The organism is Micrococcus sp. KT16, from assembly GCF_003315015.1.
GTDB classification, from domain to species: Bacteria; Actinomycetota; Actinomycetes; order Actinomycetales; family Micrococcaceae; genus Micrococcus; species Micrococcus luteus.
Map to the genome: position 1 here is coordinate 1 of NZ_QNRG01000015.1, position 46,285 is coordinate 46,285.

Here is a 46,285-nt window from a genome sequence, read left to right on the forward strand (position 1 = left end):
GACCAGCAGGGCCACCGCAGACGGCGCGGTGCCCGCGGCGGGCGCCCCATTGGCCTCGACGCGGCCGCCTACAAGGGCCGCAACGTCATCGAGCGTCAGTACGCGCACCTGAAGCAGTGGCGGGGTCTGGCGACCCGGTATGACAAGTACGCGATCGTCTACCGGTCCGCTGTGGTGCTGAATGCTGTGATCGCATGGTCCAAACGATTGTCAGACATGCCCTAGGGCTTCGATGACCGCGGCCTGGCTGGGCGTTGCCGGGTTCGTGGCGGCCTCTCGACGCACCGCGTCGCGGATCGCTTCGGGCACTCGCACGTTCAGGGCCACGGTCGGCGCCCCACGCCGCGCCAGGGGCGCATACCCACCGGCCGGGTCCGAGGTCGTTGCCGGTTCTGCGGGGATCACCGCTCCGGGAGCCGGGGTCTGGGGGGCCGGGGTGGGCTTGCGTCGCTGTGCTCGCAGACTCAGGTCGGGCTCAAGCTGCTTCTCGTTCATGCGGTGATCCTTTCGAAGATGAGGCCGGCCAGGTCGGCGTAGGCGGAGGCGACGGGTTCGCGCTTCTCATAGTGGCCCAGCCAGTCGCAGGCCAGACGTGCACCGGGGACGATGGAGCGGGCCGGCACCAGGGGGGTGAGCAGCAGCCCGGTCTCGCGCAGCTCCCAGCAGGGCCATGGACTGTTTGAACGCGGCCACGCTGCGGCAGGCTCCGTGCACCCCGACGCAGTCGTCCGAGGCGGGGCGGGCCGCATAGATCACCCGTCTGCGGCGGTGAACGCGTTGGGGGTCAACGGCCCGCCCTGACGGTCGGGGCAGTGGACGACGAGCTGTGGATGCCGCGAGCGAGACGAAGGGCGGGGGCTTCGCGTCTCCGCCTCTATCGTCGGGTCCCCGCGCCCTCCGGCCGACCCCATCCATGACGGCGCGGGGCTGCCGGCGTTCCGGACGGGCCCGGTTGACCGGCCTGCGATCACCCCACCGGCCCCGGGGACAGGGTCCACGTCGAGAGCAGCCGACCCAGCAGGCAGCCCCGCCCGGCCACCCTCAGTCCCGTGGCGTGACCGAGCGCAGCGCGAGCTCGGTGAGGACGGCCGCCTCGAGGGCCTCGCGTCCCTTGTCCTCTCGGGATCCGGGCAGGCCCGCCCGGTCGCGGGCCTGCTGGTCGGTGTCCACGGTGAGCACGCCGAAGCCCACGGGAACGCCGGTGCGCACCGAGACCTCCGTCACGCCCTGGGTCACGGACTGGCACACGTAGTCGAAGTGCGGGGTGTCCCCGCGCACCACGACGCCGAGGACCACGACGACGTCGAAGCGCTCCGCCAGCCGCGCCGCAGCGACGGTGAGCTCGACGGTGCCGGGCACGCGCACGAGCACGGGCTCCAGGCCCAGGTCGGCCGCGGCGGCCTGCGCCCCGGCGATCAGCCCGTCCATGATCTCCGTGTGCCACTGGGCGGCGACGATCGCCACGTTCAGGCCGCTCGCAGCGGCGGGGTCGGGGGTGAAGGTCGGGGCTCCGGCGCCGCTCATGGGGTGTCCTCCTGGTGGGTGGGGTGGGTCGGGTCGGTGGTCGGGTCATCGGCCGGCGTGGCGGGGCCGCCGGTGGCCGTCGGCGGTTCGAGCACGCGGTCCGCCAGGGCGTGGGCCATGCGGTCCCGCTTGGTGCGCAGGTAGACCACGTTGTGCTCGGTGACAGGCGTGGGGGCCGGGACACGCTCGACGACGTCGATGCCGGCCGCCCGCAGCCCCGCGACCTTCGCGGGGTTGTTGGTGACGAGGCGGATGCGCCGATGGCCGGCGGCCGTGAGGACGGCGGCGGCCCCGGCCCAGTCGCGCGCCTCGGCGGGCAGACCGAGGGCGAGGTTGGCCTCGACGGTGTCCATCCCCTCCTCCTGGAGCCGGTAGGCGCGGATCTTGTTGGCCAGGCCGATGCCGCGTCCTTCGTGGCCCCGGAGGTAGAGGACGGCGCCGCCCTCGGCCGCCGCGCGGGCGAGGGCGTCCTCGAGCTGGGGGCCGCAGTCGCAGCGCAGGGAGCCGAGGACGTCGCCGGTGAGGCACTCCGAGTGCACGCGGACGGTGAGGGGACGCTCCGAGTCGGTCTCCCCCGCCACGAGCAGCAGGTGCTCGGCCCCGGTCTCGGCGTCCACGTGCACGCTCACGCGGAACAGGCCGTGCCGGGTCGGCAGGGTGGCCTCGGCGGGGACGGCGGTCAGGGCCGGCGTCGTCTCCTCCAGGTGGGCCACGAGGTCCTCGATGGAGATCAGCACGAGGCCGTGCTCGTCCGAGAACTCCCGCAGGGCGGGCAGGCGCATCATGGTGCCGTCGTCGTGGACGAGCTCGGCGATGGCGGCCACGGGCGCGACGCCGGCCAGGCGGCACAGCTCGACGCCGGCCTCGGTGTGGCCGCGGCGGGCCCGGACGCCGCCGGGGACGGCGCGCAGGGGGAACACATGACCGGGCCGGGTCAGGTCGCCGGGGGCGGCACCGGGGTCGGCGAGCAGGCGGAGGGTGCGGGTGCGGTCGGCGGCGGAGATGCCGGTGGTGACGCCGGCGGCGGCATCCACGCTCACGGTGTAGGCGGTGCCCTTGGGGTCCTCGTTGACGGTGGTCATGGGCGGCAGGGCCAGGCGGTCGGCCAGGCCGGCCGGCAGGGGCGCGCAGATGACGCCCGAGGTGTGGCGGACGGTGAAGGCGGTGACCTCGTCCGTGGCCAGGGCGGCCGCGTAGATCAGGTCGCCCTCGTTCTCGCGGTCGGCGTCGTCCACGACGACGACGGGCCGGCCGGCGGCGATCGCGGCGATCGCCACGGGGACGGGGTCCAGACGGATGTGCTCGCTCACGGGCGGGCCTCCTCGGTGGGTGCGGCGGGGGCGGAGGGGATGAGCGCGAGGCGCTCGGCGTACCGGGCGAGCACGTCGGTCTCGAGGTTGACGCGGTCGCCCGGCCGCAGGGCGCCCAGGGTGGTGGCCTCGAGTGTGGCCGGGATGATGCCGACCTCGAACCAGTGCGCGGCCGCGCCCGGGTCGGAGACGGCGGTGACGGTGAGGGAGACGCCCTGCAGGGCGATGGCCCCCTGCGCGGGGACGTAGCGGGCCAGGCGGGCGGGCAGGCCGATGCGCAGGGTGGTCCAGGCCCCGTGCGGGGTGACCGCGAGGACCTCGCCGGTCCCGTCCACGTGGCCCTGGACCACGTGCCCGTCCAGGTGGTCGGTGGGGCGCAGGCAGCGCTCGAGGTTGACCCGGTCCCCCGGGGCGCGGTCGCCGAGGCTGGTCATCCGCAGCGTCTGGCCCATGAGGTCTGCACGGAACACGCCGGGGCGCTCCGTGGGTCCGTCGAGGGCCGTGAGGCACACGCCGTCGACGGCGAGCGAGCCGCCGGCGGGCAGCCCGTCGAGGGCGCCGCCGGCGTCGAGGGTCAGCAGGGCGGTGTCGGCGGCCGCGTCGTGCTCGAGGGCGACGACGGTGCCGAGATGGGTGACGATGCCGGTGAACACTCAGTCCTCCTGGAAACGGGTCGGGGCGGGGGCGGTGGGCAGGCGCGGGGCCGGCACCGGGCTCAGGTGGGTCCAGACGTCGACGCCGAGGGCACGGGCGGGGCCGCCCTCCGCGGGGTCGGGATGCCAGCGCGGTCCCTCGGACAGCGTGGCGACGTCCAGGCCGGCGACGGCGGCGCGGCCCGGGCCGAGCAGCAGGGGCGCGGTGTAGACCATGAGCTCGTCCACGAGGCCGGCGCGCAGCCACGCGCCGAGCACGCGGGGCCCGCCCTCGATGAGCACGTGCTCGGCACGGCGGCCGTGGGGCCAGGGCCCGGGATGGGCGGCGAGCGCGGCGAGGACGGCGTGCGGATCGTGGTCCGGCACGTGCAGCAGGACCGGGTGGGCGCGCAGGGCGGCGCCGTCGGGCACGGGCCGGTGACCCTGGACGACGGGCACGGGCTGGTGCGCGAGTTCGGCGCCGGCGGCGTCACGGGCGGTGAGGCGGGGGTCGTCGGCCAGGACGGTCCCCGTGCCGACGACGATGGCGTCGACGCGGGAGCGCACCTCGTGGGCGTGGACGCGGGAGTCCGGGCCGGTGATCCACTGGCTCGTGCCGTCGGCGGCCGCGGCGTGGCCGTCGAGGGACTGGGCGAGGTGTCCGGTCACCCACGGGCGGCCCGCGTCGCGGACCTCGCGCCAGCGGGCGGTGAGCGCGAGGGCGGCCGCCTCGCCGGTGGGGCCGGTGACGTGCACCCCGTGCGCGGCGAGGCGGGCCGCGCCGCCGCCGTCGTGACCGGTGGGGTCCGCGACGGCGTAGCGCAGTGCGCCGATCCCCGCGTCCAGGACGGCCTGCGAGCAGGGGCCGGTGCTGCCGGTGTGGTCACAGGGCTCGAGGGTGACGTGCAGCGTCAGGCCGGCGGGGTCGAGGGTGGCCAGGGCCGGATCCGCGGCGCGGGCGGCCCGCCAGCGGGTCAGGGCGTCGACCTCGGCGTGGGCGGTCCCCCGTCCGCGGTGGTGCCCGACGGCCAGGATGCGGCCGGCCGCGTCGGTCAGGACGGCCCCGACGAGGGGGTTGGCGCCGCGCACGCCGCGCAGCGCGGCGCCGACGGCGAGGTCCATGGGGTCGGCGGACGGGGTCTCGGCGGCGTTCATCGGGCGACGTCCCCCTCGGGGCCGTCCGGCAGCAGCGTCTCCACGGCGGGCTTGTCCCGGTCTGTGGCGCGCAGCCACACGAAGAAGCCGATCAGGGTGAAGGCGCCGTAGAAGGCGTACATGACGGCCGAGGCGTAGTAGCCGGTGCTCCACAGCAGGGGCACGCCGACGACGTCCACGGCCACCCAGATCAGCCAGAACTCCACCCAGCCGCGCGCCATGCCGTAGGTCGCCAGCAGCGATCCCACGAACGTCCAGGCGTCCGCCCACACCGGCTCCCACGAACCCAGCGCGCGGAACACGGGGGTGAGGGCGACGGTGCCGACCGCCATGGCCGTCACGAGGAACACGCGCCCGCGCCAGCCGGCCCACTCCGGGGTGATGGCGGGAGCGTCCTCGGCGTGGCCCCGACGGGCCTGACGCCAGCGCACCCAGCCGTAGACGGAGACGGCGATGAACATGACCTGTCGGCCGGCCTGACCGAGCAGGGTGGCGTGATCGGCCCCCGTGAACAGGGAGGCGAGGAAGACCGTCAGCAGGATGAGGTTGCCGAGGATGCCCACGGGCCAGGCCCAGACCCTGCGCGCCATGCCGCCCAGGGCGGAGGCGAGGCCGAAGACGTTGCCCAGCACCTCGCGCATGAGCAGGCCGCCGCCGGCGACCGGGACGGTCCAGTTGAACGCGTCCACCAGCCAGTCCATGACCGTGACGCCACCTCCTCGGATCGGGACTCCGAGGGGTGCGCTCCGCAGCCCTCCCGCGCAGGGCGCGGAACGGCTCCGTCGCGTGCCTCTCCCATCCCGACTGTACGGTCGGCACCGGAATTCCACCGGTCAGGCCGCTCGGCACCGCCTCGGATGAGGACGGGCCGCGCGGTTAGCGGGCTGTCACCGCCGGTGCGGACTTCCACCGCATCTCGGAGCACGTTGCTGTCCAGCAGTATCGCACGCCCGGCCGGCCGCGCATGCCGGACGTCGCCGGACGACGCCGGGCGACGTCCGGCGCGGCGGGCGGGCGACGGCGTCGCCGGGCTCAGTGGCAGGCGCGGGCGGCGGCGGTGCGCAGGCCGGCGAGCGCGGCGTCGGGGTCCTCGGCGCCGAACACCGCGGAGCCGGCCACGAACACGTCGGCCCCGGCCTCGGCCGCGCGTTCGATGGTCTCCCGGTTCACGCCGCCGTCGACCTGGAGGGCCAGCGGGGCGGGCCCGCCGTCGAGGGCGCGGCGGGCCCGGCGGATCTTCGGCAGCACGACGTCGAGGAACGCCTGCCCCCCGAAGCCGGGCTCCACGGTCATCAGCAGGAGCATGTCCAGCTCCGGGAGCATGTCCAGGTAGGGCTCGACCGCGGTCGCCGGCCGCAGCGCCATGCCGGCCTTCGCTCCGGCCGCGCGCAGCTCGCGGGCCAGTCGGACGGGCGCCGCCGAGGCCTCGGCGTGGAAGGTCACGGACTCGGCCCCCGCCTCCGCGTAGCCGGGCGCCCAGCGGTCGGCGTCCTCGATCATCAGGTGGAGGTCCAGCGGCAGGTCCGTGGCGCGGCGGATCGCCTCGACCACGGGCAGGCCGAGGGTGAGGTTCGGGACGAAGTGGTTGTCCATGACGTCCACGTGCACCGCGTCCGCGCTGGGGATGCGGGCCAGGTCGTCGGCGAGGCGGGCGAAGTCCGCGGACAGGATCGAGGGGTGCAGGCGCGGGGGGCGGGCAGTCATGGTCGGGTCCTCTCGGTCAGGCGCCGGGGGCGCGCAGCAGGGCCAGGAACATGGCGTCGGTGCCGTGCCGGTGCGGCCAGAGCTGGGCCGTGCGGGCGACCACGTCTCCCGGCTCCGGCGCGCCGGCGGGTTCGGCCTCGTCCAGGCGCAGGTCGTCGAGCGCGACGGCGTCGAGGGCGGTGCGGGCGTCGAGCAGCTCCAGCTCGGGGTGGCGGCGCACGAGGTCCTGGACCTGGACGACGGTCTCCGCGACGTGCGGGGAGCAGGTCACGTAGGCGAGCACCCCGCCGGGGGCCAGGACGGCGACCGCCGCGTCGAGCAGCTCGGCCTGCAGGCCGGTGAGCTCGGCGAGGTCGGCCGGGGTGCGGCGCCAGCGCGACTCGGGTCGGCGGCGCAGCGCACCGAGGCCGGTGCAGGGGGCGTCCACGAGGACGCGGTCGAACGCCGGGGCCGCCTCGGGGGCGTCGGCGATCGTGCGGCCGTCCCCGGTCCGGACGGTCCAGGCGCCGGCGGGCACGGCGGCGAGTGCCTGCCGGACGAGGTCGGCGCGGTGCGGGGCGACCTCGTTGGCCACGAGCGTCGCCCCCCGCTCGGCGGCGAGGGCGGCCAGCAGGGCCGCCTTGCCGCCGGGGCCGGCGCACAGGTCGAGCCAGCGCTCGGCCCGCCCTTCGGCCGCGGGGACGGGTGCCTGGGCCAGGGCGCGGGCGGTGAGCTGGGAGCCGGCGTCCTGGACGCGGAGCACGCCCTCGCGCACCCCGGGCAGGCGGCCGGCGTCGCCGCCGGAGTGCAGGGCGGAGTCCGGGGCCAGCGGCCCGGGTTCGGCGCCGTCGTCGAGGGCCGCGGCGAGCGCCTCGGCCCCGCCGGCCACGGGCAGGGCGACGAGGTTGACCACGGGCGGGGCGTTGTCCGCCTCGAGCAGGGCGGCCAGCTCGGCGTCGCGGTCGGCGGTGTGGCGGGTGCCGCGGTGGGCGGCCAGGGCCTGGCGCAGCGCGCGGACGATCCACACCGGGTGCGAGGCGCGGACGGCCAGGGCGGCGTCGCCGCCGTCGGCGGGGGCGACGTCGGCCAGCCACTCCTCGAGGGGGCGTTCGGCGACCCGACGCAGCACCGCGTTCACGAACCCGGAGGCACCGGCCCCGATCTCGGCGCGCACGAGGGAGACGGTGGCGTCGAGGGCGGCGTGGGCGGGCACACGCATGCCCAGCAGCTGGTGGGCGCCGAGCCGCAGGGCGTCGAGCACGGGTGGGTCGATCTTCTCGAGCGGGCGGTCCACGCAGCGGGTCAGGATCGCGTCGTACAGGCCGAGCCCACGTAGGGTGCCATAGGCGAGTTCGGTGGCGAAGCCTGCGTCGCGCCGGTCGAGGCGGGCCTGGCGGATGCGCGCCGGGAGGACCAGGTTCGCGTACGCGTCCTCGGCATGGACGGAGCGGACCACCCCGAACGCGACGCGGCGCGCCGGGTCGGCGGTGCGGGAGCGCTGTGACGGCGCCTGCGCCGAGTACTTCCGTCCGGCGCCGGAGCGACCCCGGTTGCGGGTGCGCCCCTGCGCGTCGCGGCGGTCCTGGGCGTCCGGCCGGGGTGCGCGGCCGCGTTCCCCGCGGGCCCCTCGCTCGCCCCGGCCCTGTCCTGGCTGTCTCTCGCGGCTCATGCGCGTGCCTCCTCGTCCTGTGCCGTGGCGTTCCGCGCGGCCTGGCGTGCCGCCGCCCGGGCGGCGGCCTCCTGGCGGGCCTGGTCTTCGTGGTGGGCGAGCGCCTCCCCGGCCAGCAGCGCGGCCCCGGGGGCGGCGCCGCGCGCCCAGTCGGCGGCCGGCATCAGCTTCCTGCCCGCCGGCTGGACGCGGGAGAGCCGGACGGCCCCGTCGGTAGTGCGCAGCCAGGCAGCCTTCGCGGCCACCAGGATCTGTCCGGGAGCCGCGGCGTCGAGTGCGGTGGGCCAGCCGTCGTCGCCGGGGCGGACCGGGGCGACGCCGTCGATCTTGAAGCGGGCCGGGGCGGCGCCGTCGTCCGCGGTCAGCCAGCCCCAGGCGCCGGGCTCGGGGGTGACGCCGTTGATCCGGGCGGCCACCTCGGCCGCCGGGCGGGCGGGGTCCACCAGGCCGTCTGCGGCCGTGAGCTTCGGCGCGTGGGTGGGTTCGCCGCGCTGGGGCGTGGCGGTCGCGGTGCCGTCCGCCAGGCGGTCGAGCACGTCGATCACGAGCGGGCCGCCGCGCTCGGCGAGGTCGGTGAGCACGGCCCCGGCGGTCTCGTCGGCCGCGACGGGGCGGGTGAGCCGGGCGAAGACGGGCCCGGTGTCCAGGCCCTCTTCGAGCTGGAACACGTCGGCGGCGATCTCGGTCTCCCCTGCCATCACGGCGCGCTGGACGGGGGCGGCGCCGCGGTAGGCCGGCAGCGCGGAGAAGTGCAGGTTGAGCCAGCCGTGGCGGGGGGTCTGCAGGGCCTCGGCGGGCACGAGCGCCCCGTAGGCGACGACGACGGCCACGTCCGCCTCGAGGGCGCGGATCGCCTGGAGGGCATCGGCGCCCTCGGGTCCGCGGAGTCGGTCGGCCTTGAGCACGGGCAGGCGGGCCTCCTCGGCCACGACCGCGACCGGCGACGGGGTCAGCACCCGCCGGCGCCCGACCGGGGCGTCCGGCCGGGTGAGCACGCCGACGACCTCGTGGGGCGAGTCGAGCAGGGCGCGCAGCACGGGCACGGCGGTCTCGGGCGTGCCGGCGTAGAGCACGCGCAGGGGCGTCGGGGCGGTCATCGGGCGGCTCCTGTTCCGGCGGCGGGGACGGCGGGGGCGCCGAAGACCGAGCTGACGGCGGCCGCGCGCGCGGCCCCGATGCGACGAGCGGCGCGGTCCACCTCGCCGGCGCGCATGCGGCGGCGGGCCTCACGGCGTTCCTCGCCGTCGAGGCGGTCGACGTAGAGGATCCCGTCGAGGTGGTCGGTCTCGTGCTGGAGGCAGCGGGCGAGCAGGCCGGTCCCCCGGTGCTCCACCGGGTTCCCGTCCACGTCGGTGCCGCGGACGACGGCCTCCGCGGCGCGCGCCGGGTGGTAGCGCAGCCCGGGCACGGACAGACACCCCTCGCCCGGCTCCCGCAGCGCCTGCCCGGCGGTCTCGAGCACGGGATTGACCACGTGCCCGGCGACGCCGGCGACGTCGAACACGAAGACCCGCAGACCCACGCCCACCTGGGGCGCGGCCAGGCCCACGCCCCCGACGGCGTGCATCGTCTCGATCATGTCCGCCACGAGGGCGCGCACGTCCGCACCCGCGGGCACGGGCGACGCGGCGGTGCGCAGGACGGGGTCGGGGATGGTGCGGACGGGCAGGACGGTCACGCCGTCACCCTATCGCCGCCCTCGGCAGACGCCGGGCGCGACGACGACCCGTCGGGCGCCACGGCCGGGGCGGCGTGGGAGCCGCCGCCGAACGCCGCGGCGCGCACGGCCTGCAGACCGGTGGCCGCCGACACCGGGACCGACGGCGGAGGCGGGCCGATGACACGGAGCGCGGGGCCGGCGTCGTCCACGGCCTGCGCGTGCTTCCAGACCTGGCGCAGGGCCCAGAACTTGTGCCAGTGGCGGGGCAGCACGCCCGGGTTGGCCTGGTGCACGGCGACCTCGGTCTCCCCCAGGGCGACGCCGAGCAGCATCTCGGCCTGCCCGTGCCGCCACTCCTCCCAGGTGCCGGCCTCGGGATCCACGAGGGACTCCTCCGCCTTCAGGCCGGCGGTCAACTGCATGACCACCTTGGGGTCGAGCGCCTTGACCCGTCCGTCCCGCCCCGTGCCCTTCGTCTTGTAGTCGATCAGGCACAGCCGGCCGCCGATTCGGGCGACGAGGTCCAGCGTGCCCGCGTAGCCCACCGTGTGGTTCCAGACGGTGATTTCGGCCGCGATCGGCCGGACGTCGTAGAGGTCCCACCACTCGTCGAAGCGGTCCGCGTAGGCGCCCTCGCCGTGCTCGATCAGCCGGGCCCGGGCCTCCGCCATGGTGTGGGGGCGGCCGAGGGCGCGCTGGGCCACCTGCTCGGCGTAGTCGTGCACGCGGTCCCCGCGCTCGGCCGCGGCGTCCCGGTAGCGGGCGGCGGCGTCGGCGGACTGGCGGGCCACCTGCTTCAGGCGCGCCGCGGAGCCCACGGATTCCGCCAGGCGCGGATCCTGGGTCACGGACTGGGCCGCCATCCACCCGACCCAGCCGTCCAGGTCCGTCTTCTCCATGCCGATCACGGTGGTGATGGACGGGACCTCGGGCAGGCCCGAGAGGGAGCGCGCGTACATGCGTCCGTGGGGGGTCTGATGCGCGAGGCGTGGCTGGGTCATGGTCAGCCATTCTGGCAGGGTCCGCGGACCCCCGACGGGGTGGCCCGACACGCCTGCCGACGCCGATTTTGCATCCGGGCGGAGATGGCCTAGAGTTCTTTCTCGTTGGAAAACGCAGGTGAGCGGCTCGGACGAGCGGATCCCGGCGGCACCGACACGCGGATGTAGCTCAGTTGGCTAGAGCGCCACCTTGCCAAGGTGGAGGTCGCGAGTTCGAATCTCGTCATCCGCTCGCTCAACCTTCACCCCTGGTCGGGTGGCCGAGAGGCGAGGCAGCGGCCTGCAAAGCCGTATACGCGGGTTCGAATCCCGTCCCGACCTCGCAGGCTTCTCCGACCGGGAGTGGCGGCATGTTCACCACCTCTTCGGAGGTGGACGAGCGCGATTGGCGCAGCGGTAGCGCGCTTCCCTGACACGGAAGAGGTCACTGGTTCGAACCCAGTATCGCGCACGGAGACGATCCGTGAGGATCGACTCAGGCGGATGTAGCTCAGTTGGCTAGAGCGCCACCTTGCCAAGGTGGAGGTCGCGAGTTCGAATCTCGTCATCCGCTCCCACGCGAAGGGCCCCTCCTGGCGGAGGGGCCCTTCGTCGTTCCGGGGCGTGCGGTCGGCCTCGTGCTCGGAGCACGGACGCCGACCATCGGACGGGATCAGAGCCGCGGGCCGTCCACCCGCCAGTAGCCGCTGAACATGATCGCGCGCTTCGGTGCGATGCCGCGGCGGACGATCACCCGCCGCGCCGCCGTCGCGAGCGACTGCTCGCCGCACGCCCACACGTGGTCGCGGGGCGCGGCGGGGAGGTCCTCGAGGTGCGGCGTGAGCAGGGCGCCCGGCACGGCGTCTCCGCGGTGCAGGACCGTGAGCGTGGCGCCCTCCGGGACCTCGAGGGCGGGGACGTGGTCACGGCCGGGCACCTCCAGGACGACGTCCATCCGGCCCCCGCGCGGCGTGCGACGCTGCGCGGCAAGGGCGGCGGCGATGCTCGGGACTGCGGTCTCGTCCCCCACCACGAGGTGCGACTCCCCCGCCGCCGGCAGACGATAGGCGCCCGTCCCGGTGCGGAAGCCGGCGACGTCGCCCGGACGTGCGGTGCGCGCCCACGTGCCGGCGGGGCCCGCATGGTCGTGCACGACGACGTCGACGTCGATCTCACCGACGGAGGGCCGGTGCTCGGCGACCGTGTACCACCGCAGATCCGGCCGCACGTCCTCGGGGATCCGCCCGACCGCTCGCCGCGCATTGAGCGCCGCGGGATCGGGCATCACGAGCGCCCGCCCCGGGGGCGGGGTGAGCAGCCCGAAGTACTCGTCGCAGCCCTGCGGGGTGAACGTGCGGAACTCCTCCGCGGCGAACGTGAGACGACGCAGCCGGGGGGCGAGCAGCCACGTGGCGCGGACCGTCATGGTCCACTGCGGATACTCGTCGCGGTCAACGGGCATCGCCTGGCCGAGGGCCGCGAGCCCGCGGTAGGCCTTCATCTGCAGGGCCTCGACACGCGAGGGACGGGCGGCAGGCGGGGGGAGGACGGAGGAGCTCGTCATCCGGTCAGCATAGGTGAGCCTCACCTTTGCTGGAGTCCTCCCTTTGAATACGTCACGTCATTGTTGCGTATTTGCTTTCTTAGGTAAGGCTTCCCTACTGTGCGGGGCGTCCGTGGCGGACGCCGCCCGGAGCCGACGACCCCCTCACGGAAGGCCCTCCCATGCTCCCTCGCCTGTTCGGACTCGGCGATCCCGCCGCCTACCTCGACGCCACCGGCAGGGCGGCCCGGGTGGCCGTCGACACCGCCTACGACCGCGCGGGGGTCCACCCGGACACCCCGTCGACGCACCTGGCCGACGCCGTCGGCGCCGTCGACTTCTCGCAGCCGACGGGCAGCCTCGACGACGCCCTCGCCGAGGTCGCGGAGCTCTACGCCCACCAGACCACCGCCTACCACCACCCGCGCTATGCCGCTCACCTCAACTGCCCGGTCCTGCTCTCCAGCACCGCAGCGGACACCGTGCTCGGGGCGCTCAACACGGCGGTCGAGTCCTGGGACCAGGCCCGCTCCGCGGCGCTCATGGAGCAGCGGCTCCTGGCCGAGGTCGGACGCTGGTGCGGGTTCGCCGCGGGCGACGGCGTCTTCACCTCCGGAGGGTCGGCCTCCAACCTGCAGGCCATGACGCTGGCCCGCGGCCGCGCCGTGCAGCGCCTCACCGGCCACGCCGGGCTCGCCGACCTGCCCGCCGAGGTGCTCGGCTCGCTGCGCGTCTTCGTCAGCGCCGCCACGCACTACAGCATCGCCAAGGCAGCCGGCCTGCTCGGGCTGGGTCGCCACGCCGTGGTCGTCGTCCCCACCGACGCCGCCGGGCGTCTGGACCCCGGGGCCCTGGCCGAGGCGGTCGAACGTGAGGTGGCCGCCGGTGCCGTGCCGATGGCCGTCGTCGCGACGCTGGGGACCACCGACCGCGGCGCCATCGACCCGCTGCCGGCCATCGCCGACGTCGCCGAACGCCACGGGATGTGGGTCCATGCGGACGCGGCCGTGGGCGGGATCCTCGCCGCGAGCGCGGCGACGCGCCACGAGCTGCCGGGGCTGCACCGTGCGGACTCGGTGACGATGGACTTCCACAAGACGTTCTACGTGGGGCTGGCCTGCAGCGCGCTGGTGGTGCGGGACGCCGAGAGCCTGCGCCATGTGACGGTGCATGCGGACTACCTGAACCCGGAGGACAGCGTCCATCCGAACCTGGCGGATCGGTCCTTGCAGACGAGCCGCCGGTTCGACTCGCTCAAGCTGTGGCTGACGCTGCGTGAGCATGGGGCCGAGGCGGTGGTGTCCCTGTTCGCGGGGGCGCGCGAACGCACGCGGCAGGCGTGCGGGATCCTGCGGGCCCGGCCGACGTTCGCGGTGCTGGAGGATCCGACGCTGGTGACAGTGCTGTTCCGGGTGCGGGCCGAGGGACTGTCGGAGGAGGAGTGCACGGCGGTGCAGGCGGCGACGCACCGGGAGCTCGTGGCCGGCGGGCGCGCGCTGATCGCGACGACGGTGGTGGACGGGGTGCCCCATCTGAAGTTCACGATCCTGAACCCCGCGGTCACCTCGGGCGAGCTGGAGGAGCTGGTCGACGTCGTGGAGGAGGCGGCGCTGCGGCACGTCGACGCGGTGCGGGCGAGCCGTCATCGGTGGCGCGGGGTGGCGCGGACCCGTCCGCATGGCCCGTCGGTCGCCGTGTCCTGCACGCTCCCCGCTTCGGCGGGGCCACGTCCGTCCGCGGCGCGCGTGGACGAGCACGGAGAGCAGGTGTGCGCATGAGCCCGGCGTCCACGTCCCCCCGCCGCGTGCTCGCGATCGGGCTGGGCCCGTTCAACCTGAGCCTGGCCGCGCTGGCCCACCCGCTGCCCGACGTCGAGGTGGAGGTGGTGGAGAGCCGCGACGCGTTCGTGTGGCACCCGGGCATGATGCTGCCGGGCGCGCAGATCCAGGTGCCGTTCCTCGCGGACCTGGTGACGTTCGCGGACCCGACCTCCCCGTACTCGTTCCTGGCGTATCTCAAGGCGATGGGCCGGCTGCACCGCTTCTACATCCGGGGTTCCTGGTACCCGCTGCGGCGGGAGTTCTCGGACTACTGCGCGTGGGTGGCAGCCCAGCTGCCCGGCATCGCCTACGCGACCACGGTGACGGCGGTGCGGTGGGACGATCAGGCGGACGAGTTCGTGGTGGAGGCGGCCTCCGCGGCCGGGACCAGCACGCACCGGGCCGACCACGTGGTGGTGGGCACGGGCACGGTGCCGTCCCTGCCCGCGCCGCTCGCGCGCGTCGCGGAGGAGTCGGCCCGGGTCGGCGCGTCCCCCGTGGTGCACACGGGTGAGTACATGGGCCGTCGCGAGGACATCGCCGGGGCCGGGTCGGTCCTGGTGGTGGGCAGCGGCCAGTCGGCGGCGGAGTGCGCCCTGGACCTGCTGAACGCGGGCCACCCGGACCTCACGTGGGTCACGCGCTCACCCCGGTTCTTCGGCATGGAGGTCGGCCAGCTCACGCTCGAGCTGACCTCGCTGGACTATGAGCGGCACTTCGCCACTCTGCCCCGGGCGCGGCGGGATGAGATCAACGCATCCCACCGGTCCCTGTACAAGGGGATCAGCGAGTACACGATCGAGGACGTCTACCACGCGCTGTACGAGCGCCAGGTGGGTCCGCTGGACCCGGCCCGGCTGTGGCCGGGCACGTCGGTGACGGACGCCCGCCTGGTCGCGGGCCCGGGTGCGCCCCGGGTGGAGGTCACCCTGCGCGACGAGGAGACCGGGGTGACCGGGGGGCACGTGGTGGACCGTGTCGTCGCGGGCACGGGCTACCGCCACCCGGACCATCCGTTCCTGGAGCCGGTGCGGCACCTGCTGCGCGCGGAGGACGGTCGGACGACGGCGAACGCGGACCACGCGATCGACGTGAGCGGCCGCCGGATCTTCGTGCACAACACCGCCGAACAGCCCCTGGGTCTCACCGGCCCGGACCTGGGCATGGCGGCGGAGCACAGCGGCCGCATCCTCAGCACGATCGCCGGCCGCCAGGTCTACGCGCAGGCCGAGTCGATCGCGTTCCAGGACTTCGGTGCCGTCGCGGCGGGCGTCCGGTGAGCGCCGTGACGCCGCCGCAGACCACCGTGGACGGTGCGGCCGCGAGCGCGGCCCGTCGTGTGGAGCTCCGTCCCGTGGGCGCGCAGGACCATCCGCTGCTGCACCGGTGGGTGACGTCCCCGCACGCCGTGTACTGGGAGATGACGGAGGCGGGTCTGGCCGACGTCGTGGCCGAGTACGAGGCGATCGCCGCGCACCCGCACCACCACGCGCACGTGGGGCTCGTGGACGGGACCGCGACCTTCCTGGTGGAGGTCTACGACCCGGCCCACTCGGAGCTGGCCGGACGGTATGCGGGCGCGCCCGGCGACGTCGGCCTGCACGTGCTCGTCGCCCCGACGGACACCCCGGTGCCCGGGACCACGGACCTGGTGATGGCCGCGGTGGTGCGCTGGTGCCTGGCCCAGCCGGGGGCGCGGCGCGTCGTCGTCGAGCCGGACGAGCGCAACGCCGCCATCCGGGCGAAGAACCTGGCCGCCGGGTTCACGGAGCTCGGTCCCGTGGCGCTGGGATCCAAGACGGCGATGCTCTCGATCGCCACGCCCGAGTCCTTCACTGCCAGCCGGATCGGCGTCCTCGCCGCCGGGCTGGACCTCACCCTCCCCGAGCCCCCGCTCCTCCTCACCCCCGACAGGCAGGTGTCCGCATGACCCCCGTCCCCCCGTCCTCCCCGTCCCGCCTGGACGCGCTGACGGCGCCGACCGCCCGGCACGCCCACCGGCTGCTCGTCGCCAAGGCGATCCGCGAGTTCACCCATGAGCGGCTCCTGACGCCGGTGCGCGGCGAGCGGGTCGACGACGCCGGCCGCCACGCCTACACGCTCACCCTGGGCGGGGTGCGGTGGACGTTCACCGCGCGTGCCCTCCCGCTCGAGCACCTCGGCGTGGATCCGGACTCGGTGTGCCGTGCCGGGGATCCGGACGCGGTGGCCGTCGACCGCTTCGTCCTCGACGCGGCCGAGGTGCTCGGGCTGGCCGGCGAGGCGCTGGACGTCTATCTCGAGGAGCTCGCCTCCACCTTCGCCGCCCGGTGCCACACCCTGGCCGGCGAGCGCCCGTCCGCCGCCGACCTGGTGGACGCGGACTACACGGCGGTGGAGGCCGCCATGAGCGAGGGACACCCGGGCTTCGTGGCCACCAACGGCCGCATCGGCTGGGGGGCCACGGAGTACGCGATGTTCGCCCCCGAGGGCGGGCGGGCGCTGCACCCGGTGTGGCTCGCGTTCCCCTCCGAGCTCGGGGGACGGTGGACCTGGCCCAAGACCGCGAGCGCGGGCGCCGCCGTGCCGGCGCCGCCCCCGCCGATCACCGAGGCGGTGGCGGGCCTGTGGGCGGAGCGGGCGGCGGCGCTCGACGTCGATCCGGAGGCGTACACGCTGATCCCGGTGCACCCGTGGCAGTGGGAGCACCGGATCCAGGTGGCGTTCGCCCCCGACCTCGCCGCGGGGCGGCTGGTGCACGTGGGCGAAGACCCGGACGCGTTCACGGCCATGCAGGCGGTGCGCACCCTGTTCAACGCGAGCGACCCGCACGCCCCGCAGCTGAAGACGGCGTTGTCCGTGCAGAACATGGGGTTCGTGCGCGGCCTCTCCCCCGCGTACATGTCCGTCACCCCGGCGATCAACGCGGTGGTGGCCGACCTCGTGGACTCCGACCCCCTGCTCGCGAGGTGGGGCTTCGGGGTGCTGCGGGAGTACGCCTCGGCCGGGTACACCGGGGACGCCTTCCATGCCGTGGGCTCGAAGGGTCCTCACACGAAGATGCTCGCCGCCCTGTGGCGGGAGAGTCCGCTGCCGCGCCTGGCGGAGGGCGAGCGGGTCATGACCATGGCGGCGCTGCTGCACCGGGACGGCGGGGGCCGCTCCGTGGCGGGGGCGCTCGTGGAGCGCTCGGGGCTGACGGCGGCGCAGTGGCTGCACGGGGTGGTGACGGCCTACGTGACCCCGCTGGTGCATCTGGCCGCCGCCTACTCGACCGTGTTCATGCCCCACGGGGAGAACATCGTGCTCCGCCTGCGGGAGGGACGGGTCACCGGCGCCTTCCTCAAGGACATCGGGGAGGAGGTGGTGGTCGGCGCGGACGGCGTCCCGCTCACGGAGCAGACCCGGCGCATCCGCATCGACCTCACCGACGAGGACCTCTCCCTCTCCTTCTTCACGGACATGCTGGACGGCGTGCTGCGCCATCTGGCCGACGTGATGGACGCGGACGCCCTGCTGCCGGCGGAGGAGTTCTACGCCGTGGTGGGGCGGGTCCTCGCCGAGTACACGGCCCTGGGGCTCGCGGATGTGGAGCGCCTCGGCCTGGACGCGGAGGACTTCGCGCACTCGTGCCTGAACCGGTTGCAGCTGCGGAACGCCACGCAGATGGTGGACCTGACGGACCCGTCGGGCTCGCTGCTCTACGCCGGTCGCCTGGCCAACCCGGTGGCCGCGCCGCTGCGCCGCGCGCTGGCGGAGCTCCGGCAGGACGCCGCGGCATGAGCGCGGACGCGTGGACCGGGACGGCGACGGGTGACGTGGCGGGCCGTTGCCACCGGGACGCGCACGGCGTGCCGACGCTCGTGGCCGCGTCCCTGCCCGAGCTGGCCTACCTCCAGGGGTGGCACGTGGCGACGGAGCGGGCCTGGCAGGTCGACTGCGAGCACCGCCGGGTCACCGGCATGAGCGCCGAGGTGTTCGGCCCGCCGGCGGTGGCGAACGACGTCGCCGCCCGGCAGATGGACCTGGACGGCGCGGCCCGCCAGGCGTTCAACGCCCTCGACGACGCGGAGGACCGGGCCTGGTTCACCCGGTTCGCCGACGGCGTGAACGCGGGGCTGGACGCCGGGGCCCGGCGCGCGCCCGAGTTCGCCGCCCACGGGGTGAAGCCGCTGCCGTTCGACCCGCACACGGCGCTCGCCCTGCACCTGGGCTACAACGTCTGGCTGACCAACGCGCCGGCCGCCCTGTTCCGCACCCTGCTGGCCGAGCGCTTCCCCGCGCTCGCCGCGGCGCTGATCTCGCCGCGCCCCGACGCGGACGGCTCGAACGCCTGGGCGGTGCGCGTCGGCGCCGAGGGCGCTCCGCTCGTGGCCGCCGACCCGCACCGGCTGCTCGAGCTGCCCGGCGTCTACCAGCAGGTGCGCCTCGTGGTGGAGGCCGAGCGTCCCCGGGACCGCGTCGACGTCGTCGGCCTGGCCTTCCCCGGTGTGCCGGGCGTCCCGCATGTGGGGCAGTCCGAGCACGTCGCGTGGGTGACGACCTCGGCGATGGTGTCCTCGCTCGAGATGGTCCTCGAGGACGCCCCCGAGGGGCCGGAGGTCCTCGACGCCCGGACCGAGCGGGTGCACGTGCGCGGCGGCGACCCCGTGGACTTGCGGGTGGCCCACACCCCGCGCGGGCGGCTCGTGGACGTGCCCGGCGCCGGCCCGGTGAGCATGCGGTTCCCCGCCTGGGACCGCGCCGACACCGGCCTGCCGAGCGCGCGCCGGCTGCTCACGGCCGCGAGCGCCGCGGAGGCCTGCGCGGTGCTGGACGGGCACGTCGAGCCGGTCAATCGCGTGATCGTCGCGGACCGGCGGACGGTGCTCACCCGGCACGCCGGGGCCGTGCGGCGCCGGGATCGACGCTCGGCCTGGGGTGCGGCGCGGGCCTCCGCGCTGGGCCGGGGCTCCGCCGACGGGTCCCTCGATCAGCGCTGGGTGCGCTGGCCCGCGCCGGCCGCGGCGGACGACGTCGTGGTGGCGGCCAACGAGCCCCACCCGGACACCGCCTGCCTCACCGTGGACGCGTGCGCGCCGTGGCGGTCCCGCCGCATCCGGGAGGCCCTCGAGGCGCTGGCACCGCAGGAGCGGACCGTGGACGCGATGGCCGCCCTGCAGACGGACACCCGGACCCCGGGCGCCCCGCGGGCCTGGCTCGCCGACGCCGTCGACGCGCTCGTCGCGGACGGCGTGCTGGCCGCGGAGTCCGTCCCGGCGTGGGCCGGCGACGCCGCCGCCGGATCGGCCGCGGCCCGCTGGTGGCTCCTCGTGGAGCACGAGGTGGCCGCCGCCCTGATCGCGCACCTGCCGCCCGCCTCGCGGGCCCTGCTCGGCGGCCCGTGGGCACCGTGGGGCGACGCCGCCGCATGGGTCGGCGCGGCGCTCGCCGAGCGCGGGCCGGAGCCGCTGCGCGCGGCCCTGGGGGTCGCAGCGTCGACGAGGGACCTCGTGCGGGCCGCCGTCGCCGCCGTCGGCGACGCCGCTGAGCCGCCGGGCCCCGACGACACGGCTCGGACGTGGGGTGCGGCGCATGCCCTGACCCCGTTCCTGTTCACGCACGAGCATCCCGGCGGGCCGGATGTGCCGGGGCTCGCCGACGTGCTCGACACGATCGGGTCCGTCCGGGTGGGCGGCACCGCGGACGCGGTCTGCGCCACCTCGCACGCCCCCGGCCTGGCCGTCGGCACCCACCGCGGGCCAGTGGCCCGGGTCGTGTTCGACCTCGGCGACCGCACCCGCAGCCGGTGGGTCGTCCCGTTCGGCGCCTCCAGTCTCGGAGGCGGGCACGTGACGGATCAGCTGGACGCGTGGGCCGCCGGCCGCCTGCTGCCCGTGCCGTCCGGTCCCGTCCCCCCGTCCGCCGGCAGCGGCGTCGCACCCGCCCGCTCCGTCCCCGGCGGGGCCCCTCCGGGACGCATCGTGGCCGAGGTCGGCGTCGGGGCGTTGGGCCTGACCATGACGCGCGTCCGCCCGGCCCTGGACGCCCCGCTGATCCACGCACTCGTCACGGAGCCGCGGGCGGAGTTCTACGGGATGCGCGGGCACAGCGTGCAGGACGTCGAGGAGGTCTACGACTTCCTCGAGTTCCAGCCCACCCACGCGAACCACCTCGTGTGGCACGGCGGGACCCTCGTGGCCCTCGTGCAGACCTACGACCCTCGCGCGGAGGAGGTCGGCGGCGCCTACGAGGTGCGGGACGGGGACCTCGGATTCCATTTCATCACCGCCCCCGGCGGCCTGCAGGGGCGCGCCCGCGCCACGGCCTACCGGAGCATTGTGGACTGGTTGGGCGCACGCCCCGGCACGCGTCGGCTCGTGATCGAGCCGGACGTCCGCAACACGCGGGCCGTGAAGACCGCCCGGGCTCTGGGCTTCACGGTGGACCGGGAGGTCGAGCTGCCGGGCAAGCGGGCGGCGCTGTGCTTCCGCGCCGTGCACTGACCCTGCCCCGCACACGGCGACGGCGCGCACCCGTCTCGGGTGCGCGCCGTCGTCGTGCCGGTCAGGGGCGGTGGCTCACTTGTGCTCGGCCACGCCCGTCTGGCCCTCCCGGACCAGGGCGGTCATGCGGGAGACCGTGCGGAAGTACTTTTTCATGTAGCCGCCGTGCATCATCTCCTGCGTGAACAGGGCGTCGAAGGGCACACCGGAGGCGAGGACGGGCACGTCCTTGTCGTACAGGCGATCCGCGAACACCACGAAGCGCAGGGCCGTGGCCTGCTCCGTGATGGTGTGCACGTCGTGGAGGGCGAGCACGTCCACGTCCTTGACGAGCTCGCGGTAGCGGGAGGGATGCACGCGGGAGAGCATCGCGGTGAGGTCCGCGAAGTCGTCCACGGCGAGCACACCCGCGTCGGGGAAGTTCTCCTGGGCGGTGGCCTCGACGGCGGCGTCGTCCAGCGGCGACGGGGCGGCGGAGAGGCCGCGGTGGCGGTAGTCCTCGCCGTCCACGCGGATGACCTCGAACTGGTCGGCCAGGACCTGGATCTCGCGCTTGAAGTCCTGCGCCGCGAAGCGCCCCTCGCCGAGCGAGCCCGGCAGGGTGTTGGAGGTCGCCACCAGGCGCACGCCGGCGTCGGCCAGCTCGCGCATGAGGCGGGACATCAGCACGGTGTCCCCCGGGTCGTCGAGCTCGAACTCGTCGATGCACACGAGGGTGTACTCCTTGAGCTCGTCCACCGCCTTGCGGAAGGACAGGGCGCCCACGAGGTTGGTGTACTCCACGAACGTGCCGAACGCCTTGGGCCCGGGGGCCGCGTGCCACGTCGAGGCCAGCAGGTGGGTCTTGCCGACGCCGAAACCGCCGTCGAGGTAGATGCCGGCCGGCCCTGCCGCCCGCTTCTTCCCGCCGAACAGGCCGCCGAGGAACCCGCCGCCCGAACCGCCCCGGCCGAGGTCTGCCGCGAACCGGCGCAGCCGCTCCACGGCCTGTGCCTGCGAGGGGTGCGCGGGGTCCGGGATGTAGGTGTCGAAGGACACCGTGCCGAAGCGGTACGACGGGTGGAAGCCGGACAACAGCTGGTCCGGGGTGACCTGCGGCGAACGGTCGGCGAGGTGGACGATCTGAGCCACGGGACACTCCCAGGGTCGACGACGGGGATTCCGGGCCATGCTATCGGGCCGCGGACCCGACCCATGTGACCTCGCGTGTCCCGGACTGAGGGGCCCCTACCCTCTTACGTGACACCGACGTGCCGTAATCTGGCGCGCAGGGCACGGACACGGAACCCGCCGTCGTCGTGCCGCCCGCCCCGGGCCCGTGCGGGCCCGCCCCGACGCGAAGGAAGGCAGTGCCATGACCGATACCGCCGCGAAGTTCTCCGAGTACGCCCACCCCGAGAAGCTGGTGTCCACGCAGTGGGTCGCCGACCATGTCGGCGACGAGGACGTCGTGGTCCTCGAGTCCAACGAGGACGCTCTCCTCTACTCCACCGGCCACATCCCCGGCGCCCAACGCGTCGACTGGCACACCGAGCTCAACGACCCCGTCACCCGCGACTTCGTCGGCCCCGAGGCCTTCGCCGAGTTCGCCGCCTCCAAGGGGATCTCCCGGGACACCACCGTGGTGTTCTACGGCGACAAGTCCAACTGGTGGGCCGCCTACGCCCTGTGGGTGTTCACCCTCTACGGCCATGAGGACCTGCGCCTGATGGACGGCGGCCGTGACAAGTGGATCGCGGAGGGACGCGAGACCACCCGCGAGGTCCCGACCGTGGCCCGCGCCGAGTACCCGGTGATCGAGCGCGACGACCACACAGATCGTGCCGCCCGCGAGGACGTCCTGCAGGCCATCGGGACCACCCCGCTGATCGACGTCCGCTCCCGTCCCGAGTACACGGGCGAGACCACGCACATGGCCGGCTACCCGCAGGAGGGCACCCTGCGCGGCGGCCACATCCCCACGGCGGCGTCCGTGCCGTGGGCGTCCGCGGCCAACGAGGACGGCACCTTCAAGTCCCGCGCCGAGCTGGAGCAGGTCTATCGCGCCGGCGCCGGGCTGCAGGAGGGTGACGACGTGATCGCCTACTGCCGCATCGGCGAGCGGTCCTCCCACACCTGGTTCGTGCTCAAGTACCTGCTCGGCCACGAGGACGTCCGCAACTACGACGGCTCCTGGACCGAGTGGGGCAACGCCGTGCGCCTGCCGATCGCCGTCGGCGAAGAGCCGGGCGAGGCCCCCGCGCGCTGAGCCCCCGGCACGGCGTGGATCACTAGACTGGGACACCATGACCGAGAACCACGCCGTGCCCGCCGCCCTGGCCGAGATCATCGACGACTTCGCCGGGGTGCCCGATCCCGAGAAGCTCGAGCTGCTGCTGGAATTCTCGGACGAGCTGCCGGCGCTGCCGGAGCGCTACGACGGCCACGAGGCCGAGATGGAGCAGGTCGTGGAGTGTCAGACCCCGCTGTTCCTGGCCGTGGAGCTCGAGGGTGAGCCCGGTCCGCAGGCCCCGGTCCGCCTCTTCATCACCGCTCCCCCGGAGGCGCCCACCACGCGCGGTTTCGCCTCCGTGCTCACCCAGGGCCTGGACGGGCTGAGCGCCCTCGAGGTCCTGGACGTGCCCGAGGACATCCCCACCCGCCTCGGTCTGGCCAAGGCCCTCACCCCCCTGCGCCTGCGCGGAATGTCCGCCATGCTCGGCCGCATCAAGCGCAACGTGCGCGAGCAGGCCGGGATCGCCTGAGTCCGCCGTGGGCCAGCGCAAGAAGGATCGCAGCGCCCGGCACGGGGCGGCCACACCGGCCGTCGCCGCCCTCGAGGCCGCCGGGGTCCCGTACCGGCTGCACACCTTCGACGTGGCCCTCGACGCCGGCGGCGAGCGGTTCGGCGTCCAGGTCGCCCGGGCGCTCAGCGTGCCCGCCGACCGACTGTTCAAGACGCTGATGGTGGCGGACCCCGACGGCGCGCTCGCCGCGTGCGTGGTGCCCGTGTCCGGTCAGCTGGACCTGCGGGCCGCCGCCGCGGTGCTGGGCGTCAAGCGACTCGCCCTGGCCGATCTGGCCGTCGTCGAACGCCGGACCGGCTACGTGCGGGGCGGCGTCTCTCCCCTGGGCCAGCGCCGGCCCCACCCCGTCGTCCTGGACTCCTCCGCCCTCGACGCGGAGCTCATGTACGTCTCCGGCGGGCAACGCGGCCTGGATGTGGAGATCGCGCCCGCCGACCTCGTGCAGGTGACGGGCGCCGTCGTCGCGGTGATCGCGGCGGACTGACGGGCGGGTCCTGCGGCCGGGCCGGTCAGACGTCGTCGCGCGCCTGGCGGCGCACCACAGCCATGCGCTGGCCGACGGTGACCAGGGAGGCTGCGGCGAGCAGCCCCAAGGTGACGGCCAGGACGACCGGGGGCAGACCGAGGCCGGTGAGGCCGGCGACCACGAGGGTGGCCACGAGCCGTTCGGCGCGCTCGGCGATGCCCACGTGCGCGTCCCAGCCGAGGGCCTCCGCCTTGGCGCGCACGTAGGAGACGAGCATGCCCAGGGCCAGGCAGGCCCCGGAGAGCGCGCCGACCGCGGGTGCGGCGCCGACGCCGAAGCCCCACAGGCACAGCCCGAGGAACACGGCCGCGTCCTGCACGCGGTCCAGGGTGGAGTCGAGGAACGCGCCCCAGCGGCCGGTGGACCCGGCCTCGCGCGCCATGATCCCGTCCACCAGGTCCGAGAACACGAACGCGGTGATGAAGAGCGTGCCCCAGAACAGGTGCCCCAGGGGGAAGAGCACGAGCGCGCCCAGGCTCACGCCGAGTGTGCCGACGACCGTCACGGTGTCCGGACTGACCCCGGCCCGCAGGAGCGTACGGGCCACCGGGGTGAACAGGCGGGTGGTGACGCCGCGCGCGTGACGGTCCAGCATCAGGCGGGGTCTCCGGCCCCCGGGCGAGGATGCTCGGCCGCGGCACGGGCGTTGGCCGCCCGGCGCGCGGCGTGGTCCCGGGCGGCCCGGTCCCAGACGCCCGCGAGGATCTGCCGGGTCTCCCCCAGGGTCTGCGACATGTTCTTGGTCCGAGCGATGATCGGCAGGAAGTTGCCGTCGCCGGTCCACCGCGGCACCACGTGCTGGTGCAGATGGGCCGCGATCCCGGCGCCGGCCACCGCCCCCTGGTTCATGCCGAGGTTGTAGCCGGACGCGCCGGCGGCCTGGCCGAGGGCGAGCATCGCCGTCTGGGTCAGCTCCGCCATCTCGGCGGCCTCCTCCGTGGTGGTGTCCGTGTACAGGGGCACATGGCGGTAGGGGCAGACGAGCAGATGACCGGGGTTGTACGGGTACAGGTTCAGCACCACGTAGGCGGTGCGGCCGCGGTGGACGATGAGGGAGTCCTCATCGTCGCGCTGCGGGGCCGCACAGAACGGGCAGGTGTGCTCGTCCTTGACCTGGCCCGTCCCCTTGGACACGTACGCCATGCGGTGGGCGTTCCAGAACCGCTCGAAGGCGTCCGGGGCGCCGGGCAGCTCGAAGCCGTCCGTGGCGGCGGCGTCCGCCGACGCGCGGGCCTGCGCCCGCGCGTCGGATCCGCCGGTGCCGGGGCTGGTCATGGGGTGACCTCGCGCTCGCGCACCGCCTTCACGATGCGTTCGATCGCCTCCTCCACCGGCACGCCGTTGTCCTGGGTGCCGTCGCGGAAGCGGAAGGACACGGCGTTCGCCTCCCTGTCCTCGCCGCCGGCGATCAGCACGAACGGCGCCTTCTCCTTGGCCGCGGTGCGGATCTTCTTCGGGAAGCGGTCCGAGGAGTCGTCCAGGCGCGCCCGGATCCCCTCGGCACGCAGCTTCGCGACGACGTCGTCCAGGTAGTCGTTGAATGCCTCGGCCACCGGGATGGCCACGACCTGCTCCGGGGCAAGCCAGGCCGGGAACGCGCCGGCGTAGTGCTCGGTGAGGACGCCCAGGAAGCGCTCGATGGAGCCGAAGAGGGCGCGGTGGATCATCACGGGGCGCTGACGGGTGCCGTCGGCGGCCTGGTACTCGAGGTCGAAGCGCTCGGGCAGGTTGAAGTCCAGCTGGATGGTGGACATCTGCCACGTACGGCCGATGGCGTCCCGGGCCTGGACCGAGATCTTCGGGCCGTAGAACGCGGCGCCGCCCGGATCCGGGACGAGCTGCAGACCGGAGGCCTCCGCGACCTCGGCGAGGGTGCGGGTGGCCTCCTCCCAGATCTCGTCGGAGCCGACGAACTTCTCCGGGTCCTTCGTGGAGAGCTCGAGGTAGAAGTCGTTGAGGCCGTAGTCCTTGAGCAGGTCGAGGACGAAGTTGAGCGTGGTGGTCAGCTCCTCCTTCATCTGCTCGCGGGTGCAGTAGATGTGGGCGTCGTCCTGGGTCATGCCGCGCACGCGCGTGAGCCCGTGGACCACGCCGGACTTCTCGTACCGGTACACGGAGCCGAACTCGAACAGCCGCAGCGGCAGCTCACGGTAGGACCGGCCGCGGGAGCGGTAGATCAGGTTGTGCATGGGGCAGTTCATCGGCTTGAGGTAGTAGTTCTGCCCCTGGCGCGTGATCTCGCCGGTCTCGGGATCACGGACCTCGTCGATGTGCATGGGCGGGAACATGCCGTCCGCGTACCAGTCGAGGTGGCCGGACACCTCGTAGAGGTGCTGCTTGGTGATGTGCGGGGTGTAGACGAACTCGTAGCCGGCCTCGGTGTGGCGCCGACGGGAGTAGTCCTCCATCTCCTTGCGGATGATGCCGCCGCGCGGGTGGAACACGGGCAGGCCGGAGCCGAGCTCGTCCGGGAAGGAGAAGAGATCCAGCTCGGCGCCGAGCTTGCGGTGGTCGCGGCGCTCGGCCTCGGCGAGGCGCTCCTGGTAGGCCTTGAGGTCGTCCTTGCTGGCCCAGGCGGTGCCGTAGATGCGCTGCAGCTGCTTGTTCTTCTCGTTGCCGAGCCAGTAGGCGGCGGCGGAGCGGGTGAGCGCGAAGCCGTTGCCGATGAGCTTGGTGGAGGGCAGGTGCGGGCCGCGGCAGAGGTCGCACCACACGGCGTCGCCGGTCTTGCGGTCCACGTTGTCGTAGATGGTGATCTCCCCGGCCCCGACCTCCACGGAGGCGCCCTCGCCGGCGGTGTCCGCGGCATCCTTCTTGCCGAGCAGCTCGAGCTTGTAGGGCTCGTCCGCCATCTCGGCGCGGGCGGTCTCCTCGTCCACGACGCGGCGGCGGAAGGTCTGGCCGGACTTCACGATCTTCTGCATGAGCGAGGAGATCTGCTTGAGGTCCTCGGGGGTGAAGGGCTCGTCGACGTCGAAGTCGAAGTAGAAGCCGTCCGTGATGTACGGGCCGATGCCGAGCTTGGCGCCCGGGCGCAGCTGCTGCACGGCCTGGGCCATCACGTGGGCGGTGGAGTGCCGCAGCACCTCGAGGCCCTCGGGCTCCGTGATGTCCACCGCTTCGACGGACGCGCCGGCGGGGATCTCCCGGGCCAGGTCCCAGAGCAGGCCGTCCACCCGCATGACGGCGGTGGTCGGCTTCTCGCGGAAGAGGTCGAGGCCGGTGGTGCCGTGCGTCACCTCCCGCAGCTCTCCGTCCACGGTCAGCAGGATGTTCTTCGGCTCCGACACGGTGCTCCTTCGAGGTCTGGCTTCGGGATCGGTGGCGTACGGGGGCCACCGTCGGCCGCGTCCCATTCTAGGGGCGCGGCCGGACGGCGGGGCACGGAGGCGAGCGGTCTCATCTGTCCGGGGTGGGCAGCAGCTCCCACGTCTCCGGGTGGGGCACCGGGATTGGGGTGTGCTCCGGCGCGGGACGGCCGGGTGCCGCGCGGTCAGGTGCCGTGCGGCCGGGGCGGGTCCCCTCGCCCGGTCCGACGTCGGTGCGCACCTTCACGGGCCAGCCGCCCGTGCCGTGGTGCGGGATGTCCGGCAGGGGCTGCGCCCCGGTGCCCGCCCGGCTGCTGCGGCGCGCGGCGGCGGCTCGGCGGTCCGCCGCGAGCCAGTCCCGCCACTGCTGCCGGGTGGCGTCCAGGTAGTCGGGGTCCGGGAGCGTCTCGGGCCGGTGCAGGTCCCAGGCGCGCACGGCCTGGACGGACACGGCCCGGTCGCCGGTGCGCCGGACGGTGCCCTCGATCAGCAGGAGGCGGGCGGAGAAGAGCATCTCCCCGGAGGCGTGCTGGGCCTCCGTGAAGAAGGAGGCGTCCACGCAGCCGGTGCCGTCGTCCACGGAGAGGAACACCACCCGCTTGCCGCTGCGCATGGGCGGGGTCTGGGTGGCCACGCGCACCCCGGCCACGAGCACCCGGGACTGCGTGCGCAGCCCGAGCAGGTCCTTCGCCCGGGTGACGCCGAGCGCGTCCAGGTACGGGGCGTGGGAGTCCATGAGGTGGGCGGTGACGTCCAGGGCGGTGAGCTCCAGCTCGGTGCGGACCCGGGCGGCCGGGGCCGGGTCCGGGAAGAGCGGGGCGAGGGCGGTGAGCTCGGTGTCCGGCAGGTCCAGGGCCAGCTGGCCCTCCACCTGCCGTGGACGGGCGGACCGCGAGCGCGGGGCGGTGCGGCCGGGGGCGGTGCCGTGGGTGGTGGAGTGCTGGAGTTCGAGGTGGTGGACGAGGTCGATGCGGGAGGCGCCGCCGGGTGGGAGGAGGCAGTCGAGGGCGCCGAGCTGGGCGAGGCGTTCGAGGTTGCGGGCGGTGGGGCGGGCGCGGTCGCGGACGTCGGCGAGGGAGCGGTAGGGGCGGCCGGCGTCGAGGCGGTCGGTCTCGGCTTCGCTGAGTCCGGAGAGGCTGGTGAGGGGCAGGCGGATGCCCCAGCGGCCGGGGGCGCCGTCGTCGATCTCGGGGTGGGCGGGGACCCATTCGACGTGGACGTGGCGGGAGGAGGCGTTGACGTCCACGGGGAGGACGGGGATGCCCATGCGGCGGGCCTCGGCGACCATGAGGCGGGCGGGGTACATGCCGGGGTTGTGTTCGAGGATGGCGGCCATGAAGGCGGCGGGGTGGTGGGTCTTGAGCCAGGCGGAGTGGTAGGTGGGGACGGCGAAGGCGGCGCCGTGGGCCTTGCAGAAGCCGAAGGAGCCGAAGGCGGAGAGGGTGGCCCAGACCTCGTCGATGACTTCGAGGGAGTAGCCGCGGGCGAGGGCGCCGGTGCGGAAGGCCTCTTCGACGAGGTGTTCCTGCGGGCCGCCGAGGAGGCGGCGGTGCTCGTCGGCGCGGGCCAGTCCGCAGCCGGTCATGACGTCCATGGTGCGCAGGACCTGTTCGTGGAAGACGGTGACCCCGTGGGTCTCGGCGAGGACGGGCCGCAGGTCGGGGTGCGGGTAGTGGGCGGGTGCCCAGCCGTGCCGCTGTTCGAGGAAGGGTCGGACCATGTCGGACTGCATGGGGCCGGGGCGGAAGAGGGAGATGTCCACGGTGAGGTCGTTGAACTCGCGGGGGGCGAGTTTGCCGACGAGTTCGCGCTGGCCCGGGGACTCGATCTGGAAGCAGCCGAGGGTGTGGGTGGTGCGGATCATCGCGTAGGTGGCGGGGTCGTCGAGGGGCACCTGTTCGAGGTCGATGCGCTCGCCCGTGGTGCGTTCGACCTCGGCGATCGTGTAGGCGATGGCGGACTGCATGCGCACGCCGAGGATGTCGAGCTTGAGGAAGCCCATGGGGTCCATGTCGTGCTTGTCGAACTGGCTCATGGGCAGGCCCATGCCGGAGGGTTGGACGGGGGTGCGGTGCAGCAGGGTGGCGTCGCCGAGGATGACGCCGCAGGGGTGCATGGAGATGTGGCGGGGCAGGCGGTCGAGGCGTTCGGTGAGGTCGACGAGCAGGTCCAGCTGGCGGTCGCCCTCGGCGCGGCCGGACTCGATGCGGCGGGAGAGGCCGCCGAGTTCGGGCATGCGCTGGAGGGCCTCGCGGAAGTTCGAGGCGGAGAAGCGCCAGAGCTGCTTGGCGATGGCGTCCACCTCGGGTTCGGGCATGCCGAGGGCGAGGCCGGCGTCGCGGACGGCGCCGCGGGCCCGGTAGGCGTTCTGCATGCTCATGAGGGTGGTGCGCTCGGCGCCGAAGCGATCGACGACGGCGTGGTAGATCTCGTGGCGGCGGGCGGACTCCACGTCGATGTCGATGTCCGGGAGGGTGGAGCGGTCGGTGGAGAGGAAGCGCTCCATGATCAGGCCGTTGGCCATGGGGTCGACATGGGAGATGCGCAGGGCGTGGTTGACGAGGGAGGAGGCGCCGGAGCCGCGGGCGGCCACGCGGATGCCCATGCCCTCGATGAGGTCGACGACGGCGGCCACGGTGAGGAAGTAGGAGGAGAAGCCGAGTCGGGTGATGATGCCGAGCTCGTGTTCGGCGCGGTCCTGCAGGTCCCGGGCCGCCTGGCTGGTGCCGGGGAGGCCTCCCCCGGTGTGGAGGTGGGGGTAGCGGGCGAGGAGGCCGGTGCGGGTGCGCTCGCGCAGCACGTGCTCCGGGGGGCCGTCGATGCCGATGACGGCGGCCTCGGGGACGCGGGGCACGCCCCAGCCGAGGTCGGTCTCGGGGTCGAGCGCGCAGGCCTCGGCGAGGCGACGGGTGGCCTCGAGCAGGGGGGCGGGGCGGTCGTCGGCGGCGGAGGCGACCTCGTGGGCGATGCGGTGCATGGCGGCGGTGGACTTGAGCCAGCCCTGTCCGTTGGGCTGCAGGTCGTGGAGGGCGTCGAGGGAGCTGAGGGCGCGGACGGCGTCGAGGACGTCCGCGGTGGCGGCGCCGTCCGGGGCCGCGTAGCGCACGGCGTTGGTCAGGACGGCGGGGATGCGGGCCTGGCGGGCGGCGCGGAGGGTCTTCACGGCGTGCCCGGTGTCGAGGCGGCGGCCGGGGGCGGAGAGGTGGGTGACGACGTCGGCGTGGGGGCTGCCTGCGGGCAGGGCCGCCTTCCAGCGGCGCAGGGCGGCGAGGCCGGCCGCGTACCGGCGGCGGGCCAGGTGGCGGCCGACGTCCGAGTCCGGGCCGAGGAGGACGAACAGCTCGGGGGTGGGCGGGTTGTCCCGGTTGGCGGCGGTGGGGACCCGGCCGGCCGCCGCGGCGGCGAGCTCGGCGACGCTGGCCCAGGGGCTGCCGCCCGCCGCTCCCCCGGTGGTGCGGGCGTGGGCGGCGGAGACTAGCTCGCACAGGGAGCGGTAGCCGGAGCCATGACAGCCGCCTCGGGCGAGCACGACCACGCGGCCGGCGTCCTCGTCCTCGCTCCACCGGACGGCCAGGTCCACGCCCACGATCGGGGTGATGCCGTGGCGCAGGCAGGCGCCCACGTGCTTGGCCATGCCGTAGAGCCCGTCCCGGTCGGTGCAGGCCAGCAGGTCCATGTCCGCGGCCGCGGCGGCGGCCACGAGGTCCTCGGGCCAGCTGGCCCCGTAGTGGGCACTGAACGCGGAGGCGACGTGCAGGTGGGCGAAGGGGGCGGCGGTGCATCCGGCCGCGGCTGCCTGGCTCATGCCGACCGCCTCAGGTCCTGGGCGTGCTCGTGGACGCGCACGAGCCGCCACCGGCCGGAGTCCAGGTGGTGGGCGACGTCGAGGGTCTGCAGGGGCGCGGCGCCGGCCCGGGCCAGGCGGACCTGCAGCCGCCACATCTCGTGGTCGACGAGACCGGCGCCGCGGCCCTTCTCCGCGCGGACCTCCTCCGCCCACCAGCGGCGCCGCTCGAACCAGCGCACGGGGCGCTCTGCGAGGACGTAGTCCCGCCCGTTCCAGCGCAGCCCCTGCGGGGTGCCGTCTGCTCCGCACTCCACCGCCACCGACTGTGTGAGGACTCCCATTCTGCTTCTCTCCCTGTGCACTGCTGACCGGACCGACGACGGGGTGCCGTCGGGCGATGGGAGCGCGGCCCGTCCGGCGGACCGGACGCGGGGAAGAAGTGGGAAGGTGGGGCCGCACCCCCGATCGTACTCGAACATGTGTTCGAATGCGATGGGGGCGAATGTAGGGCGGCCGCCGGACACGTTAAGGACGCACCGCCCCGAGACGAGCGAGGCCGGGAACGCCCTTTTCGTGAGGCCGGCTGGCCGAGTCCTGGCCGTGGGCCTCGAATCCGACCCTGGGGCGCACATGCACGAGAAAATCGTCTCTTGGGCCGGAAGAAGTGCGTCGGCACGGCCCTGTGGACAATGCGAGCAGGACCACAATCCGTCTGCGTATACTCCGAACCAACCGGGCCTCGCATGCCACGGGCACCGCGCTGCGGGATCAGCGCGGGAGGCGCGGACACACGACGGACGTCCAGTTGGAGGGGAAATGTCTCTCACCGCACCCGGGCGCGCCCTGCGCCGCCGCCGATTCGCCCAGGCCGGCACGCTCAGCGTGGCCTTGGCGCTCGCACTGACCGCCTGCGGCGGACAGTCCGAGCCCGCCGAGTCGTCGACGACGTCGCCCTCGTCCGCCAAGCCCGCCGTCGAGACGTCCGCGAGCACGAGCGAGACCGCGGGCGTCAGCTCATCCCCCACGGCCACGGAGAGCAGGTCCGGCGAATACGTGCCCGCATCTGCCGACGGTCCCGCTCAGAACGTGCCCAAGCCGGAGATGCCCGCCGCCATGAAGGAAGAGACCAAGGAGGGCGCCGAGGCGGCGATTCGCTATTTCTGGGACGCGCACTACTACGCCGAGCAGACCGGAGACACGGAACTCCTCGACTCTCTCTACAGCGAGTATTGCGAGTTCTGTTCGGTCCGTAGCGACAGCATTGATGGAATTTATAAGGATGGTGGCTGGTACACCGGCACGGAACCTCGAATTGACTCGATGCTCACTGCACAGTCGGAGAACGGGTACATCTCGACGTTGCTCATCACAACTGAAGACGGGACCGGGTATTCCAGTGATGGCTCCATTCCAGAGGACGCCCGAGTCGCACATGCGTCGAAGCAGCCCTGGCTAGTAGAGGTCTCCTACGACACCAACAACGGCCGCTGGGTGATTGATGAAATGACCTACGAGGGTGGAGACCCGTCTCAATGAAGCACCAGACACTGATTGCTATGGCAGCGGCTATCACGCTAGCTAGTGTCGGAGCGACAGGCGCCTGGGCTGTCACTTCGCCTTCCTCCGCCACCTGCAAATCAACGAATATCAATTATTCCGCTCGATCAGACTCTTTTAATGGAACGTCTCACTGTCGTAATGAAAAAAGGCCTGATCGCAAAAGTGCTGTGACCGCGGGGAGCAGGAGTCGAGACTCTGGCAGAGACTCCCACCTAGAGCACAAGACGGTCAGTGCATGCTTCTCAGGGCAGCTGGGCAATCCGGATTTCGAGAGCTGCCGAGAGCAGGAGGACAACTTCTGCCCCGAGGGTTCATGGATCCGGGCGCAGACCATAGACACCCGTCAACCTGATGCGAATCCCGTCTATGGCGCCCCCAAATGTTGGACGGCCAAGGCCTCCAGCAACGGCGCCCCGCCCGTCTCCATCGACGAGGTCCGCACGCTCCTCGTGCTGGAGCCTGAGATCCGGTCGGACAACGGCGGACGCGGGATCCGCAATGCGGAGACGAACTTCTACGCAGACGCCGAGACGCGCACGCTCGTCACCACCCTCAACGGGGTCGAGGTCGAACTCCGCGCCACGCCGGTGAGCTTCCACTGGGATTACGGGGACGGGTCCCCCACCAAGACCACCTCGGTCGCAGGCCAGAGCCAGCCGGAGTTCAACGTCCCCACCCCCACGAGCCACGTGTACGAGGACACCGGGCAGTACACGGTCCGCCTCACCACCGTCTACATCGGCGAATACCGGGAGGCCGGGGGCGAGTGGGTGCTCATCCCGGGCACCATCAGCCTCGACTCGGCCCCCGTCACCGCGAACATCTGGCGCACCATCACCCGCAATGTCGCCGATGACTGCAGCGTCGACTCCTCAGCCTGGGGCTGCACCGGCCCCATCGAATCCGCTCCGGCCGGCTGAGCACAGACCGCGGGGCGGCCGACGGTCTCCCGTCCACCGCCCCGCGGCCCACTCGTCGGTCGGGTGTGTCAGACCCGGCGCACCCGCCCCCGGGCCATGAGCACGAGTCCCGCGCCGAGGGCCGCGAGTGCTCCGAGCACGCCCGCCGGAACCTCACGCCCGGTCTCGACCGTGTCCGGGGTCGTGTGGGTCTCCTCCCCGCCCGTTCCTTCTCCCGGCTCCTCCCCGGCCACGGGCGCCGGAGTGTCGACGGGCTCCTGCTCGGCGGGCGGCACCGGGTCCGCCTCGCCGGGAGACGGGGCGTCCTCCCCCGCCGGCACGTTCAGGGCCCGGGGCTTCTGCCCGTCCGCGAGCAACTCGACGAGCGCGAAGACGTCGGACCGCGCCGCGTCCTGGGTGATGATGACGTCCTCACTCTTGGTCATCCCGTCCAGCGACCAGTCGAGGACGAGGCGGTCGTCGGTCGGGCATGTCGCGTCGGCGAGGTAGTGAAACCCGGTGAAGGAGTCCACCGTGGTGTCGCGCCAGAGGGCACCCCAGCGCGGACCCCACGAGAGTTCCGCGACCGCTGCGTCGTCGCCCAGGCCTTCGGACCGGAACGGCAGCAGCACGCCCGACTCGGCGTGCTCCAGCGTGAGGAACCGCTCGGGGTAGTCCCCGAACACGGGGTCGGCCAGGCTGTGCTCGCCCCACGCGTAGACGAGTCCGGCAGAGGGGCCTCTGTTGCCCTCCGGAGTGCCGGCGGCCTCGTCATAGAGGGCGGCGGCCACCGGGGTACCGTCCACGGACAGGGTGAACAGGAGATGACCGTCTCCGGCCTCGCCGTGGCACCCCTCCAAAAGATGCGGCGCTCGCGCCGGCCCGGTGACATCCACGCTACGCAGAGCCCATTCTCAGGGGGAGTTCAGGACGGTCTCGGATCCGTCTCGATCCGATCACGGTGCCGCGGCACCGCGTTCCCGCGCCTCACGGGCAGGTCATCCCCGTCGCCCCGTCCCTCAGAGCAGCGTTCCCTGCTGCTCTCTCATCTCCTGGGTCAGCTCCGGCCCGTTGTTCCGGACATTCCCCACGGCGCCCCCCACGGGCCGCAGCGACCAGCCCGCCGCGACGTCGTACGCGCCGGCGCACACCTCGCCCACGAGGGCGTCGGCTTCTTCGGCAGACCCGAGCGTGTCCGGGGCGAGCCACCGGTCCATCGTCTCGGCGTCCATGGGCACGGGCATCCGGTCGTGCAGCTGGCCGAGTGCGGCGAGCACCGGCTCGTCGTCGTCCGCGTCGGGTGCGGCCATGGTGAGGATCGTCGTCGAGAGGACCCAGGCGTCCTCCCCCGCGGCCTGGGCCTCGGGGTCCTGCCACCACTCGTACAGGCCGGCGAACCAGATGACCGGCCCCTCGCCGTCCCCGGCCCCGGCCGGGTGCACGTAGTAGGGCTGCTTCTTCGCGGCCCGCCCGTCGGGACCCTTGGCGCCAGGCTCCGGCGTCTTCCACTCGTAGTAGCCCTCCACCGGCACGGCGCAGCGTCGAGCGCGGACGGCGGCCCGGAACGTCGGCTTGGAGGCCACGGTCTCCGAGCGCGCGTTGAACGCACGGGACCCCACGGACAGCTCCTTCGCCCACGGCGGCACCAGGCCCCAGCGCGCCACGTGGATCCGCCGGGTCACTCCGGCGCCAACGCCGTCCGCGTGCGCCACGAGGATCGGCACCTCGGCTGTCGGCGCCACGTTCCAGCTCTGGCGGAGCACCAGCTCCTCATTCGTCTCGGCATCGCCCAGGGCCACCAGGTCGCTCGTGGCGCGGGCCATCACGTAGCGGCCGCACACGTCAGCGGTCCCTCCCGTCCCGGCCACGCTCGACATACATCCACGCGATGCCGAGGGCGAAGCCCATCATCGCGCAGCCGAGCACATTGCCCCAGGGACTCTCGGTGCCCAGTCCGAACACCACTCCCAGGCCGACGCCGATCAGCAGCCCCACCAGCGGGATGCGCCACTGAGCGAGCGTGCCGGCACCGGCCGGAGCCCCGGCTGGAGCCTCCGGAGCCTCGGACGCCTCGTCCTCGTCTCTGCCATGTCGTGCCACGGTTCGCCCCTCCGTTCGCATCGATGTTGCGGGTCCGGTTGCAGTCTCCCCCGGCCGTCGTGGTGACGCCACACACCAGGCCCCCCGGCCGCTCACCGATGCGTCGCACAGGGTCCTGTGATGGGATGGGCAGAACGAGCCCGCACGTCGCGCTGCCCCACGCATGCGCGGCATCGGGCAGATCCCCACCACCAGGAGGAACAACGTGTCCCAGAAGGTCCGCGGCGTCGTCGCCATGGCGAAGGACGCCCCCGTCACCATCGAGACCATCGTCATCCCCGATCCGGGACCCGGCGAGGCCGTCGTCGACATCAAGACCTGCGGCGTCTGCCACACGGATCTGCACTACCAGCAGGGCGGGATCGGGGACGAGTACCCGTACCTGCTCGGCCACGAGGCCACGGGCGTGGTCTCCGCGATCGGCGAGGGCGTCGACCACGTCAAGGTCGGCGACACCGTGATCCTCAACTGGCGCGCCGTGTGCGGCGAGTGCCGCGCGTGCCGCAAGGGCGAGCCGAAGTACTGCTTCAACACCCACAACGCGACCCAGAAGATGACCCTCGAGGACGGCACGGAGCTGTCCCCGGCCCTGGGCATCGGGGCGTTCGCGGACAAGACGCTCGTCCACGCCAAGCAGTGCACCAAGGTCGACGGCGTCGACACTCCCGAGGAACAGGCCGCGGTCGGCCTGCTCGGATGCGGGATCATGGCCGGCATCGGCGCGGCCATCAACACCGGCGAGGTCAAGCTCGGCGAGTCCGTGGCCGTGATCGGCTGCGGCGGCGTCGGCGTGGCCGCGATCGCCGGGGCGAAGCTCGCCGGCGCCACCACGATCATCGCGGTGGACATCGACGCCAAGAAGCTCGCGAAGGCCGAGGAGCTCGGCGCCACCCACACCGTGAACTCGAAGGACGAGGACCCCGTGGAGGCCATCCGCGCGGCGACCGGCGGCTTCGGCGCCGACGTGGTCATCGAGGCGGTCGGCCGCCCGGAGACCTACGAGCAGGCGTTCTACGCCCGGGACCTGGCCGGCCGCGTCGTCCTGGTGGGCGTGCCCACCCCCGGCATGGAGCTGAAGCTGCCCCTGCTGGAGGTCTTCGGCCGCGGCGGCGCGCTGAAGTCCTCGTGGTACGGCGACTGCCTGCCGGAGCGCGACTTCCCGATGCTCGTGGACCAGTACCGCCTGGGCCGCCTGCCGCTGGACGAGTTCGTCACGGAGACCATCGCCCTGGACGAGGTGAACGAGGCCTTCGAGACGATGAAGTCCGGCGAGGTCCTGCGCTCGGTGGTGGTGCTCTGATGGCGCGCATCGATCACCTGGTCACCTCCGGCACGTTCTCCCTGGACGGGGAGACGTTCGACGTGGACAACAACGTGTGGATCGTCGGCGGCGCGGAGCAGTGCGTCGTCATCGACCCGGCCCATGATGCCTCGGCCGTCTGGAAGAAGGTGAACGGCCGCCAGGTGCTGGCCATCGTCCTCACCCACGGCCACGACGACCACATCCGCCAGGTCCAGGAGTTCCGCCAGATGGTGGACGCCCCCGCGCTGCTCCACCCCGCCGACCGCATGCTCTGGGACGACGTCTTCCCCGACGAGGAGCCCGATGGCGCGCTCGCCGAGGGCGACGTCCTGCGCGTGGCCGGCGTCGAGCTGCGGGTGCTGCACACCCCCGGCCACTCCCCCGGCTCGGTCTGCCTGTACGCCCCCGCCCTGGGCGAGGCCGGCGACGACGGCGCCCCGACCGGCGTCGTGTTCTCCGGCGACACCCTGTTCCAGGGCGGGCCCGGCGCCACCGGCCGCTCGTACTCGGACTTCGACACGATCATCGAGTCCATCCGCGAGCGCCTGCTCTCGCTGCCGGAGGCCACCGTGGTCCACACCGGCCACGGCGACTCCACCACGATCGGCACGGAGAAGCCGCACCTGCAGGAGTGGATCGACCGCGGCCACTGAGGACGCGCCGAGGTGGGGAAGAATGGTCCCCCGTGACCATCCTCCCCGCCTCGCCCCCTCCCTCCGTGATCCTGCTCGGCGGCGCGTCGGGCTCCGGCAAGTCCTACCTGGCCCGGCGGCACGGCCGGCCCCACCTCTCGCTCGATGCGTTCTACCGTCCGCAGTCCGACGACGGCGCCGCGGGCGGGCCCGGCCCCGTGTTCCCGCGCACCCCCTACGGCGAGATCGACTGGGACCACCCCGGAACATGGGATGAGCAGGCGGCCGTGGACGCGGTCGTCGAACTGCTCGAGGAGGGCGCCACGCGTGTGCCCGACTACGACATCTCCACGTCCTCCGTCCGCGGGCACAGCACCGTCGCGCTCGAGCCGGGCGGGGTGATCGTGGCGGAGGGCATCTTCGCCGAGCGCATGCCCGCCGCCCTGGACCGGGCCGGGGTCGGCTACGCGGCCTGGTACATCGACCAGGCGCGGACCACGACGGCGGCCCGCCGGTTCGTGCGCGACGTCGCCGAACGCCGCAAGCCGCTGCCGTTCCTCGTGCAGCGGGGCTGGTCCCTGTACCGGACGGACGCGGCGCGCCGGGCGGCGGCCGTGGCGGCCGGCTTCACCCCGCGACGCAAGCGGGAGATCATCGCGGATCTCACGGCCTGACGGCCCGCCCGCAGTCTGGCCGCCCGTGCCCTCAGCCGGAGGTGCCCGCAGCGAGGACGGCGAGCTGCTCGTCTACCACCTCGAGCCCGGCGGCGGCCGCCCACGCCGTGTACTCCTCCCGCAGGGCCGCGGCGAACGCGGGGACGCTCACCCCGGGGCGCACGTCCTCGGCCGCGCCCGCCGTGCGGGGGTCCATGTCCAGACCGAGCTCCCGGTAGACGTCGACGAGCACGGCCCGCAGCGGAGCGGGGTCGGACACCACCACGTGGGTGGAGAACAGGAACGCCCCCTTCACCACGCGCTGCGCGGAGCCGGCCAGCTTCACCGGGTATGTCGGCGCAGGGCCCTGCACGGAGAACTCGCCCGGGCAGTACTCCCCCGGGATCTCGCCCACGGAGGCGGGCACGTCCACGCGCGCGAACGCCCGCACGAACAGGTCGGCGAACTCGGCGAACCGGGCCTGCTGCGTGAGTGCCGCGTCCTCCTGCTGGCTCAGGTGGTCCACCACCAGGCAGCCGTGATGGTAGGCCGCCGCCCTCCCGCCGGCCCGGCGCACCGCCGGCGCGAAGCCGTGGGCCCGGGCCGCCGCAGCCGCGGCCGCGAAACCGGGCAGCCGGGCGTCGCGCTGGCCGAACGCGACCGTCGGTTCGGGCACGTAGACGCGGATCAGGTCCTCGAGGGCCCTTCCCTCGGCCGCGGCGGCGCGGAAGACGGCCAGCTCGTCCATGGCCCAGTCGAGGTCTTCAGCGGCCCCGAGGGTCCGCTCCTGCACGGCCCAGCGCAGCCGGGGAGCTGCGCTCACAGGCCGCCCTCGGCCGGCCAGGAGCGCAGGGTGAGGGTCTGCTCGGCGTGGGCGAAGGGGCCGTCGTCGTCGTGGAGGACGGTGCTGGTCAGGCCCACGCCGTCCGGGCCCACCGTGACCTGCCCCGCGAGGCCGAGCCAGTGGCCGGTGGGCTCGCGGTACAGGTGGATCTGCAGGTCCACGTTGGGGAAGAACCACCCGCCCGGTTTCGCCGGCAGGGCCGGGGCGATCCCGTTGGCCGCGTCGGTGAGGCTGATCAGGCGCACCAGGTCGCTCGTGCTCTCCCCCGCCACCATCTCGCGGTCCGTGGTGAGCCACACCCGGCCGTGGCCCGGCCCGTGGCCGGGCAGGACGACGCCGTCGAGGGAGGCGATGTACCCGCCTCCCCATCCGTGGAGCGCGTTGTGCGACTGCGCCTGCGAGCGCGGCGGGAGGGGCTCGTCCGGCAGCTGGGCGACGGCGGAGGTGTCCGAGGTGGACAGCAGCCAGGCGCGCAGGGTCAGCACGGTGCGGCCCCGGGCGTGGAGCACGGACTCGACAAGCTCGATGGTGCGGCCCGGACGCAGGGTGCGCGTGACCACCTCGAGCTCGCCCGACCAGAGCGTGCCCAGGATGTCGTAGGAGAGCCGTCCCACCCGCAGCCCGGGAGTGGTCTCGTGCGCAGCCACCTCGTGCAGCAGCAGGCCCGAGACGGCGGCCATGTGCATCTCCTCTTCCCGCCATGCGCCCTGGGCGTGCACGGTGGAGCGCACGCGGGAGGTGCGGACGCCGTCGGCGTCCACGGTGGGCTCGCCGAGGCGGACGTAGAAGGCCAGGGGATCGCCGGCGACGGAGGTCGCGGGGGTGGAGGTGATGTCGGTCATGGGCCGAAGTCTGCCAGAACGACGACGACGGCCGGTGACGTCCCCGCGGGATGTCACCGGCCGTCGTCGTGCGGACCGAGCCGGGGTTCAGCGGCGCATGACCTTGCGGGCGATGCCGTTGCCGATCAGCTGCAGCGCCTGGACGAACACGATCACCACGATCACGGCCAGCCAGGTGACCTCCGGACGGAACCGGTTGTAGCCCTCCACGATGGCGAAGTTGCCGACGCCGCCGCCGCCGATGATGCCCGCCATCGCGGACATGTCCACGAGCGAGATGATCACGAACGTGAAGCCGAGGATCAGCGGGCCGAGGGCCTCGGGCAGCACCACGGCGCGCACGATCCGCATGCGGGAGGCGCCCATCGCGCGGGCGGCCTCGATCACGCCGGGGTCCAGCGAGACGAGGTTCTGCTCCACGATGCGGGCGATGCCGAACGTGGACGCCCAGATCATGCAGAACACCACGGCGGTGTTGCCGATGCCGGTGCCGAGCACCGCGATGGTCAGCGGCTGCAGGGCGGCGATGAGGATGACGAACGGGATGGGCCGGATGAGGTTCACGATGAAGTTCGTGACCAGGTAGACGGCACGGTTGGCGAAGATGCCGCCCGGGCGCGTGGTGTAGAGGACGAGCCCGACCAGCAGGCCGAGGATGCCGCCGAGGATGAAGGACCAGCCGACCATGTAGAGGGTGTCCCCCACGGCGGTCATCAGCTCGGGGCCGTAGTACCCCCAGTCGAGGTTCTGGAATCGGTCGATCACTGGTGCACCTCCTGCACGTCTCCGGCGCCGGCCAGGTCCGCGACAAACGCGTCCACCGCGGCGGCCTCGCCCGTGAGCGCCACGGTGAGCAGGCCGTACGCGGAGTCCTTGGTGGCGGACATGCCGCCGTGGACGATCTCGAAGCCCACGCCGCGCGTCGATGCGGTGCCGAGCACCGCCGAGACCGCGGCGGAGTCCTTGAGCGAGACCATGATCAGCCGACCCTCGGTGCGCGCCCGGATGCGGGCCACCTCCTCGGCATTCGGCCGGTCCTTGAGCGCCGTGGCCACGAAGGACGCGGCGTCGGCGGAGTGGGCGGGCCGAGAGAAGAGGTCGTAGACCTTGCCGGACTCCACCACGCGGCCGCTGTCCATCACGGCGACGCGGTCGGCGATCGAGCGGATGACCTCCATCTCGTGGGTGATGGCCACGATCGTGACCCCGAGCTCCTCGTTGACGCGGCGCAGCACGGAGAGCACCTCGTGCGTCGTCGAGGGATCCAGGGCGCTGGTGGCCTCGTCTGCGAGCAGGATCTCCGGCTCGGCGGCCAGGGCGCGGGCGATGCCGACGCGCTGCTTCTGGCCGCCCGAGAGCTGCTCCGGGTAGTGCTTGGCCTTGTCCGCCAGGCCGACGAACTCGAGCAGCTCCGCCACGCGAGCGCGGCGTTTGGACCGCGGCCAGCCGGCCGTGTCCAGAGCGAACTCGATGTTCCCGGCCACCGTGCGGGAGGTCAGCAGGTTGAACTGCTGGAACACCATGCCGATGCGGGTGCGCAGCGGACGCAGCTTCGCTTCGGAGAGATGGGAGACCTGCTGGCCCAGCACCGTGACGGTGCCCGACGTCGGCTTCTCCAGCCCGTTGATCATGCGGATCAGGGTGGACTTTCCGGCGCCGGAGAAGCCGATGACGCCGAAGACCTCGCCGCGGTTCACGGCGAGCGAGACGTCGTCCACGGCCTTCACACCGGCACCCTTCTTGGTGGCGTAGACGCGGCTGACGTGGTCGAAGACGATGACCGGCTCCCCCGGGGCGCCCGCGGAGGGGCGCCCCGGGGTGACCGCGTCACGGTCGGACGTATGGGAACCTGCCATGGATCAGGCGCCCTGCTTCGCGATCGCGTCCTGGTACTGCTTCAGGGTCTCGTCGATCTGGGCGGTGTCGAGCTGCACCGGCACGCTCGTGCCGGAGGAGAGCTTCGCGGACTCGTCCAGCACGGGCTGCTCGTGGTACAGGGCCGCGATCTTCTTGTAGGTCTCGTTGTCGCGGTCCTCGCGACGCACGGCGAAGCCGTTGACGTACGGCTTGGCGGAGTCGTCCTCGGGGTCGTCCTTGAACAGGGCGGTGTTCGTGTCGATGCCGGCGTCCGCCGAGAAGGTGTTGTTGATGACCGCGCCCTGCACGGACTCGAGCGCGTTCACGGTCTGCTGCGCGGCCACGGGCTGCACCGTCACGGTGGAGGCGGCCTCGTCGATGTCGCGGACCTCCGGGCGGATGGTCTCATTGGACAGCTTCAACAGGCCGGCGGCGACGAGCACATTGATGGCACGGGCCTGATTCACGGTGTCGTTCGGGATGGCGACGGTGTCGCCCTTCTTGAACTCGGAGACGTCCGTGTACTTCTTGGAGTACAGGGGCAGCGGGATGATCTCGGTGGTCCCGATCATCGTCAGGTCCTTGCCGGAGGCCTGGTTGTAGTCGGCCAAGTAGGCGATGTGCTGGAACCAGTTCATGTCGATGTCGCCGTTGTCCAGCGCCGGGTTCGGCTGCGTGTACTCGGTGAAGTTGCGGATCTCGACGTCGATGCCGTGCTTCTCCTTCGCGAGCTTCACCAGGGCGCGGTGCGACTCGTTCTCGGACACGACGCCGATGCGCACGGTCTGGGCGCCGTCGTCGCTCTTCTCCTCGGCCTGCGAGTTGCAGGCGGTCAGGGCGAACGCGCCGACGGCGGCCAGGGACAGGCCGGCGAAGGAGCGGCGGGAGATGTTCGAGGGGGTCGTCATGGGGTTCTCCTTGGAGGACGGTGCGACGTCGCCGGCGCGGGTGGGCACGGCGGGTGCGGAACGGTGCGGGGTGGGCCGTGCGGTGGGTGATTCCCCGCGGGGCACAGCACGGCGGGCGGGGGGCGAGAGACGCCCCGAGCCGGAGGCCGGGATCCTTTCGAACGCTGCTCTTGCCCGTCCCCCAGTCACCGCGGGCTCCCCTCGAGGGGTCTGCACGCAGCGGAGGCAGGCCGCTTCTCGGTCCGTTGCCACCCGTGAACATGGGGTTGGCGAGCGGCTCGTCGTGGGACCACGTGGACCCGCCGAGGCGGGGTCCACAGCCGCTTCTCCTGAAGCTGGGCCCAAGCGTATCGCAGCGTGTGCGCTCCATCGGGCAGGGCGGTGACGCGCAGCGTCATACTGCGGGCCCGGGTGTCGACGTGTGATGCCCCCGCGAGACGACGACGGCCGGGCGCCTCCGCGGGGAGGCGACCGGCCGTCGTCGGGACGGGGCTCAGGCGGACGGGATCAGAAGTCCCAGTCCTCGTCCTCGGTGTTCTCGGCCTTGCCGATCACGTAGGAGGAGCCGGAGCCGGAGAAGAAGTCGTGGTTCTCGTCCGAGTTCGGGGAGAGCGCGGAGAGGATGGCGGGGTTCACGTTCGTGGTCTCGGCCGGGAACATGGGCTCGTAGCCCAGGTTCATCAGCGCCTTGTTCGCGTTGTAGTGCAGGAACTTCTTCACGTCCTCGGCCAGACCGACGGCGTCGTAGAGGTCATGGGTGTACTCGACCTCGTTCTCGTACAGCTCGAACAGCAGCTCGAAGGTGAACGCCTTGAGCTCCTCCCGCTTCTCCTCCGGCAGGGTCTCGATGCTCCGCTGGTACTTGTAGCCGATGTAGTACCCGTGCACCGCCTCGTCGCGGATGATCAGGCGGATCAGGTCGGCGGTGTTGGTGAGGCGGGCGTGCCCGGAGAGGTACATGGGCCAGTAGAAGCCCGAGTAGAAGAGGAAGGACTCGAGCAGGGTGGAGGCGATCTTCTTCTTGTACGGATCCTGGCCGTCATAGCGCTCCACGATCAGGCGGGCCTTGGCCTGCAGGTTCCGGTTCTCACGAGACCAGCGGAACGCCTCGTCGATCTCCGGGGTGGAGGCCAGCGTGGAGAAGATCGAGGAGTACGACTTCGCGTGCACCGACTCCATGAACGCGATGTTCGTGAGGACGGCCTCCTCGTGCGGGGTCATGGCGTCCGGGATGAGGGAGACGGCGCCCACGGTGCCCTGGATCGTGTCCAGCAGCGTCAGGCCCGTGAACACGCGCATGGAGAGCAGTCGCTCCTCATCCGTGAGATGGGACCAGGACTGGACGTCGTTGGACAGCGGCACCTTCTCCGGCAGCCAGAAGTTGTTGACGAGGCGGTTCCACACCTCCACGTCCTTCTCGTCCTGAATGCGGTTCCAGTTGATCGCCTCGACGAGGTGGGACTGCTGGGTCTCGGTCACGGCAGGGCACATCCTTCAGAAGAATTCGTTGAGAATCCGCGGATTCCGGGGGCTCTCGAGAGCACGGGCATCGGGGCGCGGGTCCGGGTCAGTCTAGGCGCTGGGTGCCGCTGGGGCCATGGAGGCGAGGGTGTGGTCGGCCACCCTGGCGCGAAGTCGCTTCCACCCCGCTGGACCGATGCCGGTCCGACACGTCCCCAGATTTTAACCCTCGCCGCGCTCCGCCATGCTGGCGACGGTGAGTGCTCGTTCGAGCTGGGCATGCGCCATCGGCGCGTCGATCATGCGCCGGATGGATTCAGGATCCGAAGCCTTTCCAGGGACCCGGAGCGCGTCAGCCACGATCCGTGTCACGTCGTCCGCTTGGAGTCGGGCCACTGCCTTTTCCCACTCGTCGCGACGCACCACTGAGGCATCGGTCTTGTCGGCACCGGTAGCATCCGCTGTCGCCATCCGATCGCGCAGGGCGAGGCCGAGCATGAAAACGCTGACAAGATTCGCACGGGCCGCCTGCCCACTCGGGTCATCCCGTATGGCTTGGAGTGTTTGTTCCACAGACCGGCGGAAGGCCTGAGGTGACATGGCTGCAACAACCTGCACCTGCCGGACCTGCTGCAGTCGTTCGGTCCGCGTCAAACGGGCCCAGAGTGCTCGAGCCTTGGGAACGGCGACTGCGCCTGCCCAACGCCCAACGGCGGGTAGGGCATAACGGATGCCGACACGCACGAGCGCACCAGCTGCCAGCACAAGGAGCGCCTCCCACTCCTGGGCGGCCTGGCCGCCAATGCGGTGGCTGGAGGCCCCGCCCGTCGGCCCGTCCTCGACCCACCGCCATGCCGCATGACCGCGGAGTTTCCCTTGATCGTCGAAAAGGTGACCGGTCTTGGCCCCGCCGCCATTCCTGGCATTTCCTAAACGCAACCCATCCGGAATCTCCGGCTCCCAGCGTCCCATCACTCCACCTCCAGCGTCGGCAGTGCATCGACGATCTTCATGGTCTCCACGCTTACCGTCACGATGCGGCCGAGCAGGTCGCGGATGTAGCGCGGGTCGCCGTGTTCGCGGCCCCAGTCATTGGGGTCGTTGACGATCCCCGAAGCCTTGTCCGTCTTCACCTGGTAGCGCTCGAGGATCCAATCCACGGCAGAGCGCGACCCGAGCGTGTACCGCTGGACCTCTTCCGGCAGGCCGGTCAGGGTGAGGTAGCCGTTGTACTTCACGGTGGTTTGGTCCCACGCACCGGCCTTGCCGCCGTACTTCATCTGGGTGACCCGGTACCGCTCGACCTCGTCGAGCGCCTCCGGATCGATGGCCCAGTGCTCCTGCAGCGAGTAGGGCTCCACGGACTCGTAGCCGATATGCAGCTCGGAGAGCGCCCGGCCTGCATTGGAGAACGCCCGGAAGTCCGACGACGGCACCTGCGGAATGCGCGGCAGCATCTTCCTCAGGTCCGCTGCGAACCTCTCCCGGTAATCGGGCGAGTGCAGCACGCCGTAGACGTAGTAGAAGATATCGTCCTTCGTCACCGCCTCGCCGTATTTGGCACGGTAGGACGCCAGGGTGGCGTCCGTGATGTTGTCCACTCGCGTGTAGGCCGCGCTGCCCGAGGTTGTCATCGCGGCTTCGGCAAACAAGTCACCCTCAAACTCGACGTAGGTGTAGCGAGGAAAGAACTGACCCTGTCCAGATCCCCAATAGGAGAGATCCGGCAGAGCGTCCGTCGCCAAAACACTGAACCACTTATCGCTACCAGGGCCTACCATATAAAAACCTACGTTTTTCGAAATCTCATCCGGAAAAAATCGTCGCATAGCGGCCGGACGATGGATCAAATCTGGATTTGCTGTGACGTAACGCTTGTTGAATGGGCGATACGACGCCGGGTGGAACCGAATCGGGTTGACGCAGATCTTCCGGCCCGCCTCGTGACGCGCAACGAGTGACGAGCTCCAGCTAACGTGGCTGGGGTCCATGTCGCGTTGACCAGCTTCTATGCCAGCATTGAAGTAATCAGAAATACGTTTCACTTTCTCATGAAGGGATTCCTTTGAATCAGAGTAGACCCAGGCATCACGATTCGTCTGGAGTCCAGCGCCATTGGACGCAAAAATTGCGTTGCGACCGTCTTTCATGGACAGCGGATGGAATGTGTGGAACCGTTCATCCCGCTGATTGATCCAATCACCCTCGGCGTTCGGGGTGATCTCCTGCCAGTTCAGAGACCCCAGCGTCGCCTGATCCACCAGGTTCAGTTTGGCCTCCCGGTCTAGGTGTAGGAGGGCATGACGTTGTTGACTCGGGCCGGTGCCAACGAGGTCGGAGGAGCGTCTCCGCAGGAGGTATGAGGCCGATGGTAGTTGT

The 46,285-nt window shown here is 72.7% G+C and carries 44 protein-coding genes, 4 tRNA genes and 1 riboswitch; of the genes, 18 read left to right on the forward strand and 30 right to left on the reverse strand.

All coding sequences use genetic code 11. The annotated features are described in order from the left end of the window. A partial coding sequence (locus tag DE149_RS10115) for a transposase (protein ID WP_147084475.1) occupies positions 1–225 on the forward strand: 225 nt, incomplete at its 5' end. Here DE149_RS10115 and DE149_RS10120 read toward each other — a convergent pair. The 12 genes from DE149_RS10120 to DE149_RS10175 form a co-directional block, all read right to left on the reverse strand. Then, entirely contained in the window at positions 211–495 is a 285-nt protein-coding gene (locus DE149_RS10120; RefSeq protein ID WP_080696003.1) for a hypothetical protein, read from the reverse strand. The two genes, DE149_RS10115 and DE149_RS10120, sit on opposite strands and share 15 nt — an antisense overlap. Beyond that, positions 492–623, reverse strand: a complete 132-nt coding sequence (locus tag DE149_RS11900; RefSeq protein ID WP_020624531.1) for a hypothetical protein — start codon at positions 621–623, stop codon at positions 492–494. Before DE149_RS11900 ends, DE149_RS10120 begins: the two co-directional genes overlap by 4 nt. Positions 624–1,041: 418 nt before the next feature. Next, positions 1,042–1,524, reverse strand: a complete 483-nt coding sequence (gene ribH, locus DE149_RS10130) for a 6,7-dimethyl-8-ribityllumazine synthase (RefSeq protein WP_036383758.1) — start codon at positions 1,522–1,524, stop codon at positions 1,042–1,044. After that, positions 1,521–2,834: a bifunctional 3,4-dihydroxy-2-butanone-4-phosphate synthase/GTP cyclohydrolase II gene (locus tag DE149_RS10135; RefSeq protein ID WP_069941991.1), complete on the reverse strand. Its 1,314-nt coding sequence runs from the start codon at positions 2,832–2,834 to the stop codon at positions 1,521–1,523. The genes ribH and DE149_RS10135 overlap by 4 nt, the downstream gene beginning before the upstream one ends. After that, positions 2,831–3,487, reverse strand: coding sequence for a riboflavin synthase (locus DE149_RS10140; RefSeq protein WP_069941990.1), 657 nt, complete (start codon positions 3,485–3,487; stop codon positions 2,831–2,833). The genes DE149_RS10135 and DE149_RS10140 overlap by 4 nt, the downstream gene beginning before the upstream one ends. Beyond that, the gene (gene ribD / locus DE149_RS10145) at positions 3,488–4,621 is read right to left on the reverse strand and encodes a bifunctional diaminohydroxyphosphoribosylaminopyrimidine deaminase/5-amino-6-(5-phosphoribosylamino)uracil reductase RibD (protein WP_069941989.1); all 1,134 of its coding nucleotides are present in this window, start codon (positions 4,619–4,621) and stop codon (positions 3,488–3,490) included. It lies immediately after the preceding gene. After that, the gene (pnuC, locus tag DE149_RS10150; protein ID WP_069941988.1) at positions 4,618–5,322 is read right to left on the reverse strand and encodes a nicotinamide riboside transporter PnuC; all 705 of its coding nucleotides are present in this window, start codon (positions 5,320–5,322) and stop codon (positions 4,618–4,620) included. The genes ribD and pnuC overlap by 4 nt, the downstream gene beginning before the upstream one ends. Before the next feature lie 82 nt (positions 5,323–5,404). Beyond that, positions 5,405–5,549: riboswitch (FMN riboswitch) on the reverse strand. 104 nt (positions 5,550–5,653) lie between these two features. Then, complete coding sequence (gene rpe, locus DE149_RS10155) at positions 5,654–6,325, reverse strand: ribulose-phosphate 3-epimerase (protein ID WP_069941987.1); 672 nt, start codon at positions 6,323–6,325, stop codon at positions 5,654–5,656. Between the two features lie 16 nt (positions 6,326–6,341). Further along, positions 6,342–7,973: an RsmB/NOP family class I SAM-dependent RNA methyltransferase gene (locus DE149_RS10160; protein ID WP_113914429.1), complete on the reverse strand. Its 1,632-nt coding sequence runs from the start codon at positions 7,971–7,973 to the stop codon at positions 6,342–6,344. Beyond that, complete coding sequence (locus DE149_RS10165) at positions 7,970–9,070, reverse strand: methionyl-tRNA formyltransferase (protein ID WP_069941968.1); 1,101 nt, start codon at positions 9,068–9,070, stop codon at positions 7,970–7,972. The genes DE149_RS10160 and DE149_RS10165 overlap by 4 nt, the downstream gene beginning before the upstream one ends. Beyond that, on the reverse strand, positions 9,067–9,651 hold the full coding sequence (def, locus tag DE149_RS10170) for a peptide deformylase (protein WP_063189634.1): 585 nt from the start codon (positions 9,649–9,651) through the stop codon (positions 9,067–9,069). Before def ends, DE149_RS10165 begins: the two co-directional genes overlap by 4 nt. Continuing rightward, on the reverse strand, positions 9,648–10,634 hold the full coding sequence (locus DE149_RS10175; protein ID WP_061873217.1) for a cytochrome: 987 nt from the start codon (positions 10,632–10,634) through the stop codon (positions 9,648–9,650). Before DE149_RS10175 ends, def begins: the two co-directional genes overlap by 4 nt. A 158-nt stretch (positions 10,635–10,792) precedes the next feature. On the opposite strand from DE149_RS10175, the gene DE149_RS10180 reads away from it, so the two are divergent. The 4 genes from DE149_RS10180 (at position 10,793) to DE149_RS10195 (ending at position 11,187) form a co-directional block, all read left to right on the forward strand. After that, positions 10,793–10,866, forward strand: a tRNA-Gly gene (locus DE149_RS10180). Between the two features lie 18 nt (positions 10,867–10,884). After that, a tRNA-Cys gene (locus DE149_RS10185) sits at positions 10,885–10,955 on the forward strand. 58 nt (positions 10,956–11,013) lie between these two features. Next, positions 11,014–11,085: transfer RNA gene (locus DE149_RS10190), tRNA-Val, on the forward strand. Positions 11,086–11,113: 28 nt separating this feature from the next. Beyond that, positions 11,114–11,187 (forward strand) — tRNA-Gly (locus DE149_RS10195). A gap of 99 nt (positions 11,188–11,286) precedes the next feature. Here DE149_RS10195 and DE149_RS10200 read toward each other — a convergent pair. Further along, positions 11,287–12,177, reverse strand: coding sequence for a siderophore-interacting protein (locus DE149_RS10200; RefSeq protein ID WP_049147987.1), 891 nt, complete (start codon positions 12,175–12,177; stop codon positions 11,287–11,289). A gap of 161 nt (positions 12,178–12,338) precedes the next feature. Here DE149_RS10200 and DE149_RS10205 point away from each other — a divergent pair, with 161 nt between their 5' ends. The 5 genes from DE149_RS10205 to DE149_RS10225 are packed head-to-tail and all read left to right on the forward strand — an operon-like array spanning position 12,339 to position 20,440. Further along, the gene (locus DE149_RS10205; RefSeq protein ID WP_049147986.1) at positions 12,339–13,934 is read left to right on the forward strand and encodes a pyridoxal-dependent decarboxylase; all 1,596 of its coding nucleotides are present in this window, start codon (positions 12,339–12,341) and stop codon (positions 13,932–13,934) included. Next, positions 13,931–15,256 (forward strand): lysine N(6)-hydroxylase/L-ornithine N(5)-oxygenase family protein, encoded by a 1,326-nt coding sequence (locus DE149_RS10210; RefSeq protein WP_049147985.1) that lies wholly within the window; start codon positions 13,931–13,933, stop codon positions 15,254–15,256. Before DE149_RS10205 ends, DE149_RS10210 begins: the two co-directional genes overlap by 4 nt. Before the next feature lie 5 nt (positions 15,257–15,261). Then, positions 15,262–15,906: a GNAT family N-acetyltransferase gene (locus DE149_RS10215; RefSeq protein ID WP_223246401.1), complete on the forward strand. Its 645-nt coding sequence runs from the start codon at positions 15,262–15,264 to the stop codon at positions 15,904–15,906. Further along, the gene (locus DE149_RS10220; RefSeq protein ID WP_020624757.1) at positions 15,903–17,738 is read left to right on the forward strand and encodes an IucA/IucC family siderophore biosynthesis protein; all 1,836 of its coding nucleotides are present in this window, start codon (positions 15,903–15,905) and stop codon (positions 17,736–17,738) included. Before DE149_RS10215 ends, DE149_RS10220 begins: the two co-directional genes overlap by 4 nt. Then, positions 17,735–20,440 carry a GNAT family N-acetyltransferase gene (locus DE149_RS10225; protein WP_113914430.1) on the forward strand — a complete coding sequence of 902 codons (2,706 nt, stop codon included), beginning with the start codon at positions 17,735–17,737 and terminating at the stop codon, positions 20,438–20,440. The genes DE149_RS10220 and DE149_RS10225 overlap by 4 nt, the downstream gene beginning before the upstream one ends. Positions 20,441–20,515: 75 nt before the next feature. On the opposite strand, the gene zapE is transcribed toward DE149_RS10225, so the two are convergent. Continuing rightward, complete coding sequence (zapE, locus tag DE149_RS10230; RefSeq protein ID WP_080981737.1) at positions 20,516–21,571, reverse strand: cell division protein ZapE; 1,056 nt, start codon at positions 21,569–21,571, stop codon at positions 20,516–20,518. 223 nt (positions 21,572–21,794) lie between these two features. Between zapE and DE149_RS10235 the strand changes: the two genes are divergently transcribed. From DE149_RS10235 to DE149_RS10245, 3 genes are read left to right on the forward strand one after another with little or no spacing between them, the layout of a single operon-like run. Next, positions 21,795–22,688, forward strand: coding sequence for a sulfurtransferase (locus tag DE149_RS10235; RefSeq protein ID WP_044659665.1), 894 nt, complete (start codon positions 21,795–21,797; stop codon positions 22,686–22,688). 37 nt (positions 22,689–22,725) lie between these two features. Further along, on the forward strand, positions 22,726–23,184 hold the full coding sequence (locus DE149_RS10240; protein ID WP_004167585.1) for a SufE family protein: 459 nt from the start codon (positions 22,726–22,728) through the stop codon (positions 23,182–23,184). Between the two features lie 7 nt (positions 23,185–23,191). Continuing rightward, positions 23,192–23,710: an aminoacyl-tRNA deacylase gene (locus tag DE149_RS10245; protein ID WP_113914431.1), complete on the forward strand. Its 519-nt coding sequence runs from the start codon at positions 23,192–23,194 to the stop codon at positions 23,708–23,710. A gap of 25 nt (positions 23,711–23,735) precedes the next feature. On the opposite strand, the gene pgsA is transcribed toward DE149_RS10245, so the two are convergent. From pgsA to DE149_RS10270, 5 genes are all read right to left on the reverse strand, one after another. Beyond that, a complete protein-coding gene (gene pgsA, locus DE149_RS10250; protein ID WP_044659663.1) occupies positions 23,736–24,347 on the reverse strand; it encodes a phosphatidylinositol phosphate synthase in 612 nt (203 codons plus the stop codon). Continuing rightward, entirely contained in the window at positions 24,347–25,027 is a 681-nt protein-coding gene (locus DE149_RS10255; RefSeq protein ID WP_044659662.1) for an HIT domain-containing protein, read from the reverse strand. The genes pgsA and DE149_RS10255 overlap by 1 nt, the downstream gene beginning before the upstream one ends. Then, on the reverse strand, positions 25,024–27,042 hold the full coding sequence (gene thrS, locus DE149_RS10260; protein WP_044659661.1) for a threonine--tRNA ligase: 2,019 nt from the start codon (positions 27,040–27,042) through the stop codon (positions 25,024–25,026). The genes DE149_RS10255 and thrS overlap by 4 nt, the downstream gene beginning before the upstream one ends. Before the next feature lie 109 nt (positions 27,043–27,151). Beyond that, positions 27,152–30,865 (reverse strand): DNA polymerase III subunit alpha, encoded by a 3,714-nt coding sequence (locus tag DE149_RS10265; protein ID WP_113914432.1) that lies wholly within the window; start codon positions 30,863–30,865, stop codon positions 27,152–27,154. Next, positions 30,862–31,188, reverse strand: a complete 327-nt coding sequence (locus DE149_RS10270) for a DUF6504 family protein (RefSeq protein WP_036338972.1) — start codon at positions 31,186–31,188, stop codon at positions 30,862–30,864. The genes DE149_RS10265 and DE149_RS10270 overlap by 4 nt, the downstream gene beginning before the upstream one ends. 475 nt (positions 31,189–31,663) lie before the next feature. Here DE149_RS10270 and DE149_RS10275 point away from each other — a divergent pair, with 475 nt between their 5' ends. Beyond that, positions 31,664–32,383 (forward strand): DUF6318 family protein, encoded by a 720-nt coding sequence (locus tag DE149_RS10275; RefSeq protein WP_113914433.1) that lies wholly within the window; start codon positions 31,664–31,666, stop codon positions 32,381–32,383. A gap of 473 nt (positions 32,384–32,856) precedes the next feature. Then, the gene (locus tag DE149_RS10280) at positions 32,857–33,327 is read left to right on the forward strand and encodes a PKD domain-containing protein (protein WP_004167595.1); all 471 of its coding nucleotides are present in this window, start codon (positions 32,857–32,859) and stop codon (positions 33,325–33,327) included. Between the two features lie 68 nt (positions 33,328–33,395). Here DE149_RS10280 and DE149_RS11870 read toward each other — a convergent pair whose 3' ends face one another. The 3 genes from DE149_RS11870 to DE149_RS10300 form a co-directional block, all read right to left on the reverse strand. Then, positions 33,396–34,112 (reverse strand): hypothetical protein, encoded by a 717-nt coding sequence (locus tag DE149_RS11870; protein ID WP_233490738.1) that lies wholly within the window; start codon positions 34,110–34,112, stop codon positions 33,396–33,398. Between the two features lie 213 nt (positions 34,113–34,325). Further along, complete coding sequence (locus tag DE149_RS10295) at positions 34,326–35,147, reverse strand: SOS response-associated peptidase (RefSeq protein WP_113914435.1); 822 nt, start codon at positions 35,145–35,147, stop codon at positions 34,326–34,328. Between the two features lies 1 nt (position 35,148). Further along, positions 35,149–35,406: a hypothetical protein gene (locus tag DE149_RS10300; RefSeq protein ID WP_113914436.1), complete on the reverse strand. Its 258-nt coding sequence runs from the start codon at positions 35,404–35,406 to the stop codon at positions 35,149–35,151. A gap of 205 nt (positions 35,407–35,611) precedes the next feature. Here DE149_RS10300 and DE149_RS10305 point away from each other — a divergent pair, with 205 nt between their 5' ends. From DE149_RS10305 to DE149_RS10315, 3 genes are read left to right on the forward strand one after another with little or no spacing between them, the layout of a single operon-like run. Next, positions 35,612–36,706, forward strand: a complete 1,095-nt coding sequence (locus DE149_RS10305; protein ID WP_036338955.1) for an S-(hydroxymethyl)mycothiol dehydrogenase — start codon at positions 35,612–35,614, stop codon at positions 36,704–36,706. Then, positions 36,706–37,362 carry an MBL fold metallo-hydrolase gene (locus tag DE149_RS10310; RefSeq protein WP_036338953.1) on the forward strand — a complete coding sequence of 219 codons (657 nt, stop codon included), beginning with the start codon at positions 36,706–36,708 and terminating at the stop codon, positions 37,360–37,362. Before DE149_RS10305 ends, DE149_RS10310 begins: the two co-directional genes overlap by 1 nt. A 32-nt stretch (positions 37,363–37,394) precedes the next feature. After that, complete coding sequence (locus DE149_RS10315; RefSeq protein ID WP_113914437.1) at positions 37,395–38,015, forward strand: uridine kinase; 621 nt, start codon at positions 37,395–37,397, stop codon at positions 38,013–38,015. A gap of 31 nt (positions 38,016–38,046) precedes the next feature. Here the strand turns inward: DE149_RS10315 and DE149_RS10320 are convergent, their stop codons facing one another. From DE149_RS10320 to DE149_RS11600, 8 genes are all read right to left on the reverse strand, one after another. Further along, positions 38,047–38,817: a lipoate--protein ligase family protein gene (locus DE149_RS10320; RefSeq protein WP_113914438.1), complete on the reverse strand. Its 771-nt coding sequence runs from the start codon at positions 38,815–38,817 to the stop codon at positions 38,047–38,049. Next, complete coding sequence (locus tag DE149_RS10325; RefSeq protein ID WP_036313183.1) at positions 38,814–39,680, reverse strand: thioesterase family protein; 867 nt, start codon at positions 39,678–39,680, stop codon at positions 38,814–38,816. Before DE149_RS10325 ends, DE149_RS10320 begins: the two co-directional genes overlap by 4 nt. An 87-nt stretch (positions 39,681–39,767) precedes the next feature. Continuing rightward, positions 39,768–40,445, reverse strand: coding sequence for a methionine ABC transporter permease (locus DE149_RS10330; protein ID WP_036313181.1), 678 nt, complete (start codon positions 40,443–40,445; stop codon positions 39,768–39,770). Continuing rightward, a complete protein-coding gene (locus DE149_RS10335) occupies positions 40,442–41,536 on the reverse strand; it encodes a methionine ABC transporter ATP-binding protein (protein WP_083325258.1) in 1,095 nt (364 codons plus the stop codon). Before DE149_RS10335 ends, DE149_RS10330 begins: the two co-directional genes overlap by 4 nt. Before the next feature lie 3 nt (positions 41,537–41,539). Next, entirely contained in the window at positions 41,540–42,445 is a 906-nt protein-coding gene (locus tag DE149_RS10340; RefSeq protein WP_073115374.1) for a MetQ/NlpA family ABC transporter substrate-binding protein, read from the reverse strand. A gap of 507 nt (positions 42,446–42,952) precedes the next feature. Next, complete coding sequence (gene nrdF / locus DE149_RS10345) at positions 42,953–43,936, reverse strand: class 1b ribonucleoside-diphosphate reductase subunit beta (protein ID WP_152743901.1); 984 nt, start codon at positions 43,934–43,936, stop codon at positions 42,953–42,955. Between the two features lie 192 nt (positions 43,937–44,128). Next, positions 44,129–44,878 (reverse strand): hypothetical protein, encoded by a 750-nt coding sequence (locus tag DE149_RS11595; protein WP_143739777.1) that lies wholly within the window; start codon positions 44,876–44,878, stop codon positions 44,129–44,131. Then, positions 44,878–46,167, reverse strand: coding sequence for a type ISP restriction/modification enzyme (locus tag DE149_RS11600; RefSeq protein WP_147084476.1), 1,290 nt, complete (start codon positions 46,165–46,167; stop codon positions 44,878–44,880). Before DE149_RS11600 ends, DE149_RS11595 begins: the two co-directional genes overlap by 1 nt. Positions 46,168–46,285: the final 118 nt, after the last annotated feature.

What these genes read in the sequence shown, in the direction of transcription:
- ribD (WP_069941989.1), bottom strand. Translation starts at nt 4,621, where the DNA reads ATGAACGCCGCCGAGACCCCGTCCGCCGACCCCATGGACCTCGCCGTC.
- DE149_RS10310 (WP_036338953.1), top strand. Translation starts at nt 36,706, where the DNA reads ATGGCGCGCATCGATCACCTGGTCACCTCCGGCACGTTCTCCCTGGAC.
- DE149_RS10205 (WP_049147986.1), top strand. Translation starts at nt 12,339, where the DNA reads ATGCTCCCTCGCCTGTTCGGACTCGGCGATCCCGCCGCCTACCTCGAC.
- DE149_RS10255 (WP_044659662.1), bottom strand. Translation starts at nt 25,027, where the DNA reads ATGACCAGCCCCGGCACCGGCGGATCCGACGCGCGGGCGCAGGCCCGC.
- DE149_RS10240 (WP_004167585.1), top strand. Translation starts at nt 22,726, where the DNA reads ATGACCGAGAACCACGCCGTGCCCGCCGCCCTGGCCGAGATCATCGAC.
- DE149_RS10175 (WP_061873217.1), bottom strand. Translation starts at nt 10,634, where the DNA reads ATGACCCAGCCACGCCTCGCGCATCAGACCCCCCACGGACGCATGTAC.
- DE149_RS10160 (WP_113914429.1), bottom strand. Translation starts at nt 7,973, where the DNA reads ATGAGCCGCGAGAGACAGCCAGGACAGGGCCGGGGCGAGCGAGGGGCC.
- DE149_RS10200 (WP_049147987.1), bottom strand. Translation starts at nt 12,177, where the DNA reads ATGACGAGCTCCTCCGTCCTCCCCCCGCCTGCCGCCCGTCCCTCGCGT.
- DE149_RS10265 (WP_113914432.1), bottom strand. Translation starts at nt 30,865, where the DNA reads ATGAGCCAGGCAGCCGCGGCCGGATGCACCGCCGCCCCCTTCGCCCAC.
- DE149_RS10335 (WP_083325258.1), bottom strand. Translation starts at nt 41,536, where the DNA reads ATGGCAGGTTCCCATACGTCCGACCGTGACGCGGTCACCCCGGGGCGC.
- DE149_RS10340 (WP_073115374.1), bottom strand. Translation starts at nt 42,445, where the DNA reads ATGACGACCCCCTCGAACATCTCCCGCCGCTCCTTCGCCGGCCTGTCC.
- pgsA (WP_044659663.1), bottom strand. Translation starts at nt 24,347, where the DNA reads ATGCTGGACCGTCACGCGCGCGGCGTCACCACCCGCCTGTTCACCCCG.
- DE149_RS10220 (WP_020624757.1), top strand. Translation starts at nt 15,903, where the DNA reads ATGACCCCCGTCCCCCCGTCCTCCCCGTCCCGCCTGGACGCGCTGACG.
- ribH (WP_036383758.1), bottom strand. Translation starts at nt 1,524, where the DNA reads ATGAGCGGCGCCGGAGCCCCGACCTTCACCCCCGACCCCGCCGCTGCG.
- DE149_RS10235 (WP_044659665.1), top strand. Translation starts at nt 21,795, where the DNA reads ATGACCGATACCGCCGCGAAGTTCTCCGAGTACGCCCACCCCGAGAAG.
- DE149_RS10210 (WP_049147985.1), top strand. Translation starts at nt 13,931, where the DNA reads ATGAGCCCGGCGTCCACGTCCCCCCGCCGCGTGCTCGCGATCGGGCTG.
- pnuC (WP_069941988.1), bottom strand. Translation starts at nt 5,322, where the DNA reads ATGGACTGGCTGGTGGACGCGTTCAACTGGACCGTCCCGGTCGCCGGC.
- DE149_RS10325 (WP_036313183.1), bottom strand. Translation starts at nt 39,680, where the DNA reads ATGACCGACATCACCTCCACCCCCGCGACCTCCGTCGCCGGCGATCCC.
- DE149_RS10120 (WP_080696003.1), bottom strand. Translation starts at nt 495, where the DNA reads ATGAACGAGAAGCAGCTTGAGCCCGACCTGAGTCTGCGAGCACAGCGA.
- rpe (WP_069941987.1), bottom strand. Translation starts at nt 6,325, where the DNA reads ATGACTGCCCGCCCCCCGCGCCTGCACCCCTCGATCCTGTCCGCGGAC.
- DE149_RS10225 (WP_113914430.1), top strand. Translation starts at nt 17,735, where the DNA reads ATGAGCGCGGACGCGTGGACCGGGACGGCGACGGGTGACGTGGCGGGC.
- DE149_RS10165 (WP_069941968.1), bottom strand. Translation starts at nt 9,070, where the DNA reads ATGACCGCCCCGACGCCCCTGCGCGTGCTCTACGCCGGCACGCCCGAG.
- DE149_RS10275 (WP_113914433.1), top strand. Translation starts at nt 31,664, where the DNA reads ATGTCTCTCACCGCACCCGGGCGCGCCCTGCGCCGCCGCCGATTCGCC.
- DE149_RS10270 (WP_036338972.1), bottom strand. Translation starts at nt 31,188, where the DNA reads ATGGGAGTCCTCACACAGTCGGTGGCGGTGGAGTGCGGAGCAGACGGC.
- DE149_RS11595 (WP_143739777.1), bottom strand. Translation starts at nt 44,878, where the DNA reads ATGGGACGCTGGGAGCCGGAGATTCCGGATGGGTTGCGTTTAGGAAAT.
- nrdF (WP_152743901.1), bottom strand. Translation starts at nt 43,936, where the DNA reads ATGTGCCCTGCCGTGACCGAGACCCAGCAGTCCCACCTCGTCGAGGCG.